The sequence below is a fragment of the Streptomyces sp. NPDC093586 genome, from assembly GCF_044764905.1.
GTDB lineage: Bacteria > Actinomycetota > Actinomycetes > Streptomycetales > Streptomycetaceae > Streptomyces.
Genome location: NZ_JBIWJA010000031.1, coordinates 1 through 56,322, shown reverse-complemented (window position 1 = coordinate 56,322; position 56,322 = coordinate 1). Strand labels below are relative to the sequence as shown.

Here is a 56,322-nt window from a genome sequence, read left to right as displayed (position 1 = left end):
AAGGGCCCGGGGCCGATGGCGGCCAGCTCGACCACGCGCACACCGCTGAGCGGCCCGTCACCCGGCGTCTTCGCCTCTGCCATCGAGCCCCCAGCTCTGTGACACAACTGATGTAACACCATCGATGCTAAGAACGTGTTCCACTCGGCACAAGACCTGGCGAGCAAGCGCTTAGCCCATTATGGGGCAGGCTCGTCGCCGGGCTCGGCTCTCCTCACGCTAGCCTCAGCCGGCGGCGACGGCGCGTGCTGTGGGGCAGAGGGTGCCGACGGGACGCCGAACGGTGAGGGGTGAAGGGGTGTCATGAGCAGACCAAGCAGGACGGATCGGCCGTACGACATCGTGCTCTTCGGGGCGACGGGCTTCGTCGGCGCGCTCACCGCGGAGTACCTCGCCGCGCACGCGCCCGACGGACTGCGCTGGGCGATCGCCGGACGCGACGGGGAGAGGCTGCGCCGGCTCGCCGAGCGGCTGCCCGGCGGCCCCGCGGTCGGCGTGCTGCGGGCGGACGTGTCCGACCCGGTCTCCCTGCGCGCGCTCGCCGGGCAGGCACGCGTGATCGCCTCGACGGTGGGCCCGTACGTCCGGTACGGCGAGGGGCTCGTCGCCGCCTGCGCGGACGCCGGCACGGACTGTCTGGACCTGACGGGTGAGCCCGAGTTCGTGGACCTCGTCTACGTGCGGCACGACGCACGCGCGCGGGAGACCGGCGCGCGGCTGGTCCACGCGTGCGGCTTCGACTCCGTACCGCACGACCTGGGCGTGTACTTCACGGTGCGGCAGCTGCCGGAGGGCGTGCCGCTGACCGTCGACGGGTTCGTGACCGCCGACGCCGCCTTCTCCGGCGGCACGTTCGCCTCCGCGCTGGACCAGATCGCGCGCGGTCGGCAGCTGCGGGCGGCCGCGCGGGACCGGCGGCGGCACGAGCCGCGGCTGGTGGGCCGCCGGGCGGTGACGCCGACGGGCGTACCGCGCTACGCGGGCGAGGTGGGGGCCTGGGCGCTGCCGCTGCCGACCGTCGACCCGCAGATCGTGCGGCGTTCCGCCAAAGCACTCGACCGGTACGGCCCCGACTTCCGCTACCGCCACTACGCGGCCGTCCGGCACCTGCCCGTCGCGGTGGGCGGGGTGGCGGCGCTGGGCGCGCTGGTGGCTGCGGCGCAGGTCCCGCCGGTGCGGCGCCGCCTGTCCGGCCTGCTGAAGCCGGGCGACGGGCCGAGCCCGCGGAAGCGGGCGAAGAGCTGGTTCCGGGTCCGCTTCGTGGGCGAGGGCGGTGGCCGCCGGGTGTTCACCGAGGTGTCGGGCGGCGACCCGGGCTACGACGAGACGGCGAAGATGTTCGCCGAGGCGGCGCTGTCCCTCGCCGTCGACGATCTGCCGCCGACCGCCGGCCAGGTGACGACGGCTGTGGCGATGGGCGACGCGCTGACCGAGCGGCTGCGGGCGGCGGGGATCACCTTCCGGGTGGTCGCGACCCGCTGACGCCCGGCACCCGGCCCGGTCGCGGCGACCGTCTCCTCGCTTTGAGGCTTTTCCCATCCCGGACAGGTCCCTGCCTGGGGTGTGGTCGCTCGAAGTCTCACAGGGAAGTTCAATGAAACCATTGAGGGCATGACGAAATTCATTCTCGAGGTGACCCTGGACGACGGCGCGGTCGCCGCGGACCCGGTGGGTGAACTCCAGCGGATCCTGCGGTACTGGGGCGGCAATCTGCGGCACTACCCGCTCCGGCCCGGCGACGCGTCGGTGATCTACGACTCGGAGTACCGGGAGGTGGGCCGCTGGAGCGTCGAGGATCAGGCCGGGTAGGCGGCGTCCCGCAGGGCGCGGCGGCACAGGGCGTCCGCCCTGCGGGTCGTCTCCGGGAGGCGGTGGGCCGGGGTCAGCGCCAGGGTGTGGGCGCAGGCGTTGTCGAGGCTCACGCGGTGGCCGACGGAGACGAAGACCGGCTTGACCGCGTCGCGCGTCCGCAGCGCGCGCCCGACCTCCTCGGCACCGTCGAGCAGCGGGGACGTGCTGCCACGCGGCGTGTCCGGGTCGGCGTGGGTGAAGGTGAACGGGTTCTTGGCGACGCCGATCGTGGGCAGTCCGGTGAGCACGCCGAGGTGGCTTGCGAGGCCGAAGCGGCGCGGATGGGCCAGCCCGTAGCCGTCGCAGACGACCAGGCCGGGCGGGCGGGGCAGCGCGTCGAGGGCGGCGAGGACGGTGGGGATCTCGCGGAAGGCGAGCAGGCCGGGCACGTAGGGGAAGGAGATCCGCCCGACGGCGGTGGCCTCGGCGACCACGGCGAGGGTGGCCGCGTCGAGGACGACGGCGGCCGCCGCGACGACGTCCCGTTCGTCGTCGTAGGCGACGTCCACGCCGGTCACGTGCCCCGCGCCGGGAGGCGGGCCCGGCTCGTCGAGCACCACCCGCGCCCGCAGCTCGTCCTGGACGGCACGGGCCCGCTCCTCGGTCGCGGGCCAGTCGGCGGGGATCTGCGCGGTCACGGTCGTCATGGTGACGGCAAGCCTACGGGACCGCCGGAGTAGGCTCGCGATCATGTTCGTACTGGAACTGTCCTACACCGCCCCGCTCGAAGCGGTCGACGCCGTGCTGCCGGACCACGTGGTCTGGCTCGACTCCCTGTACGACCAGGGCGTGTTCCTGGCGTCCGGCCGCAAGGAGCCCCGCGACGGCGGAGTGATCGTCGCCGTCGCGGAGAGCCGGGCGCGGATCGAGGAGATCATCGCGGGCGATCCCTTCGTCGAGGCGGGCGTGTGCGCGTACCGCGTCACCGAGTTCATCGCCACGAAGACGGCGCCGGCGCTGGATCGGTACCGGGAAACGCTCCCCTAGGGCCGGTGGGGGCTCACTTGCCGAGGGCGCGCTGGAGCTCGTTCTTGTTCATGTGCGAACGGCCGCTGATGTCACGGCGCTTGGCCTCCTCGTACAGCTGGTCGTAGGTGGGTCCCTGGGAGCCCTGCCGCGACCCGGAGCGCTGTCCGCCGCGCTTGCTCGGCGACTTGTCCTGCGTGGACGTCCGGCTCGCGGTCCTGGACTCGCCGGACCGGGCGCGCTCCTTGTTCACCGTCCGGGCCGCGATCTCCTTGGCCCGGCCGGTGCTCTCGCCACGGTCCTCGGCGCTCTCCTTGATGTGTTCGTACTGTCGCTCCCGTTTGGGGCTCGAACCGCGTGGCATGTCCGCTCACTTCCTCTCGCGTTCAGCGAACGGATACCCACGTTACGGACGAACACCCCGCCCCGCGCGGCGTCAGCGCTCCAGCCGGGCCACCCGTCCCCGCTCGCCGGACGCCCAGCAGGCCAGGTCCGGGGTGCAGTCCACGGTGTCGTACGAGCCCGTATCGACCGTGCGCCAGGTGCGGCCGCCGTCCGTGGTGAGGTCGGTCCCGGTGGGGCCGACCGCGAGGGCGGCGGTGCGGCTGTGCGGGAGCCAGGCGATGCCGGAACGGTAGGCGGGCGGGGGCGTCCCGGCGGGCCGCCAGGTGCGGCCTCCGTCGGTGGTCCGCGCCGCGGGGCTCGGGGAGGCCTGGTCCGGGCGGTAGTCACCGCCCACCGCCAGGCCGTGGACGCGGTCGCGGAAGGCGAGGGCGAAGACGCCCCGTGCCGGGTCGCCCGCCGGGACCGGGGCGTCGGAGGCCGTCCAGGTGAGCCCCCGGTCGGCGGAGTGCAGCACGCGCGCGCGTGCGGCGCCGCCGGTGGCCAGCCAGACGTCCTTCGGCCCGGACGCGACCAGGCACTGCCCACTGGCGGCGAACCCGGCCTCGCCGTCCTGCGCGGCCGGCATCCCCGCGCTCGGCAGCACGGTCCAGGAGCGTCCGCCGTCGCCGGTCGACAGGATGCGGAACTTCCCGTCCACCGGGTCGCTCACGGCCAGGCCGTGGCGGTGGTCGAAGAAGGTGAGGCAGTCGTAGAAGGCCCGCGGGTCGGTGTTGCGGAAGGACTCCGTCCAGGTCGCGCCGCCGTCGTCGGTCCGGTAGACGCGGGACGCCTCGCCCTCGCCGATGGACAGGGCCACGGCCCGGCGGGCGTCGAACGCCTCGACGTCCCGGAACTCCAACTCCTCGGCGCCCGGCGGTGACACGTCGCGCCAGGTGCCGCCGCCGTCGGTGGTGCGCAGGACGGTGCCACGGCTGCCGGCCACCCAGGCGGTGTGCCGGCTGACGGCCGCGAGACCCCTCAAGCGCACCTCGGGCGTGCCGGTCTCCTTCGCCTCCCACCGCGGGAGCCGGTGGGCCTGCGCGGGGGCCGCCGTCAGCGTGGCCAGCGCCGCCGCGCACACCGCCCCGGCGGTCAGCAGCCGTGCCGTACGCCGTCCACGGGACGGGGTGGTTCGTACCGTGCGTCGCATGCTCCCCAAGCGCCTCATGGCGGGCGAAGCTAGCCCACCGCCGCGGTGCCGTCCAGAGGGCCGCGCGGGGCACGAGGGCCTCAAGTGCCGTACGGGGGAACCGAGGAGAGTCAAGTCACTCGCGTGCATGAAGGCGGTGACCGAGGTCACTCGCACATCGTGTGCACGGATCGGCTGATTCCGTCGTCTCTTCCAGTGCCCGGCCCGTACCACCCCTGAAGCCCGCCCAGCCGTCACGAGGGAGCAAGGCGTTGTCCACCGTCATCGAGCAGCCCGTCGAGGCGCGTCTCGTCGCCGCCGCGCCGCGTATGCCGAGCATTCCCGCCACGCTGCACTACGACCGGAGCGACCCGTTCGCCGTCCGCATGACCTTCCCGGCCCCGGCCACCTTGGAAGGGGTGGAGGTCTGCTGGACCTTCTCCCGCGAACTGCTCATCGCCGGGATGCGGGAGCCCGACGGTCACGGTGACGTCCGGGTGCGGCCGTACGGGTACGACCGCACCGTCCTGGAGTTCCACGCCCCCGAGGGCACCGCCGTGATCCACGTGCGCTCCGGGGAGCTGCGCCGGTTCCTGCAGGCCACCGGCGAGCTGGTGCCGGTGGGCCTGGAGCATCTGCAGCTGGACCTGGACCACGGCCTGGCGGAGCTGATGCGGGGTACCTGCTGAAGCCGCTCCCGCCGGCCCGGAAGGCCCGCCGTCGGCTCAGTGCCGCGGGGTGAGCAGGCCGTTGAGCATGCCGTGGCCGATCCCGTCCGTCAGGGTCCCGTGGGTTCCCGCGTCCAGCGGCCAGGGCGCGGTCGCGGAGGGGGTCCTGCTTCGTCATGCGGATCACCCAACCAGCGGGGCCGGGTGCTCCGCCGGCAGGAATCCGACATGCGCGTGAGCTCCGCCCCGCCTCCTCCGAAGCCCCTCAGCCACCCGCCGGGGCCACCGCGCGCGCCGTCTCCGCGCCCACCGCCGCCCGCACCTCCCGCAGGACCTTCCCCAGGCCGGGTGCCGCCGTCGCGCCGCGCGCCGTCAGCTCCTCGATCCGCACCTCCCGGCGCGCCCGGTCCCCCACGGGCCCCAGGGCCCGCAGCCCGGCCGCGGCCGCCAGGGCGACGACGAGCGCGTCCCGCTCGGAGACCTCCCCGGCCGGCAGCGGGCCGTCCAGCACCTCCCGCGCCTCCTCGCGCAGCGCCCGTGCCGCGGCGACCCGGGCCAGGACGTGGTCCACGGAGGGGAACACCCCGAGCACCCGCTTCTTCTCGGCCCGCAGGTATCCGCCGGCCACCAGCTGTTCCCGGACGGCGTCGAAGGTGACCCGTGCGTACGGCCGCACCCACGCCCGCCAGCGACGCGGCACGGACTCGCGGACGAGGTCCAGCAGCCCGTCGAGGACGGCGTCCCCGGTGCGGGCGTCCGGGTCGACGGGTGTGGCGATGCCGTCGTCGTCGACGAGCAGGCCGCGCCGGGCGAGTTCGACGAGGGCGCCGGCGCGCACCAGGTGGTGCAGCCGCGCCGTGTCGGCGGTCCCGGGCCGCGCGGGGTCCCAGGCCAGCAGGCAGAGCCGGGCCGGTGGTGAGAGTGAGCCGTCGGGCACGGTGCCTCCTCGGGGCCGTGGGCCGGAGCCGCGGTAAATCCGTTGACCCCCGGATCGGGCTCTCCTACGGTGGACAACGCTTCTGTTGCCGCCGATCGGAGAAGGACGTTGCCCGTCTGAGGTTCTGAGACACCACGTCACCCCCTCTTGTGCGGGTGCACGTCGCGTGCGACCTCGGCGTTCGAGCCGTCCCTTGCGGAACAGGGCCTTGTCCCGCCCGCCGACCCGCGGACTCCTCCTTCCCACGCCCGACGGCGGTCGCCGCCTCCCGGTGTCTCGATACGCGTTTGCCCCTGACCGCATCAAGCAACCGCGGAGACCCCCGTATGTCCACATCCATCACCTGTACGTCCCTCTCCTTCGCCTGGCCCGACGGCACCACCGTCTTCGAAGGGCTCGACACCGCGTTCGGCCCCGGCCGGACCGGGCTCGTCGGAGTCAACGGCTCGGGGAAGTCGACCCTGTTGAAGCTCATCGCCGGACAGCTCACCCCGGCCGACGGGACCGTCCAGGTGGCCGGCGAGATCGGCCACCTCCCGCAGAACGTCACGCTCGACACCGGCCTGCGGGTCGACGAGGCGCTCGGCATCGCCGCGCAGCGGGCCGCGCTGCACGCCATCGAGGCCGGTGACGTGGCCGAGGAGCACTTCGAGACCGTCGGCGACGACTGGGACGTCGAGGAGCGCGCCCTCGCCACGCTCGGCGAACTCGGCCTCGGCCACGTGTCGCTGGACCGCACCATCGGCGAGGTGTCCGGCGGCGAGTCCGTCCTGCTCCGGCTGGCGGCCCTGCTGCTGCGCCGCCCCGACGTCCTGCTGCTGGACGAGCCGACCAACAACCTCGACCTGTACGCCCGCGAACGGCTGTACGCGGCCGTCTCCTCCTGGCCGGGGGTGCTGGTCGTGGTCAGCCACGACCGGGAGCTCCTCGACCTCGTCGACCAGATCGCCGACCTGCGGTCCGGCGGGATCACCCGGTACGGCGGCAACTTCTCGTCGTACGAGGAGGCCCTGGCCGTCGAGCAGGAGGCGGCGGAGCGCATGGTGCGCGTCGCCGAGGCCGATCTGCGCAGGCAGAAGCGCGAGCTGTCGGACGCCCAGGTCGTCCTGGCCCGGCGCAAGCGGTACGGACAGAAGATGTACGACACCAAGCGCGAGCCCCGGGCGGTGATGAAGCTGCGCAAACGCACCGCCCAGGAGTCCGCCGGCAAGTACCGCATCATGCACGAGGAGAAGCTCGCCGAGGCCAGGGAACGGCTCGACGACGCGGTGGAGGCCGTGCGGGACGACGACGAGATCCGCGTCGACCTGCCGTACACGGCCGTACCGCCGGGCCGGACGGTGCTCACCCTGCGGGACCTGGAGCTCGCGCACGGGGCGCGCGTGGCCGGCGGTCTCGATCTGCACGGTCCCGAGCGGATCGCGCTGACCGGGCGCAACGGCGCGGGCAAGACCACGCTGCTGCGCACGATCGCCGGGGAGCTGGAGCCGGTGTCGGGCGAGGCGACCGCGCACGTCCCGCTGCGGTTCCTGCCCCAGCGCCTCGACGTCCTCGACGACGAACTGACCGTCGCCGAGAACGTGGCCCGCTTCTCGCCGGGCGCGACGAACAACCGGATCCGGGCGCGGCTGGCCCGCTTCCTGTTCCGGGGCGCCCGGGCCGACCAGAAGGCGGCGACCCTGTCCGGCGGCGAACGCTTCCGGGCCACGCTGGCCGCGCTGATGCTGGCCGAACCCGCGCCCCAGCTGCTCATGCTGGACGAGCCGACGAACAACCTGGACCTGGCGAGCGTCCGGCAGCTCACCACGGCCCTGGAGTCGTACGAGGGAGCGCTGATCGTGGCCAGTCACGACATGCCGTTCCTGGACTCGATCGGCGTCACGCGCCGGCTGCTGCTGGAGGAGGGAGAGCTGAAGACGTTCACGCCGGACGCCGTCACGCCTCCCGCCTAGTGCCGCGGCAGGCGACGTTCGCCCGGTGAGGAGCGGCGTCCGGTGCGTGCTCCGGAGGTCCCCCGGCCGGAGGCTGGGGGAGTGCCGGCCGGAAGCCCTCGCACTGGACGTACTCGGGCTTCCGTCCGGTACGGCGAGTGGGGGCACCCCCTCCGGGGGAGCGTGCCGGGCGTCGCGACGGGACGCACGTCGCCTGTCGCGGCACCAGCAGCGGCCTGTGTCGGCTGGACAGGGGGTGGGCCGGCGCACCGTGGCCGGGCCGGATGCGGGAACCGCGGTGCGCCGGGCCGGCCGGGGCGGGGGCGAAGCCCAGGACGTCGTCGACGTCGAGCGGGCGGGTGATCGCTCGTCGGGGCCGGCCCTCAGGCCGCTTTCAGGGGCATGGGGACGACGTCGGTGGCGTCCAGGGCCGGCCGGAGGCCCTTGGCGAGGCGCACGGCATCGCCGACGGCCCAGTAGTGGACGAAGAACAGGCGCGGCTCGTCGGACAGGTTGTGGTGATGCAGTTCGACGAGGTCGATCCCCCCACGTCGCAGGGCCCTGAGGGCGGGCTGGACCTCGTGGGCGACCAGTGCCAGGTCGCCGCTGAGCGCGGCCCGTCCACCGCCGAGCGGCTGGAAGCCGACGGCGCTGGTGGAGCCCAGTCCCGGAGGCAGGATCACATGGCCGTCGGTGATGGTCTCGCGGCGGACGTACGTGCATCTGTAGATGCTGTCGTCGGCGTAGCCCTTGACGCCCAGCACGGCGTCGATCGCGGCGGTGTCCAGGTCCGCGGGCGGCGAGACGGCAAAGGGTTCGGCGAGCGGGGTGCCGGTGCGTTCGAGCGCGGCGCGCAGGCCGCGGGCGAGGGCGACCGGGTCGTGGCCGTGGGCGTGCACATGGACCCACCAGACGGCCGGCTCATGGGCGAGCAGGTGCTTGTGGATGGCGGTCTGTTCGATCCCGTGCTGGTGCAGGACGTCGCTGAAGCGCTGCAGTTCGCGCTCGGTGACCACGGTGTCGCCCATCAGGAGGGTGCTGTGGTCGGCGTAACGGACGAAGGACACGTGCGTGCCCAGAGCGAGTGCGGGGTCGATCCGGATGCCGCGGGAGAGGACCGCGAGGTCCCAGCGCGGAAAACCCGTGTGGTACATGAACCGCCTCATGTCACCGGTCCGTCCGAGGGCCTTGCCCACGTCCGCCCAGTCCGTCAGCACGGTCATCACGGGCTCGACCGGTGTGCCGTCCTTCCGTCCCGCGGGCCGGGCGTCGGCGCGGGCGGGCATCCCGGCGAGTACGGGCGCCAGGGCCGCCGCGGCCAGTACCCGGCGCCGGGACGCGGGCGGACCGGAGCGGGTGTTCTGCTGTCGATCGTCGACCATGTCGTATGCCTCCTGGCGCGATGGAAGCACGGGAGGCCGCACGGACCGGTGACCCGCACCGTCACGACGGCCAGGTGGGTCAACAGTCGGGGAGAACCGGGGGACACCGACGGAGGTTGCCCTCCCGCGGACCCGCACCGCGCGACGGCCGCCCGGCGTCGCCCACGCCCGTCGCCCGTTCGGCCCATGGCCTGCGGACCCGGACCGCGCCGCGCCCCGTGGACGGCGATTGATCAGCGGTCTTTACCGTGCGCTTAACCTACGGTCTCGTAACCTACGGTTTCGTAGCCTACGATCCCGTAGGTTCCCGGCACCGCTCGCCGGTTCGCATTCCGCTCTGACGCACGTCCCCTGGAGTACCCGTGACGATCACCTCTCCGCACTTCGGCACTTCCGCCGCTTGGACCGACGCCCGGCTGCTGTACGCCCTGGAAGAAGTGGTCGAGAGGGAACTGAACCGGCATCTGCAGGTCGCCAAGGACTGGATGCCGCACGAGTACGTGCCGTGGAGCGACGGCCGCAACTTCCCGGGGTTCTTCGAGGACGGCGAGGCCTGGGAGAAGGAGCAGTCCAAGGTCACCGAGATCGGCCGGATCGCGCTCGTGGTGAACCTCCTGACGGAGGACAACCTGCCCAGCTACCACCACGAGATCGCGAGCCTGTTCGGCCGCGACGGCGCCTGGGGCACCTGGGTGCACCGCTGGACCGCCGAGGAGGGCCGGCACGGCATCGTGATGCGCGACTACCTGCTCGCCTCGCGCGCCGTCGACCCGGACAAGCTGGAGCAGTTCCGCATGGCCCACATGAGCGAGGGCTTCGAGTCGGACAACCGCCACTCGATGCTGCACTCGGTGGCGTACGTCGCCTTCCAGGAGCTGGCCACCCGCATCTCGCACCGCAACACCGGCCACCAGTCCGGCGACCCGGTCTGCGACCGCATGCTGGCCCGCATCGCGACCGACGAGAACCTGCACATGGTCTTCTACCGGAACCTGCTCAAGGCCGCCTTCGAGCTCGCGCCCGACCTGACGATGCAGGCGGTGCGGGACGTGGTCGTGAACTTCCGGATGCCCGGTCACGGCATCCCCGGCTTCGAGCGCGCCGCCGCGCAGATGGCCATCGGCGAGGTCTACAACCTGCGCATCCACCACGACGACGTGATCCAGCCCGTGCTGCGCTTCCTGAAGATCATGGAGATCGACGGCCTCGGCCCCGAGGGGCGGCAGGCCCAGGAGGAGCTCGGCCTGTACATGGGCGGGCTGGACGCGGAGGCCGCCAAGTTCGACGAGAAGCTGGCGGCGCGCAAGGCGCGCATGGCGGCCCGCGCGGCGGGCTGACCGCACCCTCGGTGGTACGGCGCCGAGGCCGGGGCAGGACGCCCCGGCCTCGGCGCCGTACCCCGTACGCGTCGTGCGGACCGGGCTCAGCGCGTGGCGCGCCGCAGTGCCAGCCGTTCCTTCTCCGACAGCCCGCCCCAGACGCCGAAGCGCTCGTCGTGGGTCAGCGCGTACTCCAGGCAGGCCGAGCGGATCGGGCACCGGGCGCAGATCCGCTTCGCGTCCCGCACGGAGCTTCCCGGCTCGGGAAAGAAGAAGTCCGCCCCGGTCTGCGCGCACAACGCCTCCTGCTGCCAGGTGAGGTCGGGCGTCGCGATCGTGTCGATGTGCATGGGCAGGAGTGTGCCCGGTGGCGAAAAACGTCCGATCAACGCGGGATCAACGCCGCCCGGCCGGACCCGCGACCGTCCCGGCGGACCTCCCGATGGTCTCCCGGGCGGGTACGGGCGAGCACGGCGGCGCGCGGGAGCGACGACCGGTGGTCGGTGGAAGACTCGGCAGTGCAGGCAACGGGACCCTTCCGAGGAGGGCGATGATGCTCACCACCCGTTTCGTCACCGGCGCCCCGAACTGGACCGACGTCGGCACGCCCGACATCGACGGCGCCGCGTCCTTCTACGGTGCCCTCTTCGGCTGGCGGTTCCGGTCGGCGGGGCCCGAGGCCGGGGGCTACGGCTTCTTCGAACTGGACGGCCGGATCGTGGCCGGCGGCGCGCGGACGGCGCCGGAGCAGGGACCGCCGTCCTGGACGGTGTACTTCCAGACCCCCGACGCCGAGGCCACCGCCGGGGCCTCCGAGCAGGCCCGCGGCGGTGTGCTCATGCGGCCGATGGACGTGATGGGCCAGGGCACCGTGGCGGTGCTCGCCGACCGGGCCGGGGTGGTGTTCGGCGTGTGGCAGCCGGGGCGGCTGGGCGGCCTGGGCGTGGCCGGCACGACCGGTGCGCTGTGCTGGGTCGAGCTGTACACGCCGGACGTCGCGGCCGCCGCCGCGTACTACCGGGCGGTGCTGGGGCTGGAGACCTCCGCCGTCCCGTTCCCCGGCGCCGGGACGTACACGTGCCTGAACCCGGCCGGGGAGGGCGAGGAGAGCATGTTCGGCGGCGTCGTCCCGCTCGCCGACGACCCGCTGGAGACGGATGCCCACTGGCTGCCGTACTTCGCGGTCGCCGACACGGACGCCACGGTCGCCCGAGCCGGTGAACTGGGCGGCACGGTGCGGATGCCCGCGACGGACGTCGAGGGCGTCGGACGTCTCGCCCGGCTCGCCGACCCGTACGGCGCCCGGTTCGCGGTGCTCAGGCCGGCGCCTCGGGAGAGGTGAGCGGCGCACCCGGTCCGGCATGCCCGGGCGGGGGCGCGGCGGACCAGGGTGGTCGCCGCACCCCCGGGAAAGGGGCGCACCGTCATGGGGGAAGAGATGCGCCGTCAGTGCTCGTGCTCCGTGGCCTTCCCGGCCGTCCCGGCGTGCTCGTGCGGGTCGTACCCGGGGATCGTGCCGTCCGTCTTCTTCACCAGGAACAGCCCCACCATCCCCATGTCGGAGTGGCTCTGCACGTGGCAGTGGTACATCCACGCCCCGGCGCCGACCCCCTCCCCCGCGATCACCTGGAAGCCGAAGGAGTCCGCCGGGCCGACGATCTTGTTGTCGACGACCCGGCTGGGGTCCTCGGGGCCGGTGAGCAGGCCGGTGCGGTTGTCGGCCCAGCGGTGACCGTGCATGTGGAAGGTGTGGTAGTACTCGCCGTGCGTGATCATGACGAACTCGACGCGGTCGCCCACGGTGGCCTCGAAGTCGGGTCCCGTGTGCGGGGCGCGGTTGTTGATCCGCATGTCGTTGAAGACGATGGTGTGCGTGGCGTCCGGCAGGACGTCGCCCTTGCGTCGCACGATCACCGGGCCGTAGAGGCCGCCCCGGATGCCGCCGGTGCCGTGTTCGGTGCCGACGACGTGGTCGTGGTAGTGCCAGTACCCCGCGCTGCCCGGCCGCCAGGTGCCGTCCCCCCGGCGGCCGGGGGCGTGGGTGCGCCAGGTGTAGGTGCGGGTGCCCCCGGGCTCGACGTCGCTCCGGTTCGTCTTCGTGCCGTCGCTGGAGATCTCGTAGTCGAGGCCGTGGACGTGCAGACTCGCCGCCACGTCCATGGTGTTGGTGAACTCGATGTGCAGGGTGTCGCCCTCGTTGAGCTCGATCAGCGGGCCCGGGATCGTCGCCTTCCCCTTCTCCAGGCCGTACCCCATCTGCCCGTCGGGCAGCTTCTCGGCGTACAGCCTGATGTGCCTCACCTCGCCGCCGGCCGGAGCCGTCGCCGCCTGCACCGCCCGCGGCCGGTCGGCGGCGCCCGCCGTCCCCGAGGCCGCGGACAACGATGTCGCCGCGACAGCGCCGCCCAGCAGCACCCGCCGGTTGAAGCCGCGCCTGTCCATGCCGAACTCCCCACGCTGGTACGGAATTTGCTCAGACGTAGCTGTGATGAGCCTGTGAGACGGTACCGGGCCCCGCTCTGTTTATCCACACTCAGGACAAAGTTCGATCCATCCCGGTGATACCTATTGGCGGATCGCGCAAAGAGGTCTAACTTCCTTGGCGCTGCTGCCGTGACCGAGGAGGTGCCCATGCACTTACGAGGGTTGAGCGCGAGAAGAAAGGGCTGGGCGGCGTTCGCGACCGCCGGGTTCGTCGCCGCCGGACTGCTGTCGGGACCCGCCGCCAGCGCGCGCCCGGCGCCGGAGCCGTCCCTGACAACGATGTCCATCCAGTCGCCCCCGGGCGGCGCCAACGTACGCGTCCTGATCTTCTACGGGTCCGCCGCGGCCGGCGACGAGTCGCCGGTGGTGAACGCCGGGATCGCGGCGATCGAGCGGATCGGCCTGTCCGGTCCGGCGAGGGAACGCTTCAAGGTCGAGGCCACGGACGACGCCTCGGTCTTCACCAACGAGAGGAAGCTCGGCCGCTTCAACGCGATCGTGTTCCTGACCGGGGGCGGCGACGTCCTCGATCCGGACCAGGAGGCGGGCCTGGAGGCGTACATGGAGGCCGGCGGCGGTTTCGTCGGCATCCACGACGCGGCCCGCGCGGAGCCGTACTCGGACTGGTTCACCGGCCTGGTCGGCGCCCGGCCGGCCGCGAACGGCCCGACGGACGTCCAGCGGGCCACCGTCGAGGTCGGCGACCGGAACCACCCGGCCACCAAGGACCTGCCGGTGCAGTGGAAACGGCCGGACAAGTGGCTGAACTGGCAGAAGAACCCGTCCGGCGACGTGCACACGGTCGCCCGGGTGCGCGAGTCGACGTACCGGCCCGGCGCGAGCGCCAACGGGTGGGACCACCCGGTCAGCTGGTGCCGGGACTACGACGGCGGGCGGTCCTTCTACACCGGCATGGGCGGCACGGTGTCGTCGTACGACGAGGCCGACTTCCGCACCCATCTGCGCGGCGCCCTGCTGTGGACGACACGGCTGGCGCAGGCCGACTGCAAAGCCACCATCACCGGCAACTACAAGGCGGAACGGCTCACCCAGCCCAACCAGCCGGGCCGGAACGACCAGATCGGCGAGCCGCACGGCCTGGTCACCGCGCCCGACGGCCGGGTGTTCTCCATCGGCCGCGGCGGTGCGGACTCGTCCCAGCCCGTGATCACGGACTGGAACGACCCCGACATCGGCAAGGGCAAGGGCCAGATCCACGTCTGGGACCCGAAGACCGGCAAGGTCACGCTCGCCGGTGAGCTGACCGTCTTCGGCAACAAGGGCGGCGGCGACGAACTCGTCAAGGTCGAGGAGGGTCTGCTCGGCATCGAACTGGACCCGGAGTTCGAGAAGAACGGGTGGGTGTACCTGCACTACACACCGCACTCCGGGATCAACCGCGAGACCCACATGGCCGAGCGGCGCGTCTCCCGCTTCACGCTCGACCGGGCGACGGACAAGCTGGACCTGGGCAGCGAGAAGGTGCTGCTCAAGTGGCCGGTGCAGATCCACAGCTGCTGCCACGCGGGCGGCGGGATGGCCTGGGACTCCAAGGGCAACCTGTACATCGCCACCGGTGACAACAACTCCAGCGGCTTCAGCGGCGGTTACTCGGGCAACAACCCGGAGCCCAACTTCAAGGGCGTGTCCTTCGCCGACGCGCGCCGCACCGCCGGCAACACCAACAACCTCAACGGCAAGATCCTGCGCATCCACCCGGAGCCGGACGGGACGTACACGCTCCCCGAGGGCAACCTGTTCACCGGCAAGGAGACCGCCGAGGGCGGCGGCAAGACGCGCGGCGAGATCTACGTGATGGGCGTGCGCAACCCGGCACGCATCTCCGTCGACAAGTCGACCGACACCCTCTACGCGGGCTGGGTCGGCCCGGACGCGGGCGCCCCGTCGCCGACGTGGGGCCCGGCGAAGTACGACACGTTCGCCGTGATCACCAAGGCGAGCAACCGCGGCTGGCCGTACTGCATGGGCAACAAGCAGCCGTACCGGGACCGGAACCTGCCGGACCCGTCGAAGCCGCTGGGCTGGTACGACTGCGACCACCCGAAGAACGAGTCGCCGAACAACGACGGCCTGGTCAACCTGCCGCCGGTGACCGGCAACAACATCTGGTACTCGCCGCAGGGCGGCGGCCCCGACTTCCCGCGCGACGCGAGCGGGGTCCCCTCGTACAAGGAGAGCGAGGCCACCTACAGGCTGCCCTGGCTCAAGGGCGGCGGCCAGGCCGCGATGAACGGTCCGGTCTACCGCTACGACGCGGCGAGCACGAGCGCCGTCAAGTGGCCGGCCTACTGGGACGGCAAGTGGTTCGTCGGCGACTTCTACGACGCCGACCAGCCGCGCAACGCGGTGCTCATGGACCCGAGGACGCAGGGCGACGGCGGTCTGCCGGCGCACGCGGAGTCACTGAAGAAGATCGTGCCGATCGGCAACGACGGCATCAAGAACCTGATGGACTGGAAGTTCGGTCCGGACGGCGCGCTGTACGTCCAGGACTACGGCCGCGGCTTCTTCACCTCGGACTCCAAGTCGGCCCTGTGGCGGGTCACCTACAAGGGCGGCGGGCCCACCCCGGCCGCCGGACAGCTGGCGAGGGGGACCGAGTGACACACCGGCGAAGAATGTGGGCCGCCCTGCTGGCCGGCCTGCTGATGCTGCTCGGCCTGCAGGCCACGTCCGCCACCGGACAGCCCAGGACCGCGGCTCGGGCCGCCGAACAGGTCCTCACCTGGACCGCCGGCGACGACATCACCAAGTACACCTCCGCACCCGGGACGGCGGTGGCCGGACCGGCGACGATCGTCTTCGAGAACAGCGCGGCGACCGGCAACACCACCGGCATGCCGCACACGCTGACGTTCGTGACCGGCGACCCCGAGTACAACAGCGACGTCCAGCTGAACATCCTGGCCAACCCGTTCGACGCCCAGGGCGGCAGGCACACCGCCGAGGTCACCCTCACCCCGGGCCGCTACCTCTACCACTGCACCATCCCCGGCCACGGCCAGATGCAGGGCGTGCTCGTGGTGACCGAGGGCGGCGGCGCGGACACCACGGCGCCCGAGACCTCGGCGGACGTCGAGGGCACGCGGAACGCCCAGGGCCAGTACGTCGGCGCGGCGAGCGTGACGATCGCCGCGACCGACGCCGGGTCCGGTGTGGACCGCGTCGAGTACGCGATCGGCGCCGACGGCGCCTGGCAGCCGTACACCGCACCGGTCGTCGTCGACCGGGTCGGCGACCACACGGTGCGCTACCGGGCGTTCGACAAGGCGGGCAACGCCGCCGCCGAGAAGAGCGTCACGTTCACCGTGGTCGCCCCGCCGACCGACGACAAGACCCCGCCGGAGACCTCGGCGACGGTCAGCGGCGAGAAGAACGCGGACGGCGCGTACCTCGACATGGCGACGGTGACGGTCACCGCCTCCGACACCGGCTCGGGTGTCAACACCATCGAGTACGCGATCGGTGACGGCGCCTGGCAGCCGTACACCGCACCGGTGATGGTGCATCAGGTGGGTACCCACACCGTGCGCTACCGCGCCACCGACAAGGCGGGCAACGCCGCGGCGGACAAGAGCGTCGGGTTCACGGTCGTCGCCGCTCCCCCGCAGGACACCACCGCCCCGGTGACCGGCGCGACCGTGGCGGGCACGAAGAACTCCGCCGGCGCGTACGTCGGCAGCGCCAAGGTGACCGTCAGCGCCACCGACGAGGGCGGTTCCGGCGTGGCCGGCATCGAGTACTCCCTCGACGCCGGCCCCTACCTGGCGTACACCGCGCCGGTGGTCGTCGACCGGGTCGGCGCGCACACCGTGACGTACCGGGCGAGCGACAGGGCGGGCAACACGTCCGAGCCGCGGAGCGTGAGCTTCACGGTGGTGGCGGGCGGGGGCGTGCCCGCGCCGCCCTGCCCCGAGTACGACGAGCGGCTGACGGTGATCGTCGGCACGGTCGACTCCGGGGTGCCGAACCGGGTGACGAACAACCGGTGCCGGATCAACGAGCTGATCGAGGACGAGAAGGAGTGGACGTCCCAGGCGCTCTTCCTCAAGCACGTCGGAGAGGTCCTGGACGCGCTGCTGGACGAGGGGGTCGTCGACAAGCGGGAGGTCAGGGCGATCAACAAGGCCGCCCGCCAGTCCGGGATCGGCAAGCCCGGCCAGACCGAGGGCTACCGCACGATCCTCGACGGCAGCCAGGAGTCGTTCGCGAAGTGGGAGCAGGTGGGCGGTGGTTCGTTCGCGCTGAACGGGGACGGATCGATCACCTCCAGCACCAGCACGCCGGGCATGGGCATGCTGTGGTTCCCCGAGCGCACGTACGGCGACTTCTCGCTGAAGCTCCAGTGGCGCGACGACGCACCGGGCACCGGCAACGCCAACGGCGGTGTGTTCGTGCGCTTCCCGTGGGTCCACGACCACCCGGAGGAGTCCCGGCCGGAGTGGGTCGCCATCAAGTACGGGCACGAGGTGCAGGTGTTCGACAGCCCGAGCGGCGACATGTACAAGACCGGGTCGGTCTACGGCTTCGACCGGGTCGGACTCGCCGGGGCCGGCGTCACCGGGAAGGGCACCTGGAACGACTACGAGATCCGGGTGGTCGACCAGCACTACTCGGTCTACCGCAACGGTGTGCTGATCAACGAGTTCGACAACATCGGCGGGCAGGACTTCTACCCGGCGCGCTCGGACGACCCGGGCACCGACGGGCGGCGGTTCGCCGCCGGCTACATCGGGCTCCAGGTGCACAGCACCTCGGACGTGATCTCGTACCGGGACGTCCGGATCAAGGAGTTGTAGGCCGCGGTCTCCCGGTCCGGCTCGGCCGTACCCGCCTGGGTTCCCCCGACGTCTTCGGGTGACCGGGCGGGTACGGCAGGTCGCCGGGTCCGTGGTCGTGTTCGTCCGTGCCCGCGTGCACGTCGCCGGGTTCGGCGAAGCGCGCGGGCATGGTCGTGCCGTCGAAGTCCCTCGGGTGCGCGACGCCGGCCTCCTCCCGGCGCGGCGGCACGCGGGCGGGGGCGCACCGGGCAGGCGGAGGCGACGGTGCGGTCCCGGTCGGCGGAGAGCCGCGCCTGCCCCCCGGCCGGCGGAGCCGGTCCGCCACCGACCTGACGGAGGTCCTCGGTGGCCCGTGAGCAAGCCCTACGGCTTCATCAGGACCTTGACCGCGCCGTCCTGCTTCTTCTGGAACATCTCGTACGCGTGCGGCGCCTCGGCGAGCGGGACGCGGTGGGTGGCGAAGTCGTCCACGCCGAGCGGGTCCTCGTCGGTGAGGTACGGGAGGATCTCGTCGCTCCAGCGGCGTACGTTGGCCTGGCCCATGCGCATCTGGATCTGCTTGTCGAACAGGGTGAGCATGGGCATCGGGTCGGCCATGCCGCCGTAGACGCCGCTCAGCGAGATGGTGCCGCCGCGCCGCACCAGGTCGATGGCGGTGTGGAGGGCCGCGAGCCGGTCGACGCTGAAGCGCTCCGCGAGGGGTCCGCCGACGGCCCGGGGCAGCACGGCCGCGGACTGCTGGACCAGCTTGGCGACGGTGCTGCCGTGCGCCTCGGTGCCGACCGCGTCGATCACGGCGTCGGGGCCGCGGCCGCCGGTCTCGTCGTGGATGGCGGCGACCAGTTCCTTCTCGTTGTCGAAGGCCCGCAGGTCGTACGTCTCCACGCCCCGCGCGCGGGCCCGCTCCAGCCGCTCGGGCACCAGGTCCACGCCGAACACGCGTCCGGCGCCCTTGACCTGCGCGACCCGGCAGGCCATGTCGCCGATGGGGCCGAGTCCGAGCACGGCGACGCTGCCGCCCTGCGGGACGGCTGCGTACGCGACGGCCTGCCAGGCGGTGGGCAGGACGTCGGAGAGGTAGACGAAGCGGTCGTCGGCGGGGCCCTCGGGCACCTTGATGGGTCCGTACTGGGCCTGCGGTACGCGCAGGTACTCGGCCTGGCCGCCGGGCACCGCGCCGTACAGGCGGGTGTAGCCGAACAGCGGGGCGCCCATGCCCTCGCCGGTGACCTGGGTGGTCTCGCACTGGGTCGGCAGCCCGGTGTCGCACATGTAGCAGTGCCCGCACGCGATCTGGAACGGCACCACGACCCGGTCGCCGGGCCTGAGGCCCCTCGCCTCGGGGCCGACCTCCTCCACGATGCCCATGGGCTCGTGGCCGAGGATGTCGCCGGGGGTCATGAACGGTGTCAGCACCTCGTAGAGGTGGAGGTCGGAGCCGCACAGCCCGCTGGACGTGACGCGGACGACCGCGTCCGTCGGCTCCTGGATCTTCGGGTCGGGAACGTCCTCGACCCGTACGTCCCGCTTGCCCTGCCAGACCACTGCCTTCATCGCCTCGCGCTCCCTCCGTCGCCCGTGCGCGTCGGTCCTGCGTCGCGACCGGGTACCCCGGGGCTCCCCCACCGAACCGCCACCGGTTCGGCCGAACAGCGGATTCCGGGTGCGTTATCAGATTCAGTCGGGTATGGCCATAAGCGCCTTCAGAAGCGAACAATCACTGATACGAAATGGGTGGGCCGGTGGTCGGAATGCGACGCAGGACGCGCAGGTGGGACCGTGCCATGAGGCGCGGGGCACGGGCCGGCACCGTACCTGCGCTGCTGGCCGCGGCGGTGGCGGCCTCTCTGGCGGCGGGCTGCACGGCTCCGCCGGCGGCGCGGGAGGACGACGGCCGGGCACCCCACCTGGAGCGGTCGCACGGCACGCACGGCCTGCGCGGCGCGGGCCCCGTACTGGCCGTCAAGGTCGACAACGCGCCCGAGGCCCGGCCGCAGAGGGGCCTGGACGCCGCGGACGTCGTCTACGCGGAACCGGTGGAGGGCGGGCTGAGCCGTCTCATGGCGGTCTACGCCACCAGGCTGCCGCAGTCGGTCGGACCGGTGCGCAGCGCCCGCGAGTCCGACCTGGAGCTGCTGGGCCAGTTCGACCGGCCGACGCTCGCGTTCTCCGGCGCGCAGAGCAAGCTGCTCCCGCTGATCGACCGGGCGCCCCTGCGGGCCGAGACGCCGGACCGGGCGCCCGACGCCTACGTCCGCGACGAGGGCCGCCCCGCACCGCACAACCTCTACCTGCGGCCGGACCGGCTGCTGCCGTCGCCCGCGGGCGCCGCCGCGCTGACCACGGGCTACCGCTACGGCAAGGCCCCCGAGGGCGGCCGGGTCGAGACCTCGCGCACGGTGCGCTATCCGGCGGCGAGCTTCACCTTCACCTGGTCGGCGAGCCGCGGTCGGTGGCTGATCGCCCTGGACGGCGACGCGGCCGGCCAGGGCGACGGCGGGCGCCCGGCACCGGCGACGGTCGTCGTCCAGCACGTGAGGGTGCGCGAGTCCGCCTTCCGCGACTTCCTCGGCAACAACTCGCCGTACGTGGAGTCGGTGGGCTCCGGGAAGGCGGAGGTGCTGCGCGACGGGCGCTCCTACGACGTGACGTGGAAGCGCGGGGCGGCCGAGGAGGGCACGGTCTTCACCGCCGGGGACGGCACGCCGGTGAACTTCGCCGAGGGCCCGGTGTGGGTGGTGTTCACAAGAACGCCCTGACCGGTCAGGGGGCCACCACGGGTTCGGACGGGTTGCGGAGCCCCTCGGCGGCGTCCGCGACCCGTCGGATCAGGTCGAAGAACACGGCCTGTTCGGCGGCGGAGAGGGGGGCGAGGAAGACCTGGTTCATCCGGGCCGTCCGCACGCTCAGCCTGCGGTGGACGCGCAGCCCCTCGTCCGTCGGGCGCAGCAGGAAGCGGCGGCCGTCCTGCGGATCGCGGACCTTGTCCAGCAGCCCGCGGCGGTCGAGCCTGCTGATCACCTCGGCGATGGTGGACCGGTCGAGTCCCACCCGCTCTCCCACGGTGCGCTGGTCGAGGCCCGGTTCGGCGACGAGCGCGTTGAGGACCGCGAACTGCGGCGAGGTGGTCTCCTCGGAGACCATCGTGTTCCACAGCAGGTGGTGCGCCTGCTGCAGCCGCCGGGCCAGATGCCCGGGGTGGGTGGTCAGATCGACCGCGGCCATGTGCGCTCCCCTAGCGGCGATGTTCGTCGGTGCACTGACGATACACGGCGGCCCCCGACCCTGCCTGCCCCCTTCCCGAGCGACTCACCTCGCACTTTTCGAGGTATTGACGCCCCGGTCATCCGGTGGCACCGTGTGGGCCATCTCGCCGAAATACTCAGTGCCCTGATTAATTCGCGGATTCGAATGCGCGGGACGCACGTCCCGGGCGCTTGGAAGAGATGGGGCTTCTCGGATGGACAAGGTGGTGGCCACCGCCGCTGGGGCGGTGGCCGACGTGCCGGACGGCGCATCGCTCGCGGTGGGCGGTTTCGGTCTCAGCGGTGTGCCGAACGTGCTGATCCAGGCGCTCCACGAGCGCGGGGTCGGCGGGCTGTCGGTCGTCTCCAACAACTGCGGCGCGATGGACTCGGGACTGGCCGTCCTGCTGGCCGCGGGACGCATTGCCCGGGTGACCGGGTCCTACATCGGGGGGAACAAGGAGTTCGCGCGCCAGTACCTCGGCGGTGAGATCGAGGTGGAGATGATCCCGCAGGGCACGCTGGCCGAGCGGCTGCGGGCCGGCGGTGCGGGCATCCCGGCCTTCTACACGCCGGCGGGCGTCGGCACGCAGGTCGCCGAGGGCGGTCTGCCGTGGCGCTACGACGGCTCCGGCGGCGTCGCGCTGGCGTCGCCGCCGAAGGAGGTCCGCGAGTTCGACGGGGAGGAGTACGTGCTGGAGCACGGCATCCGCACCGACTTCGCCCTGGTCAGGGCGGCGAAGGGCGACCGGCACGGCAACCTGGTGTTCGCGAGGTCGTCGCGGAACTTCAACCCGCTGGCGGCCATGGCGGGCCGGATCACCGTCGCCGAGGTGGAGGAACTGGTGGAGCCCGGCGAGATCGACCCGGACGCCGTGCACCTGCCGGGGATCTTCGTGCAGCGCGTCGTCGCGCTGACCCCGGAGCAGGCCGCCGACAAGAAGATCGAACGGCGCACGATCTCCGCGCCTCCGGCACGAGGGACGGTGAGCTCCTGATGGCCTGGACGCGTGAACAGATGGCCGCGCGGGCCGCGCGTGAGCTCGAGGACGGACAGTACGTCAACCTCGGCATAGGCCTGCCGACGCTGATCCCGAACCATCTCCCCGAGGGCGTGGAGGTGACCCTGGAGTCCGAGAACGGCATCCTGGGCACCGGCCCGTACCCCACCGACGACCAGGTCGACCCCGATCTGATCAACGCCGGCAAGGAGACCGTGACGGTCCTGCCGGGCGCCTCCTTCTTCGACTCGGCGCTGTCGTTCTCGATGATCCGCGGCGGGCACATCGACGTCGCCGTGCTCGGGGCGATGCAGGTCTCCGCCACCGGTGACCTCGCCAACTGGGCCGTCCCAGGCAAGATGATCACCGGGATCGGCGGGGCGATGGACCTCGTCCACGGCGCGCGCACGGTCATCGTGGTGATGACCCACACCGCGAAGGACGGCTCGCCCAAGATCCTGAAGGAGTGCACGCTGCCGCTCACCGGCAAGGCGTGCGTGAACCGGATCATCACCGACCTCGGCGTCCTCGACGTCACCGGCGACGGCCTGGTCCTGGTGGAGACCGCGCCGGGCGTGGCCGTCGACGAGGTCGTCGCCGGGACCGACGCCGAACTCACCGTCGCGGAGGGCCTGAGGTGAAGGACGTCTACGTCGTCGACGCGGTGCGCACCCCGTTCGGCAAGTACAACGGCTCCCTGGCGGGCGTGCGCCCGGACGACCTGGCCGCGCACGCCGTCCGCGGACTCCTCGCCCGCACCCCCGGCCTGGACCCGTCCCGGATCGAGGACGTGTACTTCGGCAACGCCAACGGCGCCGGCGAGGAGAACCGCAACGTCGCCCGCATGGCCGCCCTGCTGGCCGGCCTGCCCGTCTCCGTGCCCGGGGTGACCGTGAACCGGCTGTGTGCCTCCGGCCTGGAGGCGGTGGTCCAGGCCGCCCGCGCCATCGCGGTCGGGGACGCGTCGATCGTCCTCGCGGGCGGCGTGGAGTCGATGACCCGGGCCCCTTACGTGCTGCCCAAGTCGGACCGGCCGTTCCCGGCCGGGCACACCGAGCTGTACTCGACCACCCTGGGCTGGCGCATGGTCAACCCGAGGATGGACCCGCGGTGGACCATCCCGCTCGGCGAGTCGGCGGAGCTGATCGCGGACAAGCACAGGATCGGGCGGGAGCAGCAGGACGCGTTCGCCCTCGCCTCCCACCGCAAGGCCGCGCGTGCGCAGGCGGACGGCCTGTTCGACGTCGAGCTCGCGCCGGTGCCGGTGCCGCGGCGCAAGGGCGACCCGGTCGACTTCGCCGCCGACGAGTGCGTACGCCCGGACGCCTCCCTGGAGGCGATGGCCAAGCTGAAGCCGTCCTTCCGCAGCACGGGCGGCACGGTCACCGCCGGGAACGCCTCGCCGCTCAACGACGGCGCCGCGGCCCTGCTCCTCGTCGACGAGGAGGGCCTGAGGGCCACCGGCCGCGAACCGCTCGCCCGGATCCGCGCCACCGGCGTCTCGGCGACCGACCCCCAGTACTTCGGCCTGGCCCCCGTGGAAGCCGTGAACCGCGCTCTGGCGAAGGCCGGCCGGACCTTCGCCGACCTCGACGTCCTCGAACTCAACGAGGCCTTCGCCGCCCAGGTGCTGGGCTGCGTGGCCGAGTGGCCCGAGTTCGACCCGGAGATCCTCAACCCGCAGGGCGGTGCCATCGCCCTCGGGCATCCGCTCGGCGCCTCCGGCGCCCGCCTCGCCGGCACCGTCGCCCACCAGCTCGCCCGCAAGGGCTCCGGCACCGGCGTCGCCACCCTCTGCATCGGCGTCGGCCAGGGCCTCGCCCTCGTCCTCGACCGCTAGCCACCCACGGGAACCGTCATGACTCTCACCCAGCACGACATCGACGCGGAGATCGCGGCCGAGCACGCCGCCTACGAGAAGCGGGTCGCCGACGGCGGGCCCGTCGAGCACCACCCGCGCCGCGACTACGCCCCCTACCGCTCCTCGGTGCTGCGCCACCCCAAGCAGCCGCCGATCAACATCGACGTCACCAAGGACCCGGAGCTGGTCGAGCTGTCCTCCCCCGCCTTCGGGGAGCGGGACCTCACCGGCATCGACAACGACCTGACCCGGCAGCACACCGGGGAGCCGGTCGGCGAGCGCATCACCGTCTCCGGCCGCCTCCTCGACCGCGACGGCAGGCCCGTGCGCGGGCAGCTCGTCGAGATCTGGCAGGCCAACTCGGCCGGCCGCTACGCCCACCAGCGCGAGCAGCACGACGCCCCGCTGGACCCGAACTTCACGGGTGTGGGCCGCACCCTCTCCGACGACGACGGTTTCTACCGCTTCACCACCGTCCAGCCCGGCCCCTACCCCTGGCGCAATCACGTCAACGCCTGGCGCCCGGCCCACATCCACTTCTCGGTCTTCGGCTCGGCGTTCACCCAGCGGCTCGTGACGCAGATGTACTTCCCGAACGACCCGCTGTTCCCGTACGACCCGATCCTGCAGTCCGTGACCGACGACGCCGCCCGGCAGCGGCTGGTCGCGACGTACGACCACAGCCTGTCCGTGCCCGAGTTCTCCCTCGGCTACCACTGGGACATCGTGCTCGACGGCCCGAACGCCACCTGGATCGAAGAAGGACGCTGACCGCCATGACGAAGATCGACACCAGCGGCCCGGAGAACGTGCTGCCCACCCCGTCGCACACGGTCGGCCCGTTCTACGGCTACGCGCTGCCCTTCCGCGGCGGCGAGGACATCGCGCCCCTCGGGCATCCGGACACCGTCACCGTGCACGGGTACGTGTACGACGGCGAGGGCCGGCCGCTGCCCGACGCCCTGCTGGAGGTGTGGGGTCCGGACCCCGACGGCAAGGTGCCCACCGCCGACGGATCGATGCGACGCGACCCCGCCTCCGGTGGCTTCCTCGGCCGCAACGGCGTGGAGTTCACCGGCTTCGGCCGCATCCAGACCGACGCCGACGGCCACTGGTACGTGCGGACGCTGCGCCCCGGGGCGCGCGGACGGAACGCGCCCTACCTCAGCGTGTGCGTGTTCGCGCGCGGTCTGCTCGTGCACCTGTTCACCCGGATCTACCTGCCGGGCGACGACGCCGCGCTGGCCGCCGACCCGCTGCTGTCCCGGGTGGACGCGGAACGCCGCGGCACGCTGGTCGCCGGGGACGAGGGCAACGGCACGTACCGTTTCGACATCCGCCTTCAGGGCGAAGGCGAAACGGTCTTCCTGGAGTACCAGTGACACCTCCCGACGCCGAACCGAGCCTGCTCGCCCCCGGGTGGGCGGGCTCGCCGGCCGCCGACGCGACCGACGACCGCGCCTTCCTGCGGGCCCTGCTCGACGCGGAGGCGGCGCTGACCCGGGCCCAGGCCGGGCTGGGGCTCGCCCCCGCCGGGGCGGCGACCTCCGTGACCGGGGCCGCCGACCCGGCCCGCTTCGACGTGCGCTCGCTCGCCGAGCGCGCCCGCGGCGGCGGCAACCCGGTGATCCCGCTGGTCGCGGACCTGACGGAGGCGGTCGGCGAGGAGTACGGGCCGTACGTGCACCGGGGCGCCACCAGCCAGGACATCATGGACACCGCGACGATGCTGGTCGCCGCCCGCGCCCTCGACGTGCTGCTGCCCGACCTCGCCCGCACGGAGCGGGCACTGGGCCGGCTGGCGGCCGAGCACCGGGACACCCCGATGCCGGGCCGGACGCTGACCCAGCACGCCGTGCCGACGACCTTCGGGCTGAAGGCGGCCGGCTGGCGCACGCTGGTGCTCGACGCCCGGGACCGGATCACCGCCGTACGCGACTCCCTGCCCGCCCAACTCGGCGGCGCGGCGGGCACCCTGGCGGCCTTCGGGGCGTACGGCGCCGAGGACGCGACCGCGCTGCCCGGGGCGTACGCCCGCGAACTGGGCCTGAGGGCCCCACTGTTGCCCTGGCACACCCTGCGCACCCCGGTCGCCGACCTCGCCGGCTGCCTCGCCTTCGCCGCCGGGGCCCTCGGGAAGATCGCCGCGGATGTGCTGACGCTCTCCCGCACCGAGCTCGGCGAGGTGGCGGAGGGCGGCGGCGGCGGCTCGTCGGCGATGCCCCACAAGGCCAACCCCGTGCGCTCCGCGCTGATCGCGGCGGCGGCCCGGCGCGCACCGCAGCTCGCGGCCACGCTGTACGGCTCCCTCGCCGCCGAGGACGAGCGCCCGGCCGGTGCCTGGCACGCCGAGTGGGAGCCGCTGCGTGACCTGCTGCGGCTGACCGGCGGCGCCGCGCGCGACGCCGCCGAACTGACCGAGGGCCTGCGGGTGCGTCCGGACGTGATGCGGACGCACCTCGGCCTCACCCACGGACTGATCGTGTCCGAGCGGCTCTCCGCCGAGCTGGCGCCGGTGCTCGGGCGGGCCCGCGCCAAGGAGCTGCTCACCGAACTCGCCCGGCGCACCTGGGACGAGAACCGCACTCTGGGCGAACTGCTCGCCGAAGTACCGGAGTTGGAGGACACCGGCCTCGACCTCGACGCCCTGACCGACCCCGCCCGCTACACCGGCTCCGCCGGAGCCCTGACCGACCGTGCTCTGGAGCGACGTTGACCATGCTCAACCACCTGACCGAAGGCCCCGCCTCAGCTCCCCCGCTGCTGCTCGGTCCCTCGCTCGGCACCTCCTACGCCCTGTGGGACGAGGTGGCGCCCGAGCTGTCCATCGGGCACCGGGTGATCCGCTGGGACCTGCCGGGGCACGGCGGTTCGGCGGCGGACCTCATCGGTCCCGGCGCCACCGTCGGCGACCTCGCCGGCCTGGTGCTGGCGCTCGCCGACTCGCTCGGCGTCGAGCGGTTCGCCTACGCGGGCGTCTCCCTGGGCGGTGCGGTGGGCCTGCATCTGGCCGCGCACCACCCCGAGCGCGTGTCGTCGCTGGCCGTCGTCTGCTCGTCGGCGCATTTCAACGGTGCGAAGCCGTGGGAGGAACGGGCCGCGCTGGTGCGCGCGGAGGGGCTGGACGGGCTCGCCGAGAGCGCCGACGCCCGCTGGTTCACCCCCGGGTTCACCGTGCCCCGGCTGGTGCGGGACCACCGGGAGGCCGACCCCGGGGCCTACGCCGCGTGCTGTGACGCGCTGGCCGCGTTCGACCTGCGGGACCGGCTCGGCGGGATCACCGCGCCCACCCTGCTGATCGCCGGCCGCGAGGACCCGGCCACGCCGCCCGCGCACCTGCGGGAGATCGCCGACGCCGTGCCGGGCGCGGCGCTGGTGGAGATCCCGGGCGCCTCGCACCTGGCGCCCGCCGAGCGTCCCGAGGCGGTGCTGACCGCGCTGCGCGGGCACTTCGACGGGGGTGCCAAGCGGGGCATGGCGGTACGGCGCGAGGTGCTGGGCGACGCGCACGTGGACCGGGCGCAGGGACGGCAGACCCCGTTCACCGCGCGGTTCCAGGACTTCATCTCGCGCTACGCCTGGGGGGAGATCTGGACCGACGGGACGCTCTCGCGCCGCGAGCGCAGCATGGTCACGATGACGGCGCTGGTGGCGCACGGCCACTACGAGGAGCTGGCCATGCACGTGCGGGCGGCCCGCCGCAACGGCCTCACGCCGGACGAGATCGGCGCGGTACTGCTCCAGACGGCCGTGTACTGCGGGGTGCCGGCGGCCAATTCGGCGTTCGCGGCGGCCCAGCGGGTGCTGGCCGAGGAGGACGACACCCCCTGACCCCGGCGGCTCAGCCCGCGAGTCCCGCCAGGGCCTCGCGGGCCTTCGCCACCAGTCCGTCCGAGCCGCACGAACGCGCCAGCGCCAGGCCCCGTTCGAGTTCCGTCCGCGAGCGGGCCGCGATGCCGTACTCGACGCGGGCGGCGGCGTGCTCGTACTGGCACGGCGAGGCCTCCAGGTAGGTGACCGCCTGGGCGGCGAGCCGCACCGCGCGCTGTCCCGTCTCCAGGGCGGCGGCGCAGCGCAGGGCCTCCCCTATGGCGGTGTCGGTGCCGAAGCGCTCGGCCTGGCGGCGGGCGTCGGAGGCCAGTCGGGCGGCGCGGCCGGGGTCCTCCGCGGCGAGGGCGCGGGCGAGGTCGGTCGCCCAGGGGACCACCACCGGATTGTGCCGGCCGCGCGCGGCGGCGGCCTTCTCGGCGGCCTCCAGTTCGTTGACGCCGTCCTCGGTGCGGCCGGTGGCGATCAGCAGCCGGCCGCGGACGGTACGGGGGTCGGGCAGCACGATCGTGGAGGGGTACGGCGGGCGAAGCCGTACCGGTCGGCGAGCGAGCCGGCCTCCTCGACGTGGCCGCGGGCGAGCAGCGTGTCTATCAGGTTGCAGATCGCGGACCAGTACAGCGGCAGGCCGCGGCCGACGCGCTCGGCGATGCGCAGCGATTCGCGCAGGGATTCCTCGGCCTCCCTGAGGCGGCCCCGCCTGCGGTGGCCCAGGCCGACGTAGGCGTGCGCGAGGGCGAGGTGGCCGCCGCTCCAGCCCGCGGTCTCGTAGGCGCGCAGCGCTTCGGTGAACAGGGCCTCGGCGCGGTCGAGCCGGTCGCAGTAGGCGTAGGCGCTGGCCAGCATCATGGGCAGTTCCAGGCCCCACTCGGTGTCGGTCCAGCCGAGTCCGGGGGCGAGGCGGCCGTTGACGAGGGCGCGGTCGCACAGTTCGACGACCTCTTCGGCGTTCTCGCCGTGGGTCATGGCGTCGAAGCCGCGCAGGATGAGCAGGGCGCGTTCGGCGTTGTCGCGGCCGGTGCAGGTCGCGGCGAGTTCGGCGAGGCGCGCGGAACGGTCGGGCGAGGCGGTCTCACCCGCGTGTATGCCCTCCCACATGTACTGGACGGCCTGGAGGCGCAGCCGCCCGGAGGGATCCGCGGTACGGGCGGACTCCGCCTCGACGGTGCGGACGGCCTCCTCCAGCTGGTCGTTGTGGAGGAGGGCCTGGGAGAGCCGGAAGACGGCGTCGACGCGTTCGTCGCCGTCGAGGCCGGGCATGGCGAGGGCGGCGCGCAGGTGCCCGATGGTGGTGGCGGGCGCGGTGAGCAGGGTGGCGCAGCCGAGTTCGTACAGCACGCGCGCGTGCGCTTCGGGCAACGGCGGTTCCTGCAGTGCGCGTTCGAGACACTCCCGGGCCGCGTCGGGTGCGCCGACGGCGAGGTGTTCGCGGGCGGCCTCGCGCAGTTGCCGTACGACGTCCTGGTCGTCCTCGGGGTGGACCTGGAGGAGATGACGGGAGGCGGCCGCGGCGCCGAGCCCGGAGTCGGTGACGAGCTGGGCGGCGATGCCGTGCATGGCGGTGCGCAGCGCGCCCGGGATGGAGTCGTAGACGGCGGTGGCGATCAGCGGGTGGACGAACTCCAGCTCGTCCCCGGCGGGCCGGCCGGCGGCGGGGTCGGGCGCGGCGAGGATGCGGTCGACGGTGAGCAGTTCGGCGCAGCGGACGGCGGCGTCGCGGCCGAGGGTGGCGATGTGGGCCACCCTGTCGACGGTGATGCCGGTGCCGAGGATGGCGGCGGCCCAGGCGAACCGGGTGGCGTCCACGCCGAGTTCCTCCAGGCGGGCGACGACCCCGCCGCCGCGGGCGGAGCGGTTCAGGGCGCGCAGTTCGGCGGCCCGGGCCTCGACCGGCTCCAGTTCGCTGTCCTTGACCTTGGCGAGCAGTTCGACGGTGTCGTAGGGGTTGCCGCCGGTGACGGCCCACACCTCGCGGCAGAACGCGCTGTCGGCGTGGGTGCCCACGGTGACGCGGGTGAGCCCGGCGGTCGCCTCGGGGGTGAGGACGCTGAGCGGGGCGAGGGTGCGGCCCTCGGCCTCGGCCGCTTCCAGGTGGTGTGCGCCGTCGCCGGCGAGGTCGCCGGGCCGGCGCGCGACCACCAGCAGGACGGAGATCTCGTCGAGGCGCTCGGCGAGCGCGGCGAGCCAGCGCAGGGTCTCCTGGTCGGCCCAGTGGACGTCGTCGACGAGCAGGACCAGCGGCCACTCCCGGCGGGCCAGCCGGCTCACGGCGGCGACCAGCCCGTCGCACACGCCCTGCGGGTCGGCCTGCCGTTCGCCGGGTTCTGCTATGCCGAGGGCGGGGCCCGCTATGTCGTACCAGTCGCCGAGGTACTCGCGCGCCTCCTCGGGGAGCATGCACACGAGGGCCGGCTGGAGCAACTGCCGTACGACGTTGAAGGGGACGGAGCGCAGGGTCTCGCCGCCGCGCGCCGACCAGACGGTGCAGCCGCGGGCCTCGGCGATGCGGCGGGTCTCGGCCAGCAGCGCGGTCTTACCCAGTCCGGCCTCGCCCCGGCACACCAACAGGCTGCCGGCGGACGAGTGGTCCGCGCACAGGGTGTCCACCGCCCGTGTGACGGCGGCGACTTCCTCGTCGCGCTCCCACAGGGCGGCCGAGGCGGCGGCCGTGGGCCGTACCTCCGTCATCCCGCTACCTCCCCATGTCGCCCGTACGACGTACAGACGCTGAGCCTAGCGGCCCGATCGCCCCGGTGGTATGCGGCCGGGGCGGCAGTTGCCGTGACGGGTGACATGCGGTAAAGCGCGGACGACACGCCGGGCGCCCCACCAGCGGCGGGGTCCCCGGCGGTGCGTCAACGTGCGGACGGGCGGGGGCGGTCGCGGGGTCTCTCATCCCGCTTTCACCGACGCCTCATACGGTGGGGCCATGACGCAGGTGACTCCTCCCGGGTGGTACCCGGACCCCGGGCAGACAAGTGACGGTCCCGCCACCGAGCGCTGGTGGGACGGCAAGGCGTGGACGGACCAGGTCCGTCCCGCGGGGCCGTCCGCCGCGTGGACGCCCGGGACGCCGTCGGCGGCCGGCGCGGCGCCCGGCCCGCATGCCCCCGCGCCCGGGCCGTACGGCGCGGCGCCCGGGCCCTGTCCGGTGCACCCGGGTTATCCGGGGTATCCCGTCCAGCCGCCGTCCGCCCGGCGGCGCGGTCTGCGCACCGGGATAGCCGTCGCGGCGGCCGTGACCGTCCTGGCCTGCATCGGCGCCGGTGTGTACGTGCTGGCCGACGACGGCTCGACCAGTGACAGCGCGGGGTCCCGACAGCAGGAGGGGCCCGGCTCCGGCGACGGGAACGCCCCCTCCGGGGGCCCGGGCGGCGGCGGGGGCAGCCGGTCGCCCTCTCCGGACCGGTCTCAGCCGCCCACGATCGACAGCGGGTCGGTCCCGGACCCGGTCAGCGGGATCAGCCTGCCCATCCCGGACGGCTGGTCGGGGCAGCAGATGTCGGTCGGCGCGACGGTGACCTCCGACGACACGTACAAGTGCCCGGGCGACACCTCGGCGACCTGCACCAAGGGCGGCGCCTACTCGGCCCCCGCGATGGTGCTCGGCACCAAGGGCACCTCCGCCGAGGAGGTCGCGAAGGCGGACATCGCGGCGAACGCGGAGGAGTCGTACGGCGGCAAGTCCTACGGCGGGATCACCTCGCACCAGGAACTGGCCTCGAAGGCAGTGACGGTCGCCGGCCAGAAGGGTTACCTGGTCCGCTGGAAGGCGGTCACCAGCAAGGGCGCCGACGGCGTCGTGGAGTCGCTCGCCTTCCCGTCGCCTGCCGACGCGAAGCGCATCGTCGTCGTCCGCATCGGTGTCGACGCGGAGGGGCAGCAGACGGTCATCGACGACATCACCGAGGGCATCGAGGTGTCCTCCGGCGGCGGCAGCGGACAGGACGTCTGACCGTTCCCGGAACATCGGTCGGCCGGGTGGGGCGCCCTTCCGCTCAAAGGGCGTCCCACCCGGCCGGGGGTGCGCGCCGCCCCCGTCCCCACGGTGCGGCGCGGGCAGGCCACCGTCCAGTCATCCCGTGGACGGCGGCCTGAGTCTCAGGGCAGGCCGAGGGCCGGCAGGACGACGGCCTCCACGAACCGGACCAGGTACTCCGCGTCGGCGTACTCGCCCTCGATGACCGGCCGCATCCGCAGGGCGCCGAACATCTGCGCGGGCACGAACTCCAGCGCCGGGTGCCCGGCGGGGACCTCGCCGCGTTCGACCCCGCGCCGCAGGATCTCCCGCAGCGCGGCGATCTCCGGCTCGACCAGCGCCTCGCGCAGCGCGCGCTGGAGCTCCGGGTCCTGCATGACCGCGTGGCCGAGCGCCTGGAGCAGCGTGTCCTTCCCGGACCACTGGCCCGCGGTCCGGGCCGCCTGACGCAGGTCCTCGGCGAGCGACCCGGTGTCGATGTCGGCGAGGCGCACCCGACGGCTGGAGCGCAGGGCCGCCGCCACGAACTGCGGCTTGGTCTTCCACTGCCGGTAGAGCGTGGACTTGCTGCACCGGGTGCTGGCCGCGATGCCCTCCATGGTCACGGCGTCGTAGCCGCACTCACGGATCTGTTCGAGCACGGCGTCGAAGAACTCCTGCTCACGCTCGGGCGTGAGCTTGGAGCGGCGCGAGGTGCCGGCCGTCTCCGGTCGGTCCGCGGCCTGCGACGTCATGCTCTGCTCCTCACTCGCTTCAGCGGCACCGCGGCAAGGGTCGGGGGACCCGTGCTCCCGTGTGTCTCATGTCTATCGATACGCCAGTGTACCGGTACCCCAGCGTATCGGTACACTGGCGTATCGGAACGGGGCCGTATCGATGAGAACCGTCACACGCCCCCCGGACCGATGGCGTCGCCGCACCCGGCGCGTCGTGGGTCCGGCCAGCACGACCGCACGCACCACCTCAGCGAAGGGGCCCCGGGATGAATGCCCGCACCTGGCCTGCAGAAGCGGAGCCGGACGCGCCCGCGCGCCCGCCACTCGTCCGTGAGCTCCTGCTCGTGGCAGGGCTCTTCCTCGTCTACAAATTCGGCCGCGGGCTGGCGACGGGCCACACCGCCGAGGCCTTCCGCAACGCGCACCACGTGTGGGACGGGGAGCGCGCCCTGCGGCTGCCCGACGAGGGCACGGTGCAGTCCCTGCTGCTGCACGGCGACTGGCTGATCCACGTGGCGAACACCTACTACGCCACCGTTCACTTCCCGGCCACCGTGGTCTTCCTGGTCTGGCTCTATCTGCGGCGGCCCGCCCACTACGTCTGGACCCGCAGGGTGCTCGCCGCGCTGACCGGCGCCGCGCTGGTGCTGCACGTGGCCTTTCCGCTGGCCCCGCCGCGCATGCTGGACGCGACCGGTCTGATCGACACGGCCCACGTGTTCGGGCCCTCGGTGTACGGTCCGCCGCGCACCGACCACCTGTCGAACCAGTTCGCGGCGATGCCCTCGCTGCACTTCGGCTGGGCGCTGATGCTGGCGATCGGCCTGATCGTCGCCACCCGGTCGCGGTGGCGGTGGCTGTGGCTGCTGCATCCGCTGGTGACGCTGCTGGTGATCGTGGGCACCGCGAACCACTACTGGTTCGACGTGATCGTGGCGTCCGCCCTGCTCGGCCTCGCCCTCGTGGTCGTCCGCCCGCCGCGCGCGGCCCACGAGGCCGACGGGACCGACGGCACCCAGGGGACCGAAGACGCCGGCGGGTCCCACCGGCCCCGCCGTGCCGTGCCGCACCGGCTGCCGGTGCCCCGGCGGCGACCGGCCGCGCCGCGCGAGCCGGAGCGGCACGGGCTGGTGGGGGCGGGCCGATGAACGCCGCGCTGATCGCCGTCCTGTTGTCCCTGGTCTCCGCCGTCGCCTACGCCGCCGCGGCCGTGGCCCAGGAGCGGCTGGCCGCCCGCAGCTCCGGGGCGGGCGCGCTGCGGATGCTGGGCAGCGGTGCCTGGTGGTGGTCGGTGGCGCTCAACGCGTCGGCCGCGCTGCTGCACGTCGTGGCCCTCAAGTACGGCCCGCTCACGGTGGTCCAGCCGCTCGGCGCGCTCACCCTGGTCGCCGCGGTGCCGCTGGGGGCGCGGCTGGCGGGCCGCCGGGTGAGCGCGGTGGAGTGGCGGGGCACCGGGCTGACGCTGCTCGGTCTGGGCGCGCTGCTGCTGACGGCGTCCGGTCCCGCGCCCGACGACGTGCTGAGCACGCCGGAGGCGCTGGTGGTCGCCGGTGCGACGGCGGCGCTGATCGGCCTGCTGTCACGGCCCGGCGCCCGGCCGGGCCTGCGGCACGCGACGGCGTCCGGCGTCGCCTCCGGAGTCGCCTCGGCGCTCACCCAGACCGTCACGGTCGCCGTCACGGACCGCTCGGGTCCCCTGCTCAGCGTGCAGGTGATCGGGGTGGCGGTGCTGGTGGCGGCCTTCGCGGCGGGCGGGCTGCTGCTGTCCCAGACGGCCTACCGGGGCGGCCTGGGCGCGCCGCTCGCGGTGGTGACGCTGGCCAACCCGGTGGCCGCCGCGGTGATCGGGGTGTCGCTGCTCGGTGAGCGGCTGCGCGGTGGCCCGGCCGGGGTGCTGCTCGCGCTGACCGGTGCGGCGCTGGCCGGCTGGGGCGTGGTCCAGCTGAGCCGGGCCACGCCCCCGTCGCCCGGCGACCGGCGACCGGTGGCCGCCGCCGCGCCGGCGCCGGAGCAGGGGTCGGTGGGGGCGGAGCCGTTGCTGGTGCCCCGGCAGCCGAGGCCGCGGCATCTGACTCCGCTGTGACGCCTACACGGTGGCGATCGCCGGGTCGCTCACTCCCGGCCGCCCGTTCTCCACGTGCCCGGCGAAGCGCCGCAGGAACGCCGGGTCGCCGTCGGCGGTGACGGTGAGGTCGTACCAGCGCCGGCTCCTCGCCAGGCCGACGGTGTGCCGCACGGTGGCGCCGGAGCGCACGGTGATGGTCCTGGTGCGGCCGCCGTAGCCGTCGGCGAGCCGCAGGCGGACCGTGCCGGACCCGGCGTTGGTGAAGGTCAGCCGGACGTCGTCGCCGGTGTGCCGGGCGGTGACCTCGGGCCCGGCGGCCCGGTTCCCGCCCCGGAAGACCCGCAGGAAGCCGTTCGGGCCGTGCACGGTCAGGTCGTACGCGCCCTTCGAGTACACCGAGTTCCAGGTGTCCGCGATGCTCCTGCCGGCCTCGGTGGTGTACGTCCACGGGCCGTCGCCGCGGTTGCCGGAGGTGACGAGGAAGGCTGCCCCGGCCCGGGGACCGGAGGCGAAGGTGAGCGTGAATTTCCCCGCCGCCGCGTCCACGGCGCCGTCCACGTACGGGGCGTAGCGCAGCGGGCGGGCGGGGCGCGGACCGCGCTCCTGGCGGGGCATGTCCGGGTCGGCCGGGGGTGTCGGGCGGTAGTCGGGGTGGCGCTCGCGGTCCGGCGGCTCGTAGGCGTCGGTGTCCGGCAGCCGGGCGGGCCGGCTGTCCGGGCGGGAGAAGTCGAAGGCGGAGGTCAGGTCGCCGCAGATGGCGCGCCGCCACGGTGAGATGTTCGGCTCGCGCACGCCGAAGCGGCGCTCCATGAACCGGATGACCGAGGTGTGGTCGAAGGTCTCGGAGCAGACGTAGCCGCCCTTGCTCCACGGCGAGACGACCAGCATGGGCACGCGCGGGCCCAGCCCGTAGAAGCCCTCGGTGTGCGTGGCGCTGCCCGGGAAGACGTCGAGGGACACGTCGACGGTGGACAGGCCCTGCGCGGCGGACTTCGGCGGCAGCGGCGGCACCACGTGGTCGAAGAAGCCGTCGTTCTCGTCGTAGGTGATGAACAGGGCGGTCCGCGCCCACACCGCCGGGTTGGAGGTGAGCGCGTCCAGGACCTGGGAGATGTACCAGGCACCGTAGTTCGAGGGCCAGTTGGAGTGCTCGGAGAAGGCCTCGGGGGCGGCGATCCAGGAGATCTGCGGCAGCTTGCCGGCCTTGACGTCGGCGCGGAGCCGGTCGAAGTAGCCCTCGCCGTTCTTGACGTCGGTGCCGGTGCGGGCCTTGTCGTACAGCGGGTCGCCGGGCCGGGCGTTGCGGTACTTGTTGAAGTACAGCAGGGAGTTGTCGCCGTAGTTGCCGCGGTAGGCGTCGCCGATCCAGCCCCAGGAGCCGGCCGCGTCCAGGCCGTCGCCGATGTCCTGGTAGATCTTCCAGGAGATCCCGGCCTCCTCCAGCCGCTCGGGGTACGTCGTCCAGTCGTAGCCGCGTTCGTCGTTGCCGAGGACGGGGCCGCCGCCCCTGCCGTCGTTGCCGGTGTGGCCCGACCACAGGTAGTAGCGGTTGGGGTCGGTGGAGCCGATGAAGGAGCAGTGGTAGGCGTCGCAGACGGTGAAGGTGTCGGCGAGCGCGTAGTGGAAGGGGATGTCCTCGCGGGTCAGGTACGCCATGGTCGTGGTGCCCTTGGCGGGCAGCCAGCGGTCGTACTTTCCGTTGTGATACGCCGCCTGGCCGTCGGGCCAGCCGTGCGGCAGGCCCTCCAGGAACTGCATGCCGAGGTCGTCGGCCTCGGGGTGGAAGGGCAGCACCTCGGTGCCGTCGCTCTTGGCCTGGTGCCACACCGACTTGCCGCTGTCCAGGGTCACCGGATGCGGGTCGCCGAAGCCGCGGACGCCCCGCAGCGTGCCGAAGTAGTGGTCGAAGGAGCGGTTCTCCTGCATCAGGACCACGATGTGCTCGACGTCCTCGATGCTGCCCGAGCGGTGGTTGGCCGGGAGGGCGGCGGCCCGCTCGATGCTCGCGGACAGCGCGCTGAACGCCGATGTGGCGCCCGCGAGTTGGAGGAATCGGCGCCGGTTGACCTCGGGCATGGGATGGGAAGCCTCTCGCTTCGGGGATGTGGGGCCGTGCCGGACCGTGGCGGGCCGGTGACGGAACGCGCGCGAAAGAAGTGTTCCAGGGACACGAAACGTCAGGGAAGGGTCCGGTGGCGCTGATGTGAAAGTCGTCGGTACGTGAGGTGTGCCGGACCCGCCGGGCGGGGATGGTCGCGATCATGACAGGCATGGACACGGACTCCCCGCCCGCCCGACGGCCCGTACGCCAGCTGCTCGCCGCCTCGGTGGGCAACGCCGTGGAGTGGTACGACTGGTACGCCTACACCTTCCTGGCCACCTACATCGCGGATCAGGTCTTCCCGAAGAGCGCGGACAACTCGCTGGTGCCGCTGCTGTCCACGTTCGCGGTGTTCGCGGTGGGCTTCTTCATGCGGCCCGTCGGCGGACTGCTGATGGGCGCGATCGCCGACCGGCGCGGGCGGCGTGCCGCGCTGACGGTCACCATCCTGCTGATGGGCGGCAGCAGCCTGCTGGTCGGGCTGACCCCGACGTACGCGGCGGCCGGTGTGCTGGCGCCGGTGGTGCTGGTCGTCGCGCGGCTGCTCCAAGGGCTGTCGGTGGGCGGCGAGTTCGCGGCGTCGACGACCTTCCTGGTGGAGTCGGCGGGGCCGGGCCGGCGCGGCCTGTTCTCCAGCTTCCAGTACGTCTCGACGACCGCCGGGCAGCTCGTCGCGTCCGGTGTCGCCACCGTGCTGGTGGACACGCTCGACGAGGGGCGGATGAACGGCTGGGGCTGGCGGGTGCCGTTCGTGTTCGGGGCCGTGCTCAGCCTCGTCGGCTTCTGGATCAGGCAGGGCGCCCAGGAGACCCGCAGCGCCGAGCTGCGACGGGCGCCGAGGCCCGGACTGTTCGAGGCGCTGCGCAGCCATCCGCGCGAGTCGCTGCTGATCGGCGGGATCACGGCGGGCGGCACGATCGCCTACTACACCTGGACGTCGTACCTGCCGACGTACGCCGAACTCAACACGGGGCTGGACAAGTCGGACGCGCTGCTCGCCGGCACGATCTCGCTGGCCTTCTTCGGACTGCTCCAGCCGCTCGGCGGGCTGCTCTCGGACCGCTTCGGCCGCCGTCCGCTGCTGCTGTTCTTCGGCGTGGGGTTCGCCCTGCTGAGCGTGCCGCTGCTGCACGCGCTGCGCGACTCGTTCGCCGTGCTGCTGCTGGTGCAGTGCGCCGGCATGATCCTGCTGACCGGCTTCACCTCGATCAGCGCGGCCGTCAACGCCGAGATCTTCCCGCCCCGGGTGCGGGCGGCCGGCATCGGCTTCCCGTACTCGCTCACCGTCGCCCTGTTCGGCGGCACGGCGCCGTACGTGGGCACGCTGTTCAAGGAGCTCGGGCACTCCGGGCTCTTCCCCTGGTACGTCGCCGTGCTGTGCCTGCTGTCCTCGCTGGTGTACCTGCGGCTGCCGGAGACGGCGCACAAGGAGCTGGAGCGCTGACGGCCGGCGCCGTGCGGGACCACGGTGCACACCTGCCCGGAGGGACGGCCGCGTACCACGGCCGTCCCTCCGGACGGGGCTCAGCGGCGGCGCTTGCGCGGTCGCGGCGCCTCGGGTTCCTCCAGCTTCGGACCGCCCCCGTCCTGGACGCGCTGCCAGGCCTCGCGGTAGAGGGCGGTGACGGGCCGGGAGGGCACGACGACGCCCAGGACGGGCCTCTCGCCGTCGAGCAGGTCGTACAGCGGGAGCTTCCACCGCTCCAGCGGGAGGTGCGGGGGCGCGAGCCGGACCCACCCGCCGGGCAGGAACAGCGAGCGTCCCGCCTTGGGCCGGCTTCCCTCCACGACGAGGTCGGTGGCCGCGAGTTCGGCGCGGGCGGCGCGGAGCCGGGCGGTGCCGCCGCGCCGCGCGCCCCAGCCGGTCCAGCGCGCGGTGTTGCGGTCGGTGGGGTCGGGCAGGGCGAGCAGCATCAGGTAGAGGGCGGCGGCGTCCTCACCGAGGCCGTACCGCCCGGCCACCTCACCGACGAGGCCGGGCACGGAGCGGGCGGGGTCCTGCGGCCACCACAGACCGTCGGCGTCGCGCTCGCCGGCCACCGGGTCCCCGGGGTCGGCGAGCAGCTCGGCGAACCGCGGGTCGTGGACCAGACGCAAGGCCGTCTCCTGGGCGTTCGGCCGTTCGGCGGAGAGCAGGGCGGTCAGGTGGGGGCCGTCGCCCGTGGTGTCCAGCAGCGCCGGCCGGACGGCGGGGATCGTCTCGGGCCCCTCGGTGCCGAACAGCAGCGCGCCGTGGCGCACGACGTCGTCGCCGGTCTCGTCCGGTTCTCCGGCCGACTTCAGGAACGTCTCCCAGTCGGCCCTCCTGTCGAGGCGGAGCAGCAGGCCGGGGTGGGCCAGCCGGTCGCGCAGCGCCGTCCGTACGCCGGGCAGGGCGGCCCGGATCGGGTCGCCGGACGGGAGGCGGTGGGCGAGCCACGCGGCCAGGGCCACCGCGCCCTTCAGCGCGCTGTTGTCGAACCCGGGCGCCTTCTCGGCGGACTCGACCGTGTAGCGGCCGAAGGTCCAGGTCAGGTCGCGGGTCAGCCGGGGCTCGGCGGCCGGGTCGACGAAGCCCCGCAGGGCGTCGGCCGGTGCCCATCCGACGGGTTCGACGGTGCGGACCGCGTCGTGGAGCACCTCCTCGGGCAGGGGGGTGCGCCGGCCCAGCCGCTCGTTCCAGACCTCGGCCGCGCGGACGACGTCGGGACCGTGCGTCCACAGCCGGGACGGCTCGGTGGGCAGCAGCGCCGCCACGACGGCGCGCAGGGCGTCGATGTCCAGCGCCCTCAACTCGTCCTTGGCGACGCCCGCGTCGGCCGCCCTCACGCCGACGACCTTCAGGGTCCCCGAGGGGACTGAGGCGCGCTTGTCGTCGATCTGCGGCATGCCGGCCAGCACGAGCCGGGCCGTGGTGGGGGTGACGCCGGTGAGCCGGGCGAACTCCTCGGCGGCCTCGGGTCGCCAGGGCGCCGGGCCGCGCTCGGCCAGCTCGGCCCGGAAGGCCGCGACCCAGCCGGGTGGCCGGGTCGGCTCCGGCACGAACGGCTCCTTCGACACCAGGGTGTAGGGGGCGGGGACCTCGAAGCGGCCGGACGGGTCGTGGTACAGCACGCCGTAGTGCCTCCCCGGGACCCCGGCCGGGTCGTACTCGCCGACGAACCGGTACCAGTCGGCGGGGAAGAGCAGGAACGCGCCGCCGCCCAGGTCCAGCACGGCCGCCTTCGGGTAACCCCTCACGGCGTCGGGCCCCGTGAACAGGGCGCTGTCCAGGACCACACGGACCCGGCGCCAGTGGGCGGGGTCCAGCTCCGTCAGCTCGTGCGCGTCCAGTTCCGCCAGGTAGGCGTCGAGGGCCCGCCGGTGCTCCTCGACGGTGGCCTCCGAGGCGGCCCGCAGCGCCAGGACGACGGGCAGTTCGGGCAGGGCCCGCACGTTCACGCTCTCCAGCGAGTCCTGCTTGTCCAGGGAGACGTGCACGGTGCCCGCGGGGGTCCGTTCCGCCTCGCCGCGTGCCGACCGGGCGAGCAGCTCCGGCAGGGCGAAGACGTGGTGGAGGAAGTCGTAGAGACCGCGCTTGTCGCGTTCGGTCAGGCCGGTGCCGTTCAGCGCCGAGGAGAGCAGGCGGTCGCCGAGCGCGGGACGGGGTTCCTCCGGGGTGTCGCCCTGGACCGCCGAGTCCAGCCGGGCGAGCGCCGCGTCCAGGATGCGCTGCTGTTCGGCGGCGAACCGCACCACTCCGGTGATGCCCGTACGCAGGGCCTCGTGGCCGACCTGCGGCAGCAGCGTGCGGACCAGGCCGGGCAGCGTGTCCGGGTCGTCCGTCCCGTCACCGGGCGTCTGCGCCACGGCCGCCGCCAGCAGCGCCGCCGCGGTGTCCTCGCCGACCCGGCGGAGCGCCGCGGAGCCCTGCGGGTCGCGGGGCCGGAGCAGAGGCCAGTACCGCAGGGGCGGCAGCAGGGGGGTGCCCGCGCTGAAGGGGCCGGCCGCGTGACCGCCGGTGACCTCGGCGACCACCGCGCCCTCGGGATCGAGCAGGCGGATGTCGCTGAGCGACCACCGCGTCACGGCGAGGGGCCGGTCGCTGCCGGGGAACACCAGGACGTGCTCCGGGCTCCCGCCCGCTCCGGGCGGCACGACGACCGAGCGGCCGGCCAGATCCTCGCACCGCTGCGCACCGTCGGGCAGCGTGATCACCCGCCAGCCGAGCACCCCGTCCACCGGGGCGCACACCGGGCCCGGCTCGACGGAGGGGGCGGGCAGCAGCCAGGCCGTGCGGAGGGTGCTGCCCTCCGGCGCGGTGCGCAGGGCCTCGGCGAACCAGTCGGGCCGGCCGGGCTCTCCCACCGCGTCGTCGGCCGGGTCGTAGGCGTGCCAGGCGCTGTTCACGCCATTGGCCCAGTCGTTGACACACACCCAGTACGACGTGCCGTCGCCGATCACGGTCCGTCGCGGGGGTATGCCGACGGTGTCCCCCCGGCGCAGCACGCCGTGGCCGGTGGTCCGGCCGCCCCCGGGCAGGGGGAGGGAGGCGGGGGGCATGCCGTTCATGCCGCCGGTGCCGTCCGCCGCGCACACGTAGCCGTAGCGGACGTCGCCCTCGACCGGCACCGGTGACGAGGCGTCGGCGTCGGCGTCGGCGTCGTGCCAGTAACCGTGGGTGCTGGACGTGGAGAACGTGTACCAGGTGACGAGCAGTCCGCCGTCCACGTACCGGAAGTCGAGGTGCCACCGGTCCGCCCCGTGCGGGAGGCGCAGCTCGTGCGCGAGGACCGTCCCCTCCGGGCCGATCACGCGGACCTGGGTGCCGCTGTGGACGATCAGCTGCGGCCAGGCCTCGCCCACTCGCGTGGCGCGCGCCGCCTCCGGGGACTCGGGCGAGCCGACCGCCTCGTCCCAGGCGGGCCAGCCCAGCTCGTCGAGGATCCCGGTGCGCAGGGTGCGGGCGAGCGCCGGGGCCATGCCGGTGGCCAGTGCTTCGCGCACCGCCTTCCCGGCGGTCGCCAGCACCTCGCCCGGCAGCCACTTCAGCGTCTCGAACGGACCGGAGTACGGGGTGAACTCGCCCAGTTCCGCGGTGAGGTACCTCCGGCCGACGTCCGCCACCCACGCGGCGAGCATCGGTCGTCCGCCGGGCGACTCCGCCAGGGCGACGACGGTGCGTTTGTCGGTGTCCTCCCGCTCGTAGGTGGGGCAGCCGCGGCGGAAGGCCGGGCGGAAGCGGGTGTCGGCCTCCAGGGCGAGGAGATCGCGCCGCCGGTCGCGCGCCGCCCAGTCCCGGAGGTTGAGTCGCGAGCGCTCCTCGGGTTCGGCGACCGGGACGCGCAGGGCCAGGAACTGGTCGAGGAGGTCGACGTCGCCGACCGGGGGCGGCAATGTACCGCCGTCGGCGAGCAGTTCGGCGCGGAGCGTGCCGGCCATGCGGTCGACGAGCGGGTACAGCTCCGCCGGTGCGGGGCGCCCGTCGCCGGTGCGGCACAGGTCGAGGAACCGGCGCGTCCAGCCGGCCGTGCCGTCGGGGGCGCGCTCCTCGGCGGGCAGGCCGGCGTCGCACAGCCCGGCGGTGGCGCCGGACTTCTCCAGCAGGTCCAGCCAGTGGGGCAGTTCCTCCCGCTCCCACTCCGTGGGCAGCACGCCCAGCAGGGTGCCGCGGACGGCGGGCTCCCGCCGGGCCAGCTCCAGCAGGGCCGGACGGTGGGCCTTCCACCAGCCGAGGGGCGCCCGGGCGGTGCCGGGCAGGGGCAGCATCTCGCGCAGGTAGGCCCTCTCCTCGGCCGGGGCGTTCTTGCCCGCGACCGCCTTCGTCAGCCGGCGCAGGTCGGCCGCGCCCGGGCTCGACGGCGGCAGCCCGTGCACGGCGAGCCGTACGAAGAGACCGCGCAGGTGCCGGTACGCCGTCGCGGCCGGGACCCGGGACGACAGTCCCTTGGCATAGCCGGAGAGGACCTTGGTCGGCATGGCGTCGGCGAGGGCGAACTCGAGGAACACCGCGTCCATGCGCGCCTCGTCGAAGGGCAGCGCGTGCGCCGTCTCGGCCTTGCGCGCGTCGACGAACATCTGGGACGCGTAGGCCTTCTCGCCGGCGGCCAGGAAGACCCGGCCGGCCTGCTCGTAGAAGGTCGGCAGGAAGTGGGGGACGGAGCCCGCGAGCCGTTCGCCGATCGACTCGTAGGCGGCGCGGGCCCTCTTCGGCCGCGACCGCACCGTGCGCGCGACCTTGTTCATCTCCTCGGCGACGGACATGGCGAGGTGGCCGTCCGAGGGGTGACGGACGAGGACCCATTCGGGGAAGCCCATCGCCCGGGGCCGTCCGAGGCCGACCTCCACCGGCTCGCCCTCGGGTACGAGGCCGAGGAATCCGGTGCCCGGCTCCACGCCCTGGTCCACCGTGGTGAGGCGGACGACGGTCCGGCCGTCGAGGCCGGGATGCCGGTACGCCTGGGCGACCACGGGGACGGCCCGGTCGCCCGCCCCGGTGGTGCCCGGCGGCAGTACGGCACCGGCGCGCAGCAGTTCCTCCGTCGGTGCCGTCGCCCCGCCGGGTGTCGTCGCGTCGTTCATGAAGCGGTTGCCTTCCGTGGATGTCCGTGCCGCCATGTCGTTCACTCGCCGTCGTCCGCGGTCGCCGGGCGGCTCGCGGTCGGCGTACGGCTCGCGGCGACCGTGCCGCCCGCGTGCAGGGCCGCGGCCATGCGCATGCCCTCGGACCAGGCCACGGGGCCGACGTCGGTCAGCGGGAGCGCGCGGTTCCCGTCCTCGTCGCGCCAGGTCAGCGCGCCGGTCCAGGCCTTCTCCTCCGTGTAGGGGTCGCCGATGCCGACCGAGGCGGTGAAGATCCGCCCGGCGTCCCGGATCCGGTCGACGGCGTTCATGCCGGAGACCCGGTAGCCGAGCGACGTGGCGCGGAAGGAGAGGTGGTACCACGAGCGGTACTCGGCGCCCGCGAACTCGGTGACGGCGCCGCCGTCGATCCCCTCGGGCTTGTGCCAGGTGGCGCGGTGGAGCTGGTCGACGCCCTGGCTCACGCCCGACTCGGCGGCGAACGCGCGCAGTCGCTCCAGGTCCGGGAGGAGGACCGGGTGCGGCATGGTCACCGTGCGGGGCGTCAGGCGGACGGTCCCGCCGTCGGCCCGCGTCAGCCGGAGTCCGCCCTCCTCGTCCACGTCCCGCAGGAACCCGGCCACCTGAGGGCCGTCGGCGACGACCACGACGTCACGCAGCACCGCCCGCCACGCCTCGTCGGGCCAGACCCGGGCCAGCAGAGCGGCCGGGACCGGCAGCGAGGACACCATCCAGTGGGTGACCTGTGCCGCGCACTCGGCCGCGTGCCGCTCCAGCCACTCGGCGAACCGCTCGAGCCCGCTCACCTCGGGGTGGTCGCGTATCTCCGCCGGCAGGTCCCCCACCGGCCCGTCCGGCGACTTCCCCGACCTGGACCGTGCCACCACCCGCCCCTCCACCAGCGCGACTTCGTAGGTGTCGCCCGCCGCCAGCCAGCCCATGGATGCTTCGCCCCTCCCGCACGCGGAATCCGGCACAGCTCGTCCGGCGCCCCGACCGGGGCGCCTCGCCGTGTCGATGCGCAAAGACTAGAGGCACCCACCGACAGCCCCCGGTGCGCTCCTTCCGTGAGGCGGAAGAGTCGTTGCCGCCCGGCGACGCCCGTCCCGACGCTGCCACCGCCCACGCCGGACGGGAGCCGCAACGGCGCCGCGCACGACCGCCTTCGCCAGGAACCGGTGACACGTCCTGACCTTCACCGGGCAGGCCGGTGAACCGGCCTGCCCGGTCGGGCCGTCGGCGTGCGGCTCGGGGTGTGCCGGCTCAGGTGCGCAGCCAGACCGCGGTGTCCTTCGGCAGCCGTCCGTCGTCGGTGAGCGGGCCGCTGGCGAGGAGCAGTGCGGTGTGGGCGGGGAGCGTGGCGGGCGGGTCGGCGAGGTTGACCACGCAGGTCGCGCTGCCGGCCGCCCGGGTGAAGGCGAGGACGCCGTCGGGGGCCGGCAGCCAGGTGAGGGGGCCTTCGGTGAAGACCGGGCGCAGCCGGATCGCCTCTCGGTAGAGGGTGAGCATCGAGTCCGGGTCCTGTGCCTGCCGGTCGGCCGCGTACGCCGCCCAGCCGACGGGCTGCGGCAGCCACGGCTCGCCGCCGAATCCGGCGTGGGGGGCGTCGGCCGTCCACGGCAGCGGCACCCGGCAGCCGTCGCGGCCGGGGTCGGTGCCTCCGGAGCGGGCGTGCATGGGGTCCTCGATGCGGTCGAGGGGGATGTCGGCCTCGGGCAGGCCCAGTTCCTCGCCCTGGTAGACGTAGACGGCCCCGGGCAGGGCCAGGGAGAGCAGGGCGGCGGCGCGGGCCCGGCGGGTGCCGAGGCCGAGGTCGGTGGGGGTGCCGAAGGCCTTGGTGGCGAAGTCGAAGCCGGTGTCGGCGCGGCCGTAGCGGGTGACGGTGCGGGTCACGTCGTGGTTGCACAGCACCCAGGTGGCGGGGGCACCGACCGGGGCGTGCTCGGCGAGGGTGTCGTCGATGGAGGCGCGCAGTCGCGCCGCGTCCCAGGGGCAGGTCATGAAGGAGAAGTTGAAGGCGGTGTGCAGTTCGTCGGGGCGCAGGTAGCGGGCGAAGCGTTCGGTGTCGGGCAGCCACACCTCGCCGACGAAGACGCCGCCGTACTCGTCGGCGACGGCGCGCCAGCCGCGGTAGATGTCGTGGAGTTCGTCGCGGTCGACGTAGGGGTGGGGGTCGCGGCCCTCGGTGAAGTCGGGCAGCTCGGGGTCCTTGACCAGCAGGGCGGCGGAGTCGATGCGGACGCCGGCGACGCCGCGCTCGAACCAGAACCGCAGGATGTCCTCGTGCTCCTGGCGGACGGCCGGGTGGGCCCAGTTGAGGTCCGGCTGCTCGGGGGCGAACAGGTGGAGGTACCAGGCGCCGTCGGGCAGCCGCGTCCAGGCGGGGCCGCCGAACTCGGACTGCCAGTCGTTGGGCGGGAGTCCACCCCTCTCGCCGCGTCCGGGGCGGAAGTGGAACAGGTCCCGCTCGGGTCCGCCGGCGAGGGCCGCCCGGAACCAGGGATGCTGGTCGGAGACGTGGTTGGGGACGATGTCGACGATGGTGCGGATGCCGAGCTCGCGGGCCTCCGCGATGAGCTTCTCCGCCTCGGCGAGGGTTCCGAAGGCCGGGTCGACGGTGCGGTAGTCGGCGACGTCGTAGCCGCCGTCCTTCATCGGGGAGAGGTACCAGGGGTTGAACCACAGGGCGTCCACGCCGAGGCCGGCGAGGTGGCGAAGTCTGGCCCTCACGCCCGCGAGGTCGCCGGTGCCGTCGCCGTCGCCGTCGGCGAAGCTGCGGACGTAGACCTGGTAGATGACGGCCGTGCGCCACCAGTCGGCGCGGTTCCGGTCGGGGGTGGGCTGTCCCACGGTGCGTGCCTTTCTCTCGGAAGGGAGGGCGTCAGCCCTTGGTGCCGCCCGCACTGATGCCGGCGATGATGTGCCGCTGGAAGACGAGGAACAGCGCGACCACGGGAATGCTGGCGATCACCATCGCGGCGATCAGCACGGTCAGCGGGAGGTTCTGCGACAGCTGTACGAGGGCCACGCTGATCGGCTGCTTGTCGGTGTCGGAGAAGACCATCAGCGGCCACAGGAAGTCCTGCCAGACGGCGACCAGCGCGAAGATGGACACGACGCCGAGCACCGGTCGTGACATGGGCAGCACGATCGACCACAGGATGCGCAGTTTGCCTGCGCCGTCGATCTCGGCGGCCTCCAGCGCGTCGCGCGGTATCCGGTCGAAGAAGCGCTTGAGCAGGTACAGGTTGAAGGCGTTGGCGACGGCCGGCAGCCAGATGGCGAGCGGGTCGTTGAGCAGCCCGAGGTCGGCCACGGTCAGGTACTTCGGCACCACCAGCGCCTGGGCCGGCACCATGAGGGTGGCGAGGATGCCGCCGAGGATCACCTTGCCGAAGGCCGGGCTCAGCTTGGACAGGGCGTAGGCGGCGGCCGTACAGAGCACCAGCTGGAGGATCCAGGCACCGGTCGCCTGGACCAGCGTGTTCCCCAGGTGGGTCGGCAGGTCCATCAGGTCCCAGGCGCCGGTGTAGCCGCTGACCCGCCAGTCCTCGGGGAGGAGGGTGGGCGGGGTGCGGGTCACCTCGTCCGGCGACTTCATCGCGCCGGTCACCATCCAGTAGACGGGAAAGAGGAAGGCCAGCGCGAAGAGCAGGACGACGCCGGTGAACACGGTCCAGTAGACGGCCCGGCCGCGCGGGCGGGCCAGGACGGCCGGCGAGACGAGGGTGCGGGTGGCGGCGCTCATACGTCCTCCCCGTCGAAGCGGGTGAGCCGGAGGTAGACGGCGGAGAAGAGGCCGAGCAGCAGCAGGAGCATGACGCTCAGGGCGCAGGCGCCGCCGAAGTCGTTGTAGAGGAAGGCGTACTTGTAGATGAGGTAGAGCACGGTGACCGTGGCGTTCTCCGGGCCGCCGCCGGTGATGACGAAGGGCTCCGTGAAGACCTGCATCGTGGCGATGATCTGCAGGAGCATCAGCATCAGGACGACGAACCTGGTCTGCGGGATCGTCACGTGCCGCACCCGCTGGAGCAGGTTCGCGCCGTCCAGTTCGGCGGCCTCGTACAGTTCGCCGGGGATGGACTGGAGGGCGGCGAGGTAGATCAGGACGGTGCCGCCCATGTTGGCCCAGGTGGCGACGACGACCAGGGAGACCAGCGCGGTGTCGGCACCGTTGGACCAGTTCGAGGTGGGCAGGTGGAGGAAGCGCAGCGCCTCGTTGGCCAGGCCGGCGCCCGGGTCGTAGAACCACTTCCACAGCAGGGCGCTGACCACCGGCGGGATCATCACCGGCAGGTAGACGACGACGCGGAAGAACGCCCGGGCGTGCCGGAGTTCGTTCAGGACCAGGGCCAGGACGAACGGTACGGCGAAGCCGATCAGCAGGGCGAGCACCGTGAAGGTGAGGGTGTTGCGCCAGGCGTCGGCGAACTCCGGGTCCTCGAAGACGCGGGTGAAGTTGGCGGTGCCGACCCATTCGGGGTCCGAGCCGGGCGTGTACTTCTGGAAGGCGATCACGATCGCGCGGATCGCCGGGTACCACGAGAACAGCGCGAAGCAGGTCAGTCCGCCGAGGAGGAAGGCGTAGGCGCGGCCCTGGGCGGCGAGGCGGCGCCCCCGGCCCCCGGCCGGGAGCGGTGCCCGCACCGGAGCGGCCCCGACGGCCTCGGCCGGTCGTCGTTCAGCCGTCTTCATCGCCGGTCAGCTCCGGGCCAGGATGCCGTCGATCTTGCCGGAGGCGTCCTTCAGCAGCGTGTCGATGTCGGCGTCCTCCTTGGTGAGGACGGCGGAGACGACGCCGTCGAGGACGGAGTAGATCTGCTGGGCGTTCGGCGGCTCGATCTTCATCTCGAGGTTCTGGTTGCCGTCGAGGAAGGACTGGTAGTTGTCCACCGGCACGTTGGCGTTGGCCTTCTTGACCTGCTGGTCCTTGGCGTCGGCGGCGCCGGTGAACAGGCGCGGCTCGGGCAGGCCGACGGGGGCGTCCTGCTTCTTGGCGCGGGCGTAGTCGCCGAGGAAGCCGTCGCCGGGGGTGAGGAACATGGCGTCGAGCCACTTCAGGCCGGCCCGGATCTGCTCGGGGCTCGCCTTCTTGTTGAACATGTAGCCGTCGCCGCCGATGAGGGTGCCCTTGCCGCCGGGCATGGGGGCGAGGGCGAGGTCCTTGTAGTCGCCGCCCTTCTCCTTGACGAGGATCGGGATGTTGTCGGGGGCGGCGAGGTACATGCCGAGTTTGCCCGAACCCATCATCTGCTGCACGTCGTTGATGACGAGCAGCTGCTTGCTGCCCATGGACTCGTCCTTCCAGCGCATGTCGTGCAGCGTCCGGAGGACGGCGTGGCCCTCGGGGGTGTCGATCGTGGCCTTCTCGCCGTCCGCGTCGACGACGTCGCCGCCCTGTGAGTACAGCTCGGCGGTGAAGTGCCAGCCGCCCTGGTTCTGGGCGCTGTAGTCGGCGTAGCCGACGGTGCCGTCGCCGAGGTCCGCGATCCTCTTCGCGGCGGTGCGGACCTCGTCCCAGGTGGCCGGGGGCCTGTCGGGGTCGAGGCCGGCCTTCTCGAACAGTGCCCTGTTGTAGATCAGGCCCATCGAGTAGCCGGTGCGCGGGATGCCGTAGACCTTGCCGTCGACGGTGTAGATGTCGCGCAGCTGCCGCTGGATGGTGCCGTAGCTCTTCAGCTCCTTGAGGTACGGCGTGAGATCGGCCGCCTGGCCGATGTCGACGACGTGCCGGGCGTCGGTGAAGTACGTGTAGAACACGTCCTCCATCTGTCCGCCGGCGAGCTTGGCGTCGAACGTCTTCGGGTCCTGGCACGGGAAGGCGTCGTGCGGGACGACGTCGATGTCCGGGTGGGCCTTCTCGAAGGCGGCGACGTCCTCCTCGAAGAACCGCCGGTCGACCTTGGCGCTCTTGGGCGGCATGCAGTTGACCGTGATGCGGGTCTTGCCGCTCGCGGTGTCGTCGTCCGACCCGCAGGCGGAGACGGTGAGCGCGAGCGAGCAGACGCTCAACGCGGCAAAGGTACGGCGGAACCCGGTGCGTGACATCGGTGACCCCTCAAGGACAGGAGCGGGTGACCCCTCGGAACAGGAGCGGTGGGCGCCGCACACTCAAGCACCGGCGACAGTGCCACGCAAGATGTCACGCAGAATCTGAAATTATTCGACAGCGAAGTGGATCTCAGGGGCGAGGCGCTTGCGCGGTCGACCCCCGCACCACCAGCTCGGGCTCGAACAGCAGCTCTTCGGCGGCCACGGAACCGCCGTTGATCTGCGTGTTCAGCAGCTCCACCACGGCCCGGCCCATGGCCTCGATGGGCTGCCGGACGGTGGTGAGGGGCGGTTCGGTGCAGTTCATCAGCGCGGAGTCGTCGTAGCCCACGACGGAGATCCGCGACGGCACGTCGAGCCCCTTGCGCCGGGCGGCCCGTACGGCGCCGAGGGCCAGCGGGTCACTGGCGCAGATCAGTCCGGTGACGCCCCGGTCGATGAGCCGGGAGGCCGCCGCGTGGCCGCCCTCGATGGAGAACATGGCACGGGCGACGTGCTCGTCCGGCAGCTCCCCGAGGGACCGGGCGGCGGCCAGCTTGCGTCCCGAGGGCATGTGGTCGCCCGGGCCGAGCACCAGGCCGATCCGCTCGTGGCCGAGCGAGGCGAGGTGCCGCCAGGCCTGCTCGACGGCCACCGCGTCGTCGCAGGAGACGCCGGGGAAGCCGAGGTGCTCGATGCCGGCGTTGACCAGGACGACCGGGATGTTGCGGTCGGCGAGGCGCCCGTAGTGGTCGTGGGACGCGTCGGCCTGCGCGTACAGCCCGCCGGCGAACACCACGCCGGACACCTGCTGTTGCAGCAGCAGGTCGACGTAGTCGGCCTCCGAGACCCCGCCCCTGGTCTGCGTGCACAGCACCGGGGTGAGGCCGAGCTGGGCCAGGGCCCCGCCGATGACCTCGGCGAACGCCGGGAAGATCGGGTTCTGCAGCTCGGGCAGGACCAGACCGACCAGCCGGGCCCGCTCGCCGCGCAGCTGGGTGGGCCGCTCGTAGCCCAGCACGTCCAGGGCGGAGAGCACCGCCTGCCGGGTGGTCCCGGAGACTCCGGGCTTGTTGTTGAGCACCCGGCTGACCGTGGCCTCGCTGACCCCGACCTTCTTCGCCACCTCAGCAAGTCGTCGCGTCATGCGCGCAAGAGTAGCGCAAGTTATGCAAGCGGCTTGCGTAACGGTGTCGTGCGCCTGCCCACCGGCCCCGTACGCGTCCGGGGTGCCGGGTCGTCACGCCCCGCCCCGCCCGCTCGTCCCGGTGAGCGGCGCGCCGAGGACCTCCGGGCGCTCCCGGGCCGACGCCTCCGGGCGCCCCTGCCCCGCCGGCGCCGTCAGCCCGTACAGCCGGGCGCGCCGGGAGCGCCGGCGTGGGCCTCCCTCGCGCGGACGCGTTCAGTCCGCCGCGGGGACCACTCTCAGGTGGGCGGCGGGATGCCGGGTGCGGCCGGACCGCTGCGGGGTGCGGCGCGTCTCGCGCAGGACCAGCGTCAGCCGGGTGTAGCCCAGCTCCTCCAGCGACCTGGGGGTCTCGACGACGACTCGGCACTCGGTGGTGCCCCGGCGCGGATCGGGGTGGTGCAACGGCCGTACGGCGCCGTCGTGCTCGACGGCCTCCTCCCCGACGGCGCGGACCCAGTGCGGCAGGCCCTGCCGGTAGGCGGCCTCCATGATCGGGTCCTGGGCGATGTCCCGGCGGACGGCCTGGAGCCCGGCGTCGTGTCCGTACTTCTCCAGGGCGGCGGCGAACTGCGCCAGCATGGGCAGGCACCAACTCGTCTCGTGGTCCGCGAGCACCGCGGACGCGTCCGGGTGGAAGAGGACGAACCTGAGGAAGTTGTCGGCCGGCATGGCCGTGGGGTGCGGTCCCACCTCCCGGAAGAGTGTCCGGAAGGCGCCGTTGGCGAGGACCACGTCCCAGCGGTGGTCGACGACGAGGGCGGGAAAGGGGACGGCCTCCAGAAGGGTGGCGTAGTCCTGGAGGTACGCCTGGGCGCCGGGGGTCGCGGGGACGGGCCGCGGTGCCGGCCGTCGCCCTCCTGCCTGAAATGCCATCGGGAGGTCACCCCTCTTGCCTATGCGGCCTTCTCGCGGCGTCCCGATCCTGCTGCCCCGCGCGAGGCGTGTCAACTATCGTGGCATTTCGTGCCTGTTGACGACCGAAACAGGCCACAGTTGTGGCGAGACCTGGATGTGAGTTCGAACGGCGACTACTCTCCGGGAAGTTCTCGGCTGCCGCTTGTGAGAAGCCTGTGAGGCCTGTGAGAGACGTAGGAGACATGTCGGTGACGGGTGGCTTCGATGGTCCGGGTGCCAAGCCGACGGCCGCGCTGCCGGCCGTGGTCGCCCGCGTCGCCGCACTCGCGGACCGGCTCGGCGTGGCGCGCGACGAGGTCTTCGACGTCGGCGTCCTCTCCGCCGCCTCCGGCGTCCCCGAACCCGTGGTGGGCGCCCTGCTGAGCGGCCGGCCCGCCGGTGAGCCCGATGTGCAGGCACGGTTCGTGCAGCGGCTGGACCTGTTGCGCCGCACCCGGCTCAAGCCCAACGGCCGCAGGTACACCCAGCAGGAGATCGCGGACGGCGCCGGCATGTCCCGGCAGCAGGCGGGCGCCCTCATCAACGGTGACCGGCGGCCCACCATGGAACACTGCGACGCCATCCAGCGCTTCTTCCGCGTGCACGCCGGCTTTCTCACCGCCGAGGATCCCGAGGCCCTCGCGAACGCCCTGCGGCACACCGAGCAGGAGCTGCTCCAGCGGCTCGCCGACCGCGAGCGGGCGGCGGCGGACGCCGTCGACGACCCGCTGGAGCGGCTGCTGCAGGACCACGGTGTGCGGGGGATCGCCTGGCGGGCCGCCCGACTGCCCACCGATCAGCACCGCGACAAGGTCGCCGAGTGGCTGGACATGCTCCTGGAGAGCGTGACGCGATCCGAGTCGTGAGCCCGGGCCGGACCGTCGGCGTCGGGCCGGGGTGCGCGTGTCAGGCGTGCGGGACCGTGATCGCCGTGGCGACCAGGCCCCGGCGTGCGGTCCAGTGGCCCCGGAAGTGGGTCAGGCGACGCCCGCCCACGACCGGCCCCGGTACCAGGAGGGCGGCGTGCAGGGTGCCGCGGCGGTCGTCGTCGGGGTCCACGGAGATCTCGATGTCGGCTTCCGCGAAGTCCAGCCACTGCCCGGTGAGGGGGAACCACGCCTTGTACACGGACTCCTTGGCGCTGAACAGCAGCCGCTCCCAGTGCACGCCGGGATGCTCCCCGGCGAGGCGCCGCAGCCGCTCCACCTCGCCGGGCAGGGACACGGCGGACAGGACGCCGTCGGGCAGCGGCCCGTCGGGTTCGGCGTCGATGCCGAGGGAGGCCAGGTCGGTGGCGCGGGCCAGCGCCGCGGCGCAGTAGCCGTCGCAGTGGGTCATGCTGCCCACCAGGCCGTCCGGCCAGCGCGGTGCGCCGCGTTCCCCGGGCAGGACGGGTTGCGGAGCCACCCCGAGCTTGCGCATGGCCCGGCGGGCGCAGGACCGGACGACGGCGAACTCGCGGCGCCGCTTGGCGACGGCGCGCTCGACGAGGGCCGCCTCCTCGGGGTAAAGGGGCGAGTGCCCGGCGTCGTCCAGGTCGTGCGCCTCCACGGCGACGACCGTGTCGGGCAGCAGATCCTCGATCACCGGGCCGGGTCCTTCCTGGAGAGCATGGGTATGACGGAGGCGCGGTCGTCCCGGCGGCCCGGTCCGCTCGTCGCGGGCACGGAGCGGCCCACCGGCACTTTACGGGGGGCTACGTGAGATAGGCGAGAGCGGGATGCGCGGCCGTGTAGCCGTCGACGAGGCGGCGGGCTACGTTCACCGAGTCGACGAGCGGGTGCAGGGCGAACGCCTTGACGGCCGTGGCGCGCGAGCCGGTCGCGGCCGCCGCCAGCACCTCCCGCTCGACGGCCTTGACCGCGCAGACCAGACCGGTGGCGTGTCCCGGCAACGGGTCCACGGCCGCCGGGTGCGCGCCGCTCGCGTCGACCACGCACGGCACCTCGATCACGGCTTCGGAGTCGAGGACCGACAGGGTGCCGCGGTTGCGGACGTTGAGGATCAGGACCGTGCGCTCGTTGCGGGCGACGGCCCGCATCAGTGCCAGGGCCACCTTCTCGTACCCGCCGGACAGGTCGTCGGCCTCGCGCTCCCCGGCGCCGGCCGCTTCCCGGTTCTCGGCCATGTAGGTGGCCTCGCGTTCGGCGCGGGTGCGCTCCCAGGCGGCGAGGGCGGGGGTGCCGGGGCGGCGCATCTCCTCGTAGAAGCGGGCCTGCTGGTCGCGGAGGAACGCGCCGCGGGTCCGTTCCGCCTCCTGGTAGGCGCGTACGGCTTCCCGGTTGAAGTAGTAGTAGTGCAGGTACTCGTTGGGGATCGCGCCCAGCGAGCGGAGCCAGTCGGCGCCGAAGAGGCGGCCCTCCTCGAAGGAGCCGAGCAGGGCGGGGTCGGCGAGCAGGCGCGGGAGTTCGTCGCGGCCGGCGACGCGCAGGCCGCGGACCCAGCCGAGGTGGTTGAGGCCGACGTAGTCGATCCAGGCCTCCTGGGGGTCGGCGCCGAGCACGCGGGCGATGCGGCGGCCGAGGCCGACCGGGGAGTCGCAGATGCCGATGACGCGGTCGCCGAGGTGGCGGGACATCGCCTCGGTGACCAGGCCGGCCGGGTTGGTGAAGTTGATGACCCAGGCGTCGGGCGCGAGCCGGGCCACGCGGCGGGCGATGTCGTCGGCGACCGGGACGGTGCGCAGTCCGTACGCGATGCCGCCCGCGCCGACGGTCTCCTGGCCGAGGACGCCCTCGGCGAGCGCCACCCGTTCGTCGTCGGCGCGGCCCTGGAGGCCGCCGACGCGGATCGCGGAGAACACGAAGTCGGCGCCGCGCAGCGCCTCGTCCAGGTCGGTCGTGGCCGTCACCCCGGGCGCGTCGGGCACCCCGGCCGCCTGCTCGGCGAGCACCCGGCTCACCGCGGAGAGCCGGCCGGCGTCCAGGTCGTGCAGCACGACGTGGGTCACGCGCCCCTCGGCGCGGTCCGCGAGGAGCGCCCCGTACACGAGCGGCACCCGGAAACCGCCGCCGCCCAGAATCGTCAGCCTCACGTCGCACCCTCCGTCACCCGGCCGCACTTCCGCCTGCCGCCGATCATGGCACGCCCCGGCCCGCCGACCGCCCCGGTCGCGGGCGGTCGCGCCTCCTCCACCCCGCGCACGATCACCGATCCGGTGCGGCCGCGCGGCGTGCCGGCCGAGGTGCGGCGCACCGGGGTGGCGGTGAACAACCGCCGGGGCACCGATGACGCGTGGTCGGTGGCCGCTCCGGTGCGCGGACCGGACGGGACGGTGACGCACTGGTCGCGCGCCCCCTCCGCCGATGCGGGAGAGGGCACGCGCGGGTTCCTGTCCGCCACCACCGGCATCCTCCACACCCTGAACCCCCTTGCCGTCAAAGGGCTTTATCGGTTTCACCTCTTGACGACGGCCACCGCCGGGAGCACATTGTCCGCACCCTGAGAGCGCTCTCAGAACCGTCCGGGGAGCGCCCGGGGTCATCCGTTCCCCCACCCGAGAGGCACCCCCACATGAGAGAGTCCTCCGGCAACCCGCCCGGACGCCGTCCGTGGCACCGGGCGTTCGTGGCCGTCGTCGGCACGCTCGGCCTCGCCGCCGCCGCGGCCGCCGTCACCGGACCGTCCGCGAACGCCTCCGCTCCCCCGCCCCCGACCGGCTGGACGCAGATCTTCGCCGACGACTTCGACGGCGCCGCCGGATCCGGCGTGAACACATCGAACTGGCAGTACGCGACCGGTACTTCCTACCCCGGTGGCCCCGCCAACTGGGGCACCGGCGAGGTCGAGACGATGACCTCGTCCACGAGCAACGTCTCCCTCGACGGCAACGGCAACCTGCGCATCACCCCGCAGCGCGACGGCGCCGGCCGCTGGACGTCGGGCCGCATCGAGACGCGGCGCACCGACTTCCAGCCCCCGGCCGGCGGCAAGCTGCGCGTGGAGGCCCGCATCCAGGTCCCGAACGTCACGGGAGCCGCGGCCAAGGGCTACTGGCCGGCGTTCTGGATGCTGGGCGGCCCCTACCGCGGCAACTACTGGAACTGGCCCGCGGTCGGCGAGCTCGACATCATGGAGAACACGCAGGGCCTCAACACCGTGTGGGCCACGATGCACTGCGGCACCTCCCCGAACGGCCCGTGCAACGAGACCAGCGGCATCGGCGGCAGCACCCCCTGCCCCGGGGCCACCTGCCAGGCCGGTTTCCACACGTACCGGGTGGAGTGGGACCGTTCGACGAGCGTCGAGGAGATCCGGTTCTCCGTCGACGGGACGACCTACCACACGGTGCGCCAGAACCAGGTCGACGCGACGACCTGGGCCAACGCCACGAACCACGGCTACTACGTCATCCTCAATGTGGCGATGGGCGGCGGCTTCCCGAACGCCTTCGGCGGCGGCCCGGACGCCGGCACGCAGCCCGGTCACCCGATGCTCGTGGACTACGTCCAGGTGCTCTCGTCCGGCGGGGGCGGCACCACGCCCTCCCCGCCGGGCGACCGCGACGCCTACGGCACCATCCAGGCCGAGTCCTACGACGCCCAGTCCGGCACCATGACGGAGGGCACCTCGGACACGGGCGGCGGGCAGAACCTGGGCGCGCTCGCGAACGGCGACTGGGCCCAGTACAAGGGCGTGGACTTCGGGTCGGGTCCGGCGACGCAGTTCAGCGCCCGGGTGGCGAGCGGTGCGGCGCCCGGCGTCAGCGGGCTGGTGGAGGTGCGCCTGGACAGCCGGAGCAGTGCGCCGGTCGGCAGTTTCGCGGTGGGCGGCACCGGCGGCTGGCAGTCGTGGCGGACGGTCCCGGCGAACATCGGCGCGGTGACGGGCACGCACGACGTGTACCTGACCTTCACCAGCGGCCAGCCGGCGGACTTCGTCAACGTGAACTGGTTCACCTTCGGGCGCTGAGCCGCACGGACACCGGCCCCGGGGGCCGCGGGGGGGGGGGGGGCGGGGGGGGGGGGGGGGGGCGGGGGGGGGGGGGGGCGCCCCGGCCCCCCCCCCCCCCCCCCCCCCC

General features: G+C 73.3%; 45 protein-coding genes and 3 pseudogenes (1 of these 48 only partly in view). 24 read left to right on the top strand and 24 right to left on the bottom strand.

All coding sequences use genetic code 11. The annotated features are described in order from the left end of the window. Positions 1–83 carry the 5' end (the start) of a CaiB/BaiF CoA transferase family protein gene (locus ACIRFH_RS27140; RefSeq protein WP_403526005.1) on the bottom strand. It extends 1,072 nt beyond the left edge of the window, so the window shows 83 of its 1,155 coding nt (coding positions 1–83); its start codon is at positions 81–83; the stop codon falls past the left edge of the window. 220 nt (positions 84–303) lie between these two features. On the opposite strand from ACIRFH_RS27140, the gene ACIRFH_RS27135 reads away from it, so the two are divergent. Both ACIRFH_RS27135 and ACIRFH_RS27130 read left to right on the top strand, forming a co-directional pair. Further along, positions 304–1,482 carry a saccharopine dehydrogenase family protein gene (locus ACIRFH_RS27135; protein WP_403526002.1) on the top strand — a complete coding sequence of 393 codons (1,179 nt, stop codon included), beginning with the start codon at positions 304–306 and terminating at the stop codon, positions 1,480–1,482. 129 nt (positions 1,483–1,611) lie between these two features. After that, entirely contained in the window at positions 1,612–1,809 is a 198-nt protein-coding gene (locus ACIRFH_RS27130) for a hypothetical protein (protein ID WP_403525999.1), read from the top strand. On the opposite strand, the gene ACIRFH_RS27125 is transcribed toward ACIRFH_RS27130, so the two are convergent. Continuing rightward, entirely contained in the window at positions 1,797–2,498 is a 702-nt protein-coding gene (locus tag ACIRFH_RS27125) for an endonuclease V (RefSeq protein ID WP_403525996.1), read from the bottom strand. The genes ACIRFH_RS27130 and ACIRFH_RS27125 overlap by 13 nt on opposite strands. A 43-nt stretch (positions 2,499–2,541) precedes the next feature. On the opposite strand from ACIRFH_RS27125, the gene ACIRFH_RS27120 reads away from it, so the two are divergent. Beyond that, a complete protein-coding gene (locus tag ACIRFH_RS27120) occupies positions 2,542–2,838 on the top strand; it encodes a YciI family protein (protein WP_403525993.1) in 297 nt (98 codons plus the stop codon). A gap of 13 nt (positions 2,839–2,851) precedes the next feature. Here ACIRFH_RS27120 and ACIRFH_RS27115 read toward each other — a convergent pair whose 3' ends face one another. Both ACIRFH_RS27115 and ACIRFH_RS27110 read right to left on the bottom strand, forming a co-directional pair. After that, positions 2,852–3,181 (bottom strand): plasmid stabilization protein, encoded by a 330-nt coding sequence (locus tag ACIRFH_RS27115; RefSeq protein ID WP_403525990.1) that lies wholly within the window; start codon positions 3,179–3,181, stop codon positions 2,852–2,854. A 72-nt stretch (positions 3,182–3,253) separates the two neighbouring features. Further along, a complete protein-coding gene (locus ACIRFH_RS27110; protein WP_403525987.1) occupies positions 3,254–4,351 on the bottom strand; it encodes a WD40/YVTN/BNR-like repeat-containing protein in 1,098 nt (365 codons plus the stop codon). 251 nt (positions 4,352–4,602) lie between these two features. Here ACIRFH_RS27110 and ACIRFH_RS27105 point away from each other — a divergent pair, with 251 nt between their 5' ends. Beyond that, entirely contained in the window at positions 4,603–5,019 is a 417-nt protein-coding gene (locus tag ACIRFH_RS27105; protein ID WP_403525984.1) for an SsgA family sporulation/cell division regulator, read from the top strand. A 244-nt stretch (positions 5,020–5,263) separates the two neighbouring features. Here ACIRFH_RS27105 and ACIRFH_RS27100 read toward each other — a convergent pair whose 3' ends face one another. Beyond that, positions 5,264–5,935, bottom strand: a complete 672-nt coding sequence (locus ACIRFH_RS27100; protein ID WP_403525981.1) for a GPP34 family phosphoprotein — start codon at positions 5,933–5,935, stop codon at positions 5,264–5,266. A gap of 326 nt (positions 5,936–6,261) precedes the next feature. Here ACIRFH_RS27100 and ACIRFH_RS27095 point away from each other — a divergent pair, with 326 nt between their 5' ends. Further along, a complete protein-coding gene (locus ACIRFH_RS27095) occupies positions 6,262–7,887 on the top strand; it encodes an ABC-F family ATP-binding cassette domain-containing protein (protein WP_403525978.1) in 1,626 nt (541 codons plus the stop codon). A gap of 362 nt (positions 7,888–8,249) precedes the next feature. Here the strand turns inward: ACIRFH_RS27095 and ACIRFH_RS27090 are convergent, their stop codons facing one another. Next, positions 8,250–9,248 (bottom strand): DUF1259 domain-containing protein, encoded by a 999-nt coding sequence (locus tag ACIRFH_RS27090; RefSeq protein ID WP_403525975.1) that lies wholly within the window; start codon positions 9,246–9,248, stop codon positions 8,250–8,252. Between the two features lie 362 nt (positions 9,249–9,610). Between ACIRFH_RS27090 and ACIRFH_RS27085 the strand changes: the two genes are divergently transcribed. After that, a complete protein-coding gene (locus ACIRFH_RS27085) occupies positions 9,611–10,585 on the top strand; it encodes an acyl-ACP desaturase (protein WP_403525972.1) in 975 nt (324 codons plus the stop codon). A gap of 86 nt (positions 10,586–10,671) precedes the next feature. Here ACIRFH_RS27085 and ACIRFH_RS27080 read toward each other — a convergent pair whose 3' ends face one another. Further along, entirely contained in the window at positions 10,672–10,917 is a 246-nt protein-coding gene (locus ACIRFH_RS27080) for a WhiB family transcriptional regulator (protein WP_403525969.1), read from the bottom strand. A gap of 203 nt (positions 10,918–11,120) precedes the next feature. On the opposite strand from ACIRFH_RS27080, the gene ACIRFH_RS27075 reads away from it, so the two are divergent. Further along, complete coding sequence (locus tag ACIRFH_RS27075; RefSeq protein WP_403525967.1) at positions 11,121–11,909, top strand: VOC family protein; 789 nt, start codon at positions 11,121–11,123, stop codon at positions 11,907–11,909. Positions 11,910–12,013: 104 nt separating this feature from the next. Here the strand turns inward: ACIRFH_RS27075 and ACIRFH_RS27070 are convergent, their stop codons facing one another. Further along, complete coding sequence (locus tag ACIRFH_RS27070) at positions 12,014–13,009, bottom strand: multicopper oxidase domain-containing protein (RefSeq protein WP_403525965.1); 996 nt, start codon at positions 13,007–13,009, stop codon at positions 12,014–12,016. 189 nt (positions 13,010–13,198) lie between these two features. On the opposite strand from ACIRFH_RS27070, the gene ACIRFH_RS27065 reads away from it, so the two are divergent. After that, on the top strand, positions 13,199–15,676 hold the full coding sequence (locus tag ACIRFH_RS27065; protein WP_403525962.1) for a ThuA domain-containing protein: 2,478 nt from the start codon (positions 13,199–13,201) through the stop codon (positions 15,674–15,676). Positions 15,677–15,690: 14 nt separating this feature from the next. Beyond that, positions 15,691–17,871, top strand: a complete 2,181-nt coding sequence (locus tag ACIRFH_RS27060; protein ID WP_403525959.1) for an OmpL47-type beta-barrel domain-containing protein — start codon at positions 15,691–15,693, stop codon at positions 17,869–17,871. Here ACIRFH_RS27060 and ACIRFH_RS27055 read toward each other — a convergent pair. Together ACIRFH_RS27055 and ACIRFH_RS27050 are read right to left on the bottom strand one after the other, a co-directional pair. Continuing rightward, a pseudogene (locus ACIRFH_RS27055) lies at positions 17,858–18,128 on the bottom strand (ATP-dependent DNA ligase); the annotation flags it as partial. The gene ACIRFH_RS27060 and the pseudogene ACIRFH_RS27055 overlap by 14 nt on opposite strands. Before the next feature lie 88 nt (positions 18,129–18,216). Next, positions 18,217–19,407, bottom strand: a complete 1,191-nt coding sequence (locus ACIRFH_RS27050; protein WP_403525956.1) for a zinc-dependent alcohol dehydrogenase — start codon at positions 19,405–19,407, stop codon at positions 18,217–18,219. 230 nt (positions 19,408–19,637) lie between these two features. On the opposite strand from ACIRFH_RS27050, the gene ACIRFH_RS27045 reads away from it, so the two are divergent. Continuing rightward, positions 19,638–20,612 (top strand): DUF3048 domain-containing protein, encoded by a 975-nt coding sequence (locus tag ACIRFH_RS27045; protein WP_403525953.1) that lies wholly within the window; start codon positions 19,638–19,640, stop codon positions 20,610–20,612. 4 nt (positions 20,613–20,616) lie between these two features. Here ACIRFH_RS27045 and ACIRFH_RS27040 read toward each other — a convergent pair whose 3' ends face one another. Continuing rightward, entirely contained in the window at positions 20,617–21,078 is a 462-nt protein-coding gene (locus ACIRFH_RS27040) for a MarR family winged helix-turn-helix transcriptional regulator (RefSeq protein WP_403525950.1), read from the bottom strand. 235 nt (positions 21,079–21,313) lie between these two features. On the opposite strand from ACIRFH_RS27040, the gene ACIRFH_RS27035 reads away from it, so the two are divergent. The 7 genes from ACIRFH_RS27035 to pcaD are packed head-to-tail and all read left to right on the top strand — an operon-like array spanning position 21,314 to position 27,791. Beyond that, positions 21,314–22,096 (top strand): CoA transferase subunit A, encoded by a 783-nt coding sequence (locus ACIRFH_RS27035; RefSeq protein WP_403525947.1) that lies wholly within the window; start codon positions 21,314–21,316, stop codon positions 22,094–22,096. Next, positions 22,096–22,740, top strand: coding sequence for a CoA transferase subunit B (locus ACIRFH_RS27030; protein ID WP_403525944.1), 645 nt, complete (start codon positions 22,096–22,098; stop codon positions 22,738–22,740). The genes ACIRFH_RS27035 and ACIRFH_RS27030 overlap by 1 nt, the downstream gene beginning before the upstream one ends. After that, the gene (locus tag ACIRFH_RS27025; protein ID WP_403525941.1) at positions 22,737–23,939 is read left to right on the top strand and encodes a thiolase family protein; all 1,203 of its coding nucleotides are present in this window, start codon (positions 22,737–22,739) and stop codon (positions 23,937–23,939) included. Before ACIRFH_RS27030 ends, ACIRFH_RS27025 begins: the two co-directional genes overlap by 4 nt. A gap of 18 nt (positions 23,940–23,957) precedes the next feature. Beyond that, positions 23,958–24,731, top strand: coding sequence for a protocatechuate 3,4-dioxygenase subunit beta (gene pcaH, locus ACIRFH_RS27020; protein ID WP_403525938.1), 774 nt, complete (start codon positions 23,958–23,960; stop codon positions 24,729–24,731). A 5-nt stretch (positions 24,732–24,736) separates the two neighbouring features. Next, a complete protein-coding gene (pcaG, locus tag ACIRFH_RS27015) occupies positions 24,737–25,342 on the top strand; it encodes a protocatechuate 3,4-dioxygenase subunit alpha (protein WP_403525936.1) in 606 nt (201 codons plus the stop codon). Beyond that, entirely contained in the window at positions 25,339–26,676 is a 1,338-nt protein-coding gene (gene pcaB / locus ACIRFH_RS27010; protein ID WP_403525933.1) for a 3-carboxy-cis,cis-muconate cycloisomerase, read from the top strand. The genes pcaG and pcaB overlap by 4 nt, the downstream gene beginning before the upstream one ends. A 2-nt stretch (positions 26,677–26,678) precedes the next feature. After that, positions 26,679–27,791 carry a 3-oxoadipate enol-lactonase gene (pcaD, locus tag ACIRFH_RS27005; protein WP_403525930.1) on the top strand — a complete coding sequence of 371 codons (1,113 nt, stop codon included), beginning with the start codon at positions 26,679–26,681 and terminating at the stop codon, positions 27,789–27,791. Between the two features lie 10 nt (positions 27,792–27,801). Here the strand turns inward: pcaD and ACIRFH_RS27000 are convergent. After that, positions 27,802–30,476 (bottom strand): annotated as a pseudogene (locus tag ACIRFH_RS27000) (ATP-binding protein). Between the two features lie 241 nt (positions 30,477–30,717). Between ACIRFH_RS27000 and ACIRFH_RS26995 the strand changes: the two are divergent. Next, on the top strand, positions 30,718–31,743 hold the full coding sequence (locus ACIRFH_RS26995; RefSeq protein WP_403525927.1) for a DUF2510 domain-containing protein: 1,026 nt from the start codon (positions 30,718–30,720) through the stop codon (positions 31,741–31,743). A 146-nt stretch (positions 31,744–31,889) separates the two neighbouring features. Here ACIRFH_RS26995 and ACIRFH_RS26990 read toward each other — a convergent pair whose 3' ends face one another. After that, positions 31,890–32,501 (bottom strand): TetR/AcrR family transcriptional regulator, encoded by a 612-nt coding sequence (locus ACIRFH_RS26990; protein WP_403525924.1) that lies wholly within the window; start codon positions 32,499–32,501, stop codon positions 31,890–31,892. 248 nt (positions 32,502–32,749) lie between these two features. On the opposite strand from ACIRFH_RS26990, the gene ACIRFH_RS26985 reads away from it, so the two are divergent. Together ACIRFH_RS26985 and ACIRFH_RS26980 are read left to right on the top strand one after the other, a co-directional pair. Continuing rightward, positions 32,750–33,631: a phosphatase PAP2 family protein gene (locus ACIRFH_RS26985; protein ID WP_403525921.1), complete on the top strand. Its 882-nt coding sequence runs from the start codon at positions 32,750–32,752 to the stop codon at positions 33,629–33,631. After that, positions 33,628–34,566, top strand: a complete 939-nt coding sequence (locus ACIRFH_RS26980; RefSeq protein ID WP_403525918.1) for a hypothetical protein — start codon at positions 33,628–33,630, stop codon at positions 34,564–34,566. The genes ACIRFH_RS26985 and ACIRFH_RS26980 overlap by 4 nt, the downstream gene beginning before the upstream one ends. A gap of 3 nt (positions 34,567–34,569) precedes the next feature. On the opposite strand, the gene ACIRFH_RS26975 is transcribed toward ACIRFH_RS26980, so the two are convergent. Continuing rightward, a complete protein-coding gene (locus ACIRFH_RS26975; RefSeq protein ID WP_403525915.1) occupies positions 34,570–36,624 on the bottom strand; it encodes a phosphocholine-specific phospholipase C in 2,055 nt (684 codons plus the stop codon). Positions 36,625–36,797: 173 nt separating this feature from the next. Here ACIRFH_RS26975 and ACIRFH_RS26970 point away from each other — a divergent pair, with 173 nt between their 5' ends. Next, the gene (locus tag ACIRFH_RS26970) at positions 36,798–38,093 is read left to right on the top strand and encodes an MFS transporter (protein WP_403525912.1); all 1,296 of its coding nucleotides are present in this window, start codon (positions 36,798–36,800) and stop codon (positions 38,091–38,093) included. Positions 38,094–38,173: 80 nt separating this feature from the next. Here ACIRFH_RS26970 and ACIRFH_RS26965 read toward each other — a convergent pair whose 3' ends face one another. The 8 genes from ACIRFH_RS26965 to ACIRFH_RS26930 form a co-directional block, all read right to left on the bottom strand. Continuing rightward, entirely contained in the window at positions 38,174–43,189 is a 5,016-nt protein-coding gene (locus tag ACIRFH_RS26965; protein ID WP_403525909.1) for a DNA-binding protein, read from the bottom strand. A 41-nt stretch (positions 43,190–43,230) separates the two neighbouring features. Beyond that, on the bottom strand, positions 43,231–44,130 hold the full coding sequence (locus ACIRFH_RS26960; protein ID WP_403525906.1) for a DUF4132 domain-containing protein: 900 nt from the start codon (positions 44,128–44,130) through the stop codon (positions 43,231–43,233). A gap of 322 nt (positions 44,131–44,452) precedes the next feature. Continuing rightward, positions 44,453–46,039, bottom strand: coding sequence for an alpha-amylase family glycosyl hydrolase (locus tag ACIRFH_RS26955; RefSeq protein WP_403525903.1), 1,587 nt, complete (start codon positions 46,037–46,039; stop codon positions 44,453–44,455). Between the two features lie 31 nt (positions 46,040–46,070). Continuing rightward, the gene (locus tag ACIRFH_RS26950) at positions 46,071–46,937 is read right to left on the bottom strand and encodes a carbohydrate ABC transporter permease (protein ID WP_403525900.1); all 867 of its coding nucleotides are present in this window, start codon (positions 46,935–46,937) and stop codon (positions 46,071–46,073) included. After that, a complete protein-coding gene (locus ACIRFH_RS26945) occupies positions 46,934–47,884 on the bottom strand; it encodes a carbohydrate ABC transporter permease (RefSeq protein WP_403525897.1) in 951 nt (316 codons plus the stop codon). Before ACIRFH_RS26945 ends, ACIRFH_RS26950 begins: the two co-directional genes overlap by 4 nt. A 6-nt stretch (positions 47,885–47,890) precedes the next feature. Then, on the bottom strand, positions 47,891–49,237 hold the full coding sequence (locus ACIRFH_RS26940; protein ID WP_403525894.1) for an ABC transporter substrate-binding protein: 1,347 nt from the start codon (positions 49,235–49,237) through the stop codon (positions 47,891–47,893). A 133-nt stretch (positions 49,238–49,370) separates the two neighbouring features. Further along, a complete protein-coding gene (locus ACIRFH_RS26935; RefSeq protein ID WP_403525891.1) occupies positions 49,371–50,366 on the bottom strand; it encodes a LacI family DNA-binding transcriptional regulator in 996 nt (331 codons plus the stop codon). A gap of 255 nt (positions 50,367–50,621) precedes the next feature. Further along, positions 50,622–51,281, bottom strand: a complete 660-nt coding sequence (locus ACIRFH_RS26930) for a hypothetical protein (RefSeq protein WP_403525888.1) — start codon at positions 51,279–51,281, stop codon at positions 50,622–50,624. Between the two features lie 230 nt (positions 51,282–51,511). On the opposite strand from ACIRFH_RS26930, the gene ACIRFH_RS26925 reads away from it, so the two are divergent. After that, on the top strand, positions 51,512–52,168 hold the full coding sequence (locus tag ACIRFH_RS26925) for a helix-turn-helix domain-containing protein (RefSeq protein ID WP_403526100.1): 657 nt from the start codon (positions 51,512–51,514) through the stop codon (positions 52,166–52,168). Between the two features lie 40 nt (positions 52,169–52,208). On the opposite strand, the gene ACIRFH_RS26920 is transcribed toward ACIRFH_RS26925, so the two are convergent. After that, positions 52,209–52,889 carry a 4'-phosphopantetheinyl transferase gene (locus ACIRFH_RS26920; RefSeq protein WP_403525885.1) on the bottom strand — a complete coding sequence of 227 codons (681 nt, stop codon included), beginning with the start codon at positions 52,887–52,889 and terminating at the stop codon, positions 52,209–52,211. A 109-nt stretch (positions 52,890–52,998) separates the two neighbouring features. Next, complete coding sequence (locus ACIRFH_RS26915) at positions 52,999–54,336, bottom strand: 6-phospho-beta-glucosidase (RefSeq protein WP_403525882.1); 1,338 nt, start codon at positions 54,334–54,336, stop codon at positions 52,999–53,001. Positions 54,337–54,414: 78 nt separating this feature from the next. On the opposite strand from ACIRFH_RS26915, the pseudogene ACIRFH_RS26910 reads away from it, so the two are divergent. After that, positions 54,415–54,582, top strand: a pseudogene (locus ACIRFH_RS26910) (IclR family transcriptional regulator C-terminal domain-containing protein); the annotation flags it as partial. A gap of 233 nt (positions 54,583–54,815) precedes the next feature. Then, positions 54,816–56,213 (top strand): glycoside hydrolase family 16 protein, encoded by a 1,398-nt coding sequence (locus ACIRFH_RS26905; RefSeq protein WP_403525879.1) that lies wholly within the window; start codon positions 54,816–54,818, stop codon positions 56,211–56,213. Positions 56,214–56,322: the final 109 nt, after the last annotated feature.

What these genes read in the sequence shown, in the direction of transcription:
- ACIRFH_RS27130 (WP_403525999.1), top strand. Translation starts at nt 1,612, where the DNA reads ATGACGAAATTCATTCTCGAGGTGACCCTGGACGACGGCGCGGTCGCC.
- pcaG (WP_403525936.1), top strand. Translation starts at nt 24,737, where the DNA reads ATGACGAAGATCGACACCAGCGGCCCGGAGAACGTGCTGCCCACCCCG.
- ACIRFH_RS26975 (WP_403525915.1), bottom strand. Translation starts at nt 36,624, where the DNA reads ATGCCCGAGGTCAACCGGCGCCGATTCCTCCAACTCGCGGGCGCCACA.
- ACIRFH_RS27060 (WP_403525959.1), top strand. Translation starts at nt 15,691, where the DNA reads ATGTGGGCCGCCCTGCTGGCCGGCCTGCTGATGCTGCTCGGCCTGCAG.
- pcaH (WP_403525938.1), top strand. Translation starts at nt 23,958, where the DNA reads ATGACTCTCACCCAGCACGACATCGACGCGGAGATCGCGGCCGAGCAC.
- ACIRFH_RS26905 (WP_403525879.1), top strand. Translation starts at nt 54,816, where the DNA reads ATGAGAGAGTCCTCCGGCAACCCGCCCGGACGCCGTCCGTGGCACCGG.
- ACIRFH_RS27070 (WP_403525965.1), bottom strand. Translation starts at nt 13,009, where the DNA reads ATGGACAGGCGCGGCTTCAACCGGCGGGTGCTGCTGGGCGGCGCTGTC.
- ACIRFH_RS27045 (WP_403525953.1), top strand. Translation starts at nt 19,638, where the DNA reads ATGAGGCGCGGGGCACGGGCCGGCACCGTACCTGCGCTGCTGGCCGCG.
- ACIRFH_RS27065 (WP_403525962.1), top strand. Translation starts at nt 13,199, where the DNA reads ATGCACTTACGAGGGTTGAGCGCGAGAAGAAAGGGCTGGGCGGCGTTC.
- ACIRFH_RS27110 (WP_403525987.1), bottom strand. Translation starts at nt 4,351, where the DNA reads ATGCGACGCACGGTACGAACCACCCCGTCCCGTGGACGGCGTACGGCA.
- ACIRFH_RS26980 (WP_403525918.1), top strand. Translation starts at nt 33,628, where the DNA reads ATGAACGCCGCGCTGATCGCCGTCCTGTTGTCCCTGGTCTCCGCCGTC.
- ACIRFH_RS27115 (WP_403525990.1), bottom strand. Translation starts at nt 3,181, where the DNA reads ATGCCACGCGGTTCGAGCCCCAAACGGGAGCGACAGTACGAACACATC.
- ACIRFH_RS27080 (WP_403525969.1), bottom strand. Translation starts at nt 10,917, where the DNA reads ATGCACATCGACACGATCGCGACGCCCGACCTCACCTGGCAGCAGGAG.
- ACIRFH_RS26960 (WP_403525906.1), bottom strand. Translation starts at nt 44,130, where the DNA reads ATGGGCTGGCTGGCGGCGGGCGACACCTACGAAGTCGCGCTGGTGGAG.
- ACIRFH_RS26990 (WP_403525924.1), bottom strand. Translation starts at nt 32,501, where the DNA reads ATGACGTCGCAGGCCGCGGACCGACCGGAGACGGCCGGCACCTCGCGC.
- ACIRFH_RS27125 (WP_403525996.1), bottom strand. Translation starts at nt 2,498, where the DNA reads ATGACGACCGTGACCGCGCAGATCCCCGCCGACTGGCCCGCGACCGAG.
- ACIRFH_RS27135 (WP_403526002.1), top strand. Translation starts at nt 304, where the DNA reads ATGAGCAGACCAAGCAGGACGGATCGGCCGTACGACATCGTGCTCTTC.
- ACIRFH_RS26995 (WP_403525927.1), top strand. Translation starts at nt 30,718, where the DNA reads ATGACGCAGGTGACTCCTCCCGGGTGGTACCCGGACCCCGGGCAGACA.
- ACIRFH_RS27095 (WP_403525978.1), top strand. Translation starts at nt 6,262, where the DNA reads ATGTCCACATCCATCACCTGTACGTCCCTCTCCTTCGCCTGGCCCGAC.
- ACIRFH_RS27040 (WP_403525950.1), bottom strand. Translation starts at nt 21,078, where the DNA reads ATGGCCGCGGTCGATCTGACCACCCACCCCGGGCATCTGGCCCGGCGG.
- ACIRFH_RS26950 (WP_403525900.1), bottom strand. Translation starts at nt 46,937, where the DNA reads ATGAGCGCCGCCACCCGCACCCTCGTCTCGCCGGCCGTCCTGGCCCGC.
- ACIRFH_RS27050 (WP_403525956.1), bottom strand. Translation starts at nt 19,407, where the DNA reads ATGAAGGCAGTGGTCTGGCAGGGCAAGCGGGACGTACGGGTCGAGGAC.
- ACIRFH_RS26945 (WP_403525897.1), bottom strand. Translation starts at nt 47,884, where the DNA reads ATGAAGACGGCTGAACGACGACCGGCCGAGGCCGTCGGGGCCGCTCCG.
- ACIRFH_RS26935 (WP_403525891.1), bottom strand. Translation starts at nt 50,366, where the DNA reads ATGACGCGACGACTTGCTGAGGTGGCGAAGAAGGTCGGGGTCAGCGAG.
- ACIRFH_RS27035 (WP_403525947.1), top strand. Translation starts at nt 21,314, where the DNA reads ATGGACAAGGTGGTGGCCACCGCCGCTGGGGCGGTGGCCGACGTGCCG.
- ACIRFH_RS27120 (WP_403525993.1), top strand. Translation starts at nt 2,542, where the DNA reads ATGTTCGTACTGGAACTGTCCTACACCGCCCCGCTCGAAGCGGTCGAC.
- pcaD (WP_403525930.1), top strand. Translation starts at nt 26,679, where the DNA reads ATGCTCAACCACCTGACCGAAGGCCCCGCCTCAGCTCCCCCGCTGCTG.
- ACIRFH_RS27090 (WP_403525975.1), bottom strand. Translation starts at nt 9,248, where the DNA reads ATGGTCGACGATCGACAGCAGAACACCCGCTCCGGTCCGCCCGCGTCC.
- ACIRFH_RS26985 (WP_403525921.1), top strand. Translation starts at nt 32,750, where the DNA reads ATGAATGCCCGCACCTGGCCTGCAGAAGCGGAGCCGGACGCGCCCGCG.
- ACIRFH_RS26970 (WP_403525912.1), top strand. Translation starts at nt 36,798, where the DNA reads ATGGTCGCGATCATGACAGGCATGGACACGGACTCCCCGCCCGCCCGA.
- ACIRFH_RS26930 (WP_403525888.1), bottom strand. Translation starts at nt 51,281, where the DNA reads ATGGCATTTCAGGCAGGAGGGCGACGGCCGGCACCGCGGCCCGTCCCC.
- ACIRFH_RS26940 (WP_403525894.1), bottom strand. Translation starts at nt 49,237, where the DNA reads ATGTCACGCACCGGGTTCCGCCGTACCTTTGCCGCGTTGAGCGTCTGC.
- ACIRFH_RS27030 (WP_403525944.1), top strand. Translation starts at nt 22,096, where the DNA reads ATGGCCTGGACGCGTGAACAGATGGCCGCGCGGGCCGCGCGTGAGCTC.
- ACIRFH_RS26965 (WP_403525909.1), bottom strand. Translation starts at nt 43,189, where the DNA reads ATGAACGACGCGACGACACCCGGCGGGGCGACGGCACCGACGGAGGAA.
- ACIRFH_RS27075 (WP_403525967.1), top strand. Translation starts at nt 11,121, where the DNA reads ATGCTCACCACCCGTTTCGTCACCGGCGCCCCGAACTGGACCGACGTC.